Raw genomic sequence first — 52459 nt, 5'->3', positions numbered from 1 at the left:
CGCCGCCCTCGTGCTCGCCGACGCGGCCGTCCAGTCCGTCAAGGAAGGCAAGCTGGTCAAGATCGGCTAACGGTTTTCTCCCGACCGAAAGCCACATAGGAGATGGCCGGGGCCCGACCCGGCCATTTCTCGTTCACGGTGCAGCGGTTCGTGTCCCTTCAAGAGCGAGGAAATTGACGGATGTTGGTTGGCTGGTCTGCAAGGCACCCCCCATCTTGCGTGTGCCAGTGTAGTTTCTCTTGCTCTCCAGTCAATTTTAGCGTTAAATAAAGTCGCGGCGAAGCTGGCGCTGTTCTTCCTCGCCCCTCTCGCGCTGATGCTCATCACTTCTCTCAGGCCAACAGAGGACTTCCGGGGGCAGTCGATCATCAGCTGGCCGGGCGCCTGGTCGCTCTATGCGTGGACGAAGGCCTGGGGCGAAGCCTGTATCGGAACGCGCTGTGTGGGCCTCAAGGCCTATTACCTGAATTCCTTCATGATCGTGATACCGGCGGCGATATTCTCGACCGCGCTCGGTGCCATCAATGGCTTCACGCTGTCCAAGCTTCGCTTCCCGGGCAGCAACCTGCTGTTCATACTGATCGTGTTCGGCGTCTTCATCCCATATCAGGCAATCCTCATTCCGGCCGCCCAGCTTCTCGGGAAGCTTGGTCTATTGAACACGATCTGGGGCCTGATCCTTGTTCAGTCGGTCTACGGCATCCCGATCTGCACGCTGTTCTTCCGCAATTACTACGCCTCGATCCCGGATGAGCTGATCAAGGCGGCCAAGATCGACGGGGCAGGGTACTGGACGATCTTCTTCAGCATCATCCTGCCGCTGTCGCCGCCGATCATCGCGGTAACCCTCATTTGGCAGTTCACCGCGATCTGGAACGACTTCCTTTTCGGCGTGACGTTCTCTTCGGGCGCAAGCCAGCCCGTGATCGTCGCGCTGAACAACCTCGTCAACACCACCTTCGGCGTCAAGGAATACAACGTCGACATGGCTGGCACCATTATTACCGCGCTTCCGACACTCGTGATCTACGTACTTGCGGGCAAGTACTTCGTCCGCGGGCTCACTGTCGGCTCCGTGAAAGGATGAAGTAAATGGGTTCTCTTTCAATCGTAGACGTCACCCGCCGTTACGGGGCGTTCCTTGCGCTCGACAGTGTCAGCGTCGAGGCTGGCCAGGGCGAATTCCTCACGCTTCTTGGACCATCAGGCTGTGGCAAGTCGACCTTGCTCGGCATCATCGCCGGGCTCGATTATCCGACGTCAGGGGAAATCAGGATCGACGGAACCGATGTCAGCGGTACGCTGGCACGCGACCGCGACATCGCGATGATCTTCCAGTCCTATGCGCTCTATCCGACGATGACGGTCCGCAAGAACATCGAGTTCGGCCTGAAAATTCGTGGCGTGGGGGCAGCAGAGCGCGCGAAGGCAATCCAGAACGTCGCGACCATGCTGCGCATCGATCATCTGCTGGATCGAAAGCCGTGGCAGCTCTCCGGCGGTCAGCGCCAACGTGTCGCCATGGGCCGCGCACTCGTGCGCAACCCCAAGCTCTTCCTCTTCGACGAGCCGCTCTCAAACCTCGATGCCCAGCTCCGTACCGAGATGCGCATCGAGATCAAGCGCCTCCATCAGAAGCTCGGCGCAACCATTGTCTACGTCACGCATGACCAGGTCGAGGCGATGACCATGTCGACGAAGATCGTCGTCATGAACGGCGGCAAGATCGTTCAGATCGGCACGCCGAACGATATCTACAATTCGCCGGCGGATTTGTTCGTCGCGCGGTTCGTTGGGTCGCCTGCGATGAACCTGCTCGAAGGCACAGTGGAAACCCACGGCAGTGCGCAGGTCCTCAAGGTATCGCCAAAACTGTCGATTCCACTGCCGAACGGATACGCCGTCAGCGGTCAGGCCGTGACTTTGGGTATCCGCCCTGAGAACATCACGATCGGCGAGGGACTGGACGAAAACTGCCTGGTTCTCGACGCGCGCGTTGATCTAGTGGAGCCCACGGGTGCGGACACGTTGGTGATCTTCGACGTCGCCGGCAAGGAAGTGACCGCTCGCACAGCGCCGACGACAAGGATCAGCGCTGGCCAGACGTTGAAGTTCAGCTTCTCGCGAGAGAACTTCCATCTGTTCGATACGAAGTCTGGAAGGCGTCTCGATAAGAAGGGGGCGACCGGAAATGTCCCTCCGTCGCTGGCGGCACGCACTGCGGCTCAGGCGATCTAGCCTGAGAACTGCTTCTGTCGGCTGCTGTCTGGGGCAGCCGACGCTCGATACCGCATGGCTCGGCGTCGTTTTGGGCCAGGCAGTAGATCTTACTCGACGTTTGTAATCGGCCACTTACGTCATCAAGTAATGTGTTCGTAGGCTGAGAAGCCTTCAATGCCTGAATTTACAAGCCTCTGTGCCATCAGGCCCTGCAGCCAACTCTCCACACACCAGACAAGCTTCAGGCGCCGGCGACAGTCATGACCGAAGGCGGGCAGCTTTCCGCATTCGCGGTGAACTTCGACACCGCCGTAGTGACAGCAGGCAATCCTTTCTGGTGCAGCGAACATCGAGTTCGGTCTCGCCGTCACACTCCAACCTTCCGGTAGCCGGCCTCCTGTTTGCGACACGGAGGCTTCCGAGTGCTGAAAGCGCCTTCATCCAGCATAAAACAACTCAAGCCGGTGCGTTTGCGTGTGCAACACGCGCGAGCCCGTTGTCGCTCAGACAAGAACGGAAGCCGTCAGGCGGCGCACCAGCTGGAAGAATCTCATCGCTCACGCCGAGACAGAGCTTTTTCGCCAGCAAATGGACTTTCGGCCACTCAGCGCCCGGACTGCGCGGGAAACTCAAGCTTTCTGACATCATAGCCGAGCTGGCTCGCCTTGCGGATCATCACCTTCAGTCTTGCCTTTGATGGCACGGCGCGCGCGTAGATCCAGAGGTTCCGCATTTCTGGATCGGCACTTATGAACCATGCCTTATCAGGGGATTTGTAAAGGACCCAATAGTTGAATGTGATGAAGAAGGGGTAGCGGACCCGCATCTTGGCATTGCCGTGCCCGAGGTCGAGGATCTTTCCATCGCCATTGACGGTCTTCAGCCGCCCGCCGGGAGTGCCTACGTGGCAACCGTCTTCCACCTGGACCTCGCCTTGCGTCTTTCCGGGCTTGTAAGTCGAATAGCCCGCGACGCAGCCATCAGTCAGCCACATGGGCCGGCGGCCGATCTCAAGCCATGTCCCACGATAGTGGTCCATGCCAACCGCAACCGGCCGCGGCTCTACTGAGGCTGAAAGGGCTGGGCTCGATAATGACATCAATGCGACTGTTGCAGCAAAATACCAGCGAGAAATCTTCTGCATAATCAGCTCCCATTTGTTCTGGCTGTCGTTTGATCGGATCGGTCTCATGTCCGTGATATCCCCGCATAGCGAAGGGCGATGAAGGCCAACAGGCTGGCGACGGCGAAGGCATTCAGGTTGAAGAGGGTCATAAGTTCCGGTGCAGACCAGGCATGGGGCGGCGCACCGATAAAATTGCGCGAGAACACGAACACGACAAAGACAAGCACGGCCATCCCGCGCTGCCACCACTTTTCGTGTGCCTGGAAGGACAGCGCGACAAGCATGATGCAGGCGGCGAAGTACAATTCCGTCCCTGAAGCGGAGCCGAAGAGTGTCGTCTCGAACAAGGTGTCGAACGTGCCGATCAGCGGCAGCGCGATCCGGGCTGCCAGCGAAGATCGTCTGGCCAAAAGCGGGATCGCCAGGAAGAGAGGCGCTGAGAGCAATGTCCCGAGCGATGCCGCCACCCCATTGCCGACCAGATACCAGACATAGACAGGATAGAAAGGCTTGTTCAGCACGATGACCCAGGCAATCGTCACTGTCGCCTGGGTGATCGGGTCGAGCTGTTTGGTTGCCTCGGACATTATGTGGCCGGCGCCAGCAGGTAATGGCCGACACCCCAGACATCGCCTTTATCATGCCCGAACAGGCCTGCAGTCGACAGGAAGAACAGCCGCCAGCGGCGCAGCCAGAGCGATGCGTCCTTGCCATACACTCCTGCAAGGATTGGCCGGATCCGATGAATGTCGCGATCAAAATTCGCCAGCCAGTCCAGTGCCGTCCGGCGATAGTGCGTTCCCGACCAGCGCCATTCCTGCTCCACCTTGAACAGGTCGCCGAAGCGGTGCGGCAGGTCGTGTGCGGGCATGATCCCACCGGTAAAGAAGTGCTGGGCGATCCAATCGGACGGGTCGTTAGGATCGAACCTGTAGGAGCGATCCTTGTGGGTGAAGACATGCAGGAACAGTCTGCCGTCAGGCTTCACCCAGCCTCGGATGCGCTCAAGAAGCGTGCGCCAGTTGGACATGTGCTCGAACATTTCCACCGACACGATACGATCAAACTTGGCCTCCGTGGTGAAATGGTTCATGTCGGCGGTGATGACGTCGAGGTTGGTCAGGCCATCCCGACGTGCGAGGCCGAGGATATGGGCGCGCTGCGAGGCCGAGTTCGAGACGCTTGTGATGCGTGAATTGGGAAAGCGTCGTGCGAGATAAAGCGAAAGCGAACCCCAACCACAGCCGAGCTCCAGGATCGTCATCCCATCTTCAATCGCCGCATTCGCGACAGTGTCGGCGAGCGCCAGGATTTCTGCTTCCGCGAGTGTCGTATCGGACGTCGGGTAAAGGCAACACGAGTATTTGCGCTGCGGGCCAAGTGCTACCGAAAAGAAGTCGGCCGGCACCTCGTAGTGCTGGCGATTGGCCTCGTCGGTGTGGGTCGCGACCGGAAAGCGGTCCATGAGCTGGACGAAATCGCGTTCGGTGTCCGCCGTCGTTGTCGAGAGCTTGCGCTTGGTGCGCGCGCAGAGAAAATCGATGCCTGCCAGTGTCATTGCGTCGGTAAGCGGCGCGCGTTCGGCAGTGTTGATGGCGAATGCCAGCATGTTCATTGTTGCTCTCCTGGAAGGGTGGATTTGCGAGGACCTGGGAAGAAGGCGTTGACCCGGCGTTGCAGGGCACGGAATTTGTCGCCGCGCGAGCGCAGCATGTGCTCTTCGAGAGGTGGAACGCCGGAGACGTGAACCAGCAGCCAGTACATCATGAGTGGCGCGAGCAAGGACAGCCAGTTCCATATCGATCCAGTCAAAGCAAACAGCGGCCAGCAACACCAGAAAAGCCACTCGAAGAAGTAGTTGGGATGGCGCGAGTACCGCCAGAACCCGATCTCACAGACTTCCGTCTTTGCCTCGGGCCTCTTTCGGAAGCGCGCGAGCTGCGCGTCGGACAGGGCTTCGCCGCTCAACGCGATGATGGCGAGGAGTATGGCGAGACCGTCGATTGCCCCTGGAAACGGCCGCTCATTGGCTGCGGCGAGATAAACGGCGAGGACGAGAATGAATGCGGCCAATGCCTGTACCTGCAGGAAGGCGAACAATCGCCATGCTGCGCGGTCGCCCCAGTCTTCGATGAATTTTGCATAGCGAGGATCTTCGGCCGCACCTCTGGTGCGCGAGCCGATATGGCTTGCGAGCCTAAGCGACCAGGCGCCGATGGCGATCAATAGGACGACGCGGCGGTCGAAGTCGCCACCGGCGAAGGAGACGGCGACAACGCCTCCGATGCCCACCGCAACCGACCAAATTGTGTCGATCCACCCACTTTGTCCGCTGCTGCGCTGTATCGCCCACGCGCCCGCCATGGCCAGTGACAACCAGATTGCGATGACGACGAGGAGCAGAATGTCCATCAGCCTTCCCGTGTGGGCCCGAAGTTGGGTCTTGTCTCTACGGGAGGCAACGCCTCTTAGTTTCATTCCGGACAAAAAATCTTCGAAAATCAAAGCACTCTATGAAACTCGCGACGCTGCATCGGGGGCGCCGAAAGGCCCGTTGTTTCGGCATTCGACAATCACAGGCGCGTGATGGCTGTAACAAACCGCCGGAAGGTTGCGAAAAGAGCATGTGACCCCGTCGCATGGTGCGGCGGGCAGCATTTGGGAGGCCCACCATGAACACGCGTCTTTTCACCACCTTCGCCAGTGTCACGCTTATCGGGATTTCGCTGGTCGCCGGCGGCGCCAGTGCTCAGTCGAGCATGGATTCGATGAAGAAGCCGGAAAGCATGAAATCGAACATGACGAAGACCGATAACATGATGTCCGGTTCCATGAAGGCCAACAGCATGAAGATGGGCGGCACGAAGGCCGACTGCATGCACAAGGCCGGCATGGAAAAAGACAGCATGAAGAAGGCGGACATGATGAAGCACTGCGATGCAATGAAGTGATCGCGCTGGCGCTCCTGCAGTCGTCCTCGCAGGAGCGTCACCCACATGCTCTCTCACACTCGTCTCTTTTGATCTGATCCCGTCTATTACCCAACGCGAGCGCGAGACCTTTGTTTCGGTCCGGCGAGCTCTCGAAATTAATAGACCCGCCATGAAACTCTTGGCCTTCTCCCCTCGTACAAATGTCGAGCGTGAGTGATCGAGCTGCCGAGAGGAGAAACGAGCATGATGAAGATGACACTAGCCGCAATCGTGTCCGGCCTCTGCGCCTTCACCACGGTCAATGCTGCCGACATCGACGGCCAGTGGGCGCGCGGCGATGGCAATGCCAAGGTGCGGATCGCTCCCTGCGGATCGGACATTTGCGCAACGAACACCTGGATCAAGCCGGGCACGCCGAAGGAAAAGGCGGGCGACAGGCTGGTGATGACGATCAATCCGGACGCCGATGGAGTGTACGCCGGAACGGCCTTCGATCCGCAACGCAATCTAACCTACAAGCTGACCGTGACGATCAATGGAGACAAGATGACCACGAAAGGGTGCGTCGTAGCCGGGCTACTATGCAAGGGCGTTGATTGGACTCGGATCAATTGAATGCGGAGGCGCGGGCGATGAAAGTGGTGACAGAAAAATCGATCCCGGCGATTTGAAGCGAATTGCCGTCCGGGGCCTCGAATCCCAATGCTCGCAAGCCGCAGTCCTGTCCCGCTTCGAAGACGGCCGTGTCTGCCTTGAGTAGCATTCGTGTCAAGTCGGCTCGACTATCCATTCACTTGTAACTGGACCCGTCTTTATTTTTCCAGGCAGGGCAAGAGGCCTCAGGCACCAACTATCTTCCATTGCCGTCGGGCGAAATGCTATAGCTCGCATATGAAAATCCTCATCGTCGAAGACAACAAAGAGCTCGCCGATTGGCTCGCGAAGGCTCTGCGCCAGGCACAATATGCAGTCGACATAGCCTTCGATGGTGAGGATGCGGAATTGATGCTGAAGGTCGCGCGCTACTCGGCTGTCATCCTCGACCTCTCCATCCCGAAGATCGACGGCATGACGCTTCTGAAGCGGCTCCGGCAAAGCGGCGAGAGGGTTCCCGTCATCATCCTGACGGCGAATGCCAGCCTCGACGGTCGTGTCGCGGGTCTGGATAGCGGCGCCGACGATTATCTTGCAAAGCCTTTCGAGATCGCGGAGCTGGAGGCGCGCATAAGAGCGATTGTCCGGCGCGGGCAGGATCGGGCAGCACCGGAGGTGATGGTCGGCGATCTGGTCTTTGCGGGTGCCACGCGGCAGTTCTCGATCAAGGGCGAGCCGCTGGCGCTGACACCCAGGGAACATGCGGTTCTCGAGCACCTCATCACCCGCGTCGGAACGACGGTCTCTAAGGCCGCTTTGTCGGAAAGCGTCTTCGGCTTCGATGACGAGGCCGACCCGAGCGCGATCGAGATCTATGTTCACCGATTGCGCAAAAAACTTGAGGCCAGCTCGGCCCAGATCGCGACGTTGCGCGGGCTCGGATATCTTTTGCGGGACGCGTCCTAACATGCGTCGCCTGCGTGCCATGCTCGTAGCTGTCTGGGCCTTGCGGCAGAGCCTGCGAGCCCAACTTCTGGCCTGGGTTGTCCTGACTCTCATCGGCGCCATCTGCTTCAATCTCTACGAAAGCTACCAGACGGCCGACCAGACGGCGAAGCTCGTCACTGACCGCACTTTGTTGAGCTCCGCCCGGGTGATCGCGGAAGCGGTTCGGGTGGATGAGGGCGGCAATGTGGAGGCGGACATTCCGCCGGCGGCACTTGAGATGTTCGATACCGGTTACGGGGATCAGGTTTTCTACCAGATCATCACCGCTTGGGGAAACTTGATTGGCGGCTTTCCCGATCTGCCGCTGCCGATGGTCGAACGCACGGGGCAGGATCTGGCGTTCCGCAATTCGACTGTTCGTGCGCTTACGCTCAATCATCCTGTCGTCGGGCTTCCCGATAATGGTGTGATCTCGGTCACCGTCGCGAGTACCCATAACAGCCAGTATGCTCTGCGAAGGCGCTTGTGGCTCGATGATTTTTCCAAGCAGTTCGTGCTCGTCCTGCTCGCGGGAGCGGTCACGATCGTCGGGCTGCAGCGGGGGCTGGCGCCTGCGCTGCGGCTGCGCGATGCCGTGCGCGCCCGTGGACGCGAACGATTGGATCCTCTTTCGCCTAAGATGGTCCAGACCGAATTCCAGCCGCTGGTACATGCCTTGAACGACCATATGGAGCGCGTTCAAAACCAGATGGCCGCACAGCGGCGATTTGTTTCGAATGCCGCCCATCAGTTGCGAACGCCGTTAGCGCTGATGTCGACGCAGGCTGGCGTCGCGGCACGTGAGACGGACGACGCCAGCCGCGAGGAGGCATTGCAAGCCTTGCGCGGCAGCATTCGCCATGTCTCCCGTCTTGCCAGTCAGCTGCTTACGCTGTCGCGCGCCGAACCGGGCAGCCGGCGGCCGCGAAGCGAGACCATCGATATCGCCGCTGCCGCCCGCGATATCGTCGCAGCTCATGCCGAGCAGGCGCTACAGCGCAATATCGATCTCGGCCTTGAGGTTTCAGATCCCGTTCCCGTCGAGGGCGATGGGACGATGTTGCGCGAAATGCTCGTCAATCTCGTCGATAATGCCATTCGCTATACCCGCCCCGGCGGCACCGTGACGGTTTCCGTTGTCCGCGCGGGTGACGTCGCCGTCCTCGATGTCGAGGACAACGGACCGGGTATTCCAGCGGCCGAGCGCGAGCAGGTCTTCGAGCGGTTCTATCGTGTGCTCGGCACCGAGGGTGAGGGCAGCGGCTTGGGGCTGGCGATCGTTCGCGAGGTTGTCGATGGCGCCGGCGGCGAGGTGGTTCTCGCCGAGCCGGACGGGGGCGGCCTCGTGGTGAGCGTGCGACTTCCGATCGCGGCTGCGAAACAGGGCCGAGATAAGCAGGCATGAAAAAAAGGTCGGACCTTTCGATCCGACCTTTAGAGACCCTGGGAGGATGGGCGCTCTTACTGGGAGTCCATGTGCTGCTGCGGACGCCATTTGGCGAGGCGGTTTTCGATGATCGTCATCATGTACTCGGCAACGAGCGTCACCACCATGACCAACAGGATCGCGGCGAACATACCTGCCGCGTCGAAAGTGCCCTTGGCGATCGAAATCAGCTGACCGATACCGAAGCGGGCGCCGACGAACTCGCCGACGATCGCGCCGATGATGGCGAAGCCGAACGACACGTGGAGGCTGGCGAAGATCCAGCTCATGGCCGAGGGAATGACAACCGTGCGCGTCACCTGCCAGTCGGAAGCGCCGAGGATGCGGGCATTGGCGATCATGTTGCGGTCTGCTTCTCGCACGCCCTGGAAGGCGTTTGCGAAAACCACGAAGAACACCATGATGAAGGCGAGCGCCACCTTGGAGGGAAGGCCAAGGCCCATGATCATGATGAAGATCGGAGCAAGGACGACACGCGGGATCGAGTTGATCGCCTTGATGTAGACCGAGAATATGTCCGACAGGAAGCGGTTGCGGCCAAGGCCGATGCCGACGAATACGCCTGTGATTGAGCCCGCGAAGAAGCCGATCAGCGCCTCTTCCATCGTGACCCAGAGATTGTACCAGAGCGAACCTTCGGTCGTGCCTTCCGTCGCCCATTCGTAGAGGCGCTGAACGACGCCGCTCGGGCTCGAATAGAAGAAGGGATCGATCCACTGCATGTTGGAGGAAAGCTCCCACATGCCGATGACGAAGACGAGAATGGCGATCTGCCAGAAGAGCACAAGCGCCTTGCGTCGCTTCATCGTTTTCAGCGCGGATGCTTCGATTTCCGCGTCCGACGTTCCCGGGCGGAAGAGCGTGGCGGAGCCGGCGCTAAGAGTTGTATCAGCCATTGTTTCCTCCTCAGGCGGCTTCGCTTGCGCGGCGGTAGCTGGTTTCCACCTCTTCGCGCAGGTCGTCCCAGATCGTCTTGCAATAGTCGATGAAGCTCTGCTCGTAGCGGATCTCCGATACGACGCGGGGCCGCGGAAGATCGATCTGGTAGACGGATTTCACGGTCGCAGGGCCCGCCGTCAGCACGTAGACCTTGTCGGCAAGCGCCACGGCTTCCTCGAGGTCGTGGGTCACGGAGATGACCGAAGCCTTCCGTTCGGCCCACAGCTTCAGGAGCTCTTCGTGCATGACGGTGCGCGTCTGGACGTCGAGCGCCGAGAAGGGCTCGTCCATCAACAGGATCTCCGGCTCGTTGATGAAGGTCTGCGCCAGCGAAACGCGCTTGCGCATGCCGCCGGAAAGCTGGTGCGGATAGTGATGCAGGAACTTCGAGAGGCCGACGCGAGCGAGCCAATCCTTGGCGCTCCTTTCGGCTTCCGCCTTCGACTTCCCGCGAAAGAGCGGTCCGGCCATGACGTTGTCGATCACGTTCTTCCAGGGGAAGAGCGCATCGGTCTGGAAGGCGAACCCGACCCGGCGGTCGATGCCGGTGATCGGGCCGCCCATCAGGCGAACCTCGCCGGCGCTCGGACGGGCAAGGCCGGTCACGAGGTTGAGCGTCGTCGATTTGCCGCATCCGGTCGGGCCGACGACCGCGACGAACTCGCCGCGTTCAACGGTCGTGTTGAAGTCACGGAGCGCGGACAGCGATTTTCCGGTCGGCGAGACAAAGCGGCGGCTGACATTGATCAGCTCGACGGCGGGCGTCGTTGTGTTTTCCTGTTGCATGGCGAATACCTGTGCGTGCCTCTGCGGGCGTGCACGCAGTGCCCATAGCGCGCTGGCGGTCCCGCCGATTGGCGGGCCACCCTTCGCGACGGAAGTTATTTCGCGTTCTTGACGAACTCGGTCGTGTAGGTCTTGGAGAGATCGATCTGCTTGCCCTTCACGTTCTTGGAGAACTCGGACAGCACGGCCAGAACCGTCTTCGGACCATCCTCGGGCATGACGCCGTCGGGCGTGAACATGCCCTTACCTTCGTCGAGCGCCTTGATGTATCCGTCCTTGTCGCCGACGTAGAAGTCTTTCGGCATCTTGTCGGCGATTTCGGCCGCCGAATGCGTATTGATGAACTTCAGCGTCTTCACGAAGGCGTTGGCGAGCTTCTGGGTTTCTTCCTTGTGCTCGTCGACCCACGAGGTCTCGAGATAGAGCGAGGCAGCGGGATATGTGCCGCCGAGCGCTTGGCGCGTCGCTTCAGGCGTACGCATGTCGACGAGAACCTTGGCTTCGCCGGTCTTCAGCATGCGCGAGATCGTCGGCTCGGTCGTCATGCCGGCCTGGATCTGATCCTGCTGCATGGCGGCGATGAAGGTGCCGCCGGCACCGACGGGAACCGTCACGACATCGCCGGGCTGCAGGCCGGCCTTGGATGCCATGTAGAGAGTGAGAAAATTGGTCGAGGAGCCGAGGCCGGTAACGCCCAGCGTCTTGCCCTTGAAATCGGCCGGCGACTTGATTTCGGGATGCTTGGTGGAAACGAGCTCGACTTCACCCGGCGCCTGGCTGAACTGGACGATAGATTCGACGAACTTGCCCTTGGCCTGCAGGTCGACACAGTGGTCGTAGAAGCCGACGACGCCCTGAACGGCGCCCGCGAGCAGCTGGTTTTCGGCATCGACGCCGGCGGCTTCGTTCAGAAGCTCGACATCAAGGCCTTCATCCTTGAAATAGCCGAGGCTTTCGGCGAGCTTGGCGGGCAGGTAGATCTGCTTTTCATAGCCGCCGACCATGATGGTGATCTTGTCGGCCGCGTGCGCGGCGGGTGCGCCGAAGGCTGCCGCGGCGACGATTGCAGAAAGTGCGATTCCGTTGAAAAGGTTGCGTGTCAAACGCATGAAAGTCTCCTCCGAATGTAATTTTGGCGCATCGCACTTCGTCACGAACATTGTGCCTCCTCCACGACGCAGCCTTGTAGCTATCCGGTCTAAGCTTTCAACCAGCTTTCAGCGTCGCGCCGCAGGTTCAAGAAAAGAGAGCCAAAGGACTGCGATGCGCTGAAGTAATCATGCAGGCATTCCTGCCCTTGCATTAGCTGGAGCGCCAGCCATCGGGCAGAGCAGCGTTGAGCATCACCTACACTATTGGTCGCTCAACGGAAGATTGGTAAAACAGGCCTTCTAAAGACAGGAGGGCTGCAAGTGTCCATGTTATCCAAACGCTTAGCCGCAAAGCTCGGCGACGATCTCGTTCTTGCCGATGGCGAAAGCATGGATCGTTATCTGCGAGACTGGCACCGCGACACCGTCGGCGCGGCCGTTGCCGTGATCCGGCCTCGATCGGCAACCGACGTGGCTAACGCGGTTCTAGCATCACGCGATCTTGGCCTCGCCATCGTGCCACAGGGTGGCAACACCGGTCTCGTGCACGGAGCGCTACCGCAATCGCCATCTGACCATGTCGTTTTAAGCCTGGAGCGGCTGAACACGATTCGCGCCATTGCTCCCGACGATTTCTCGATGACGGTGGAGGCTGGCTGCATCCTGTCCACGGCGAAGGAGTGTGCTGCGGAACACGGCATGTTCTTTCCGCTGGCACTGGGCGCGCAGGGTAGCTGCCAGATCGGTGGCAATGTCAGCACCAATGCCGGCGGCATAAACGTGCTGAGGTATGGCATGACACGCGACCTCGTGCTCGGCCTCGAGGTCGTGCTGCCGAATGGCGAGATCTGGAACGGTCTTTCGACGCTGCGCAAGGACAATCGCGGGATCGATCTCAAGCAGTTGTTCATCGGTTCGGAAGGCACGCTCGGGATCATCACAGCCGCCTCGCTGAAGCTCACACCACTGCCGACGCAGCGTGAGACCGCGCTGCTCGCAGTGGCCTCTCTCGCTGATGCCGTTGCGCTCTATCGTTTGGCGCGCAGGGAATGCTGTGACCTGATGTCGGCATTCGAGTTCATGCCGCCCGAGGCGTTCCCCCTGGCGCAGGCCGCCATGCCGGATCTCGTCATGCCGCTTTCCGGGCAATATCCAGCCTATGTCCTGATGGAGCTCGGAGGTTCCGGGCTGGTCGATATGGCGGATCTCATGCAGCGGTTCCTCGAGCTTGGAATGGAAAAGGGCCTCATTCTCGATGGTGTCATCGCCGCGTCGGAGAGCCAAGCAAAGACCCTGTGGAGTTTTCGAGAAGGCATGGTCGAGGGGCAGGTCAAGCGCGGCCGGCATCTGCGCACCGACGTATCGGTTTCGCTCTCCAACCTCGCAGCCTTCGTGGCCGAGGCGGAAGCCGAGCTTGCAGACGCTCTGCCGGCCTGCCTGGCAATATCCTACGGGCATGTCGGAGACGGCAATGTGCACCTGAATGTGCTGCCGCCGGCAGGAACGCCCGATGGCGAACGCGACACGATCATCAAGCGCGCCAAAACCATCATCAACGACGTTCTTTTTCGCTACCAGGGAAGCATCAGCGCCGAGCATGGGATCGGGCGCGAGAAAATGGATGACTTCCGCGCCGGATTGCAGCCGACGCAGGTGCAGCTGCTTGCCGCTCTCAAGACGGCGATCGATCCGGATTGGCGAATGAACACCGGCGTTCTGTTCTGATTGGATCAGATCGGCTGCATCTTGCGCATGTCGCTCAGCTGGCGCTTCATCTGGTTGATGCGCGTCCGCTCGCCTTCGGGCCGGCGCATGGCGACGCTGGTCGAGAGGATGTCGATGACCACGAGCGCCGCGATGCGCGATATGGTCGGCGTATACATGTTCGTGTTTTCGAGCGTCTCCACGATCAATGCTACGTCTGAATAATGCGTCAACGGCGATTCCGAACCGGTCAGGCAGATGACGACTGCGCCGTTGTCGCGCGCGATGCGGGCGATCTCGATGATCGAGCGCGTGGTCCCGGTGTTCGAGATGACGAAAGCGACATCGCCTTCCTTCATCATCGAGGCGACCATCAGTTGCTGGTGGGAATCGAGTTCGGCGCCACACGGTACGCCGAAAAGCGGGAACTTCTGTTGCGCGTCGCGCGCAACTATGCCGGAGGCTCCGAAGCCGAAGAATACGATTGATCGGGCCGCGGCCAGAATGTCGATGGCCTTGTGAAGGGCGGTCTTATCGAGCTTCGAGCGTGCCCAGTCGAGACTGGTCATGGTGTAGTCGAAAATTTTCTCGGCGATAACCTCGGGCTCGTCGGTGTCCAGAAGCACCGAGTGCGTTGCCGGCGTGCCGAAGGCGAGACTTTGCGCAAGACGGAGCTTGAGATCCTGGAACCCATTGCAGCCGACTGCGGTAGCAAAGCGAAGGACGGTCGGCTGGCTGACCTCGGCCAGCGTCGCCGTTTCGCCGACGGTCGCATTCATGATCCGGCGCGGATCGTCGAGCACGACGTCGGCAACCTTGCGATCGGATTTGCGCAATTCGGGCCGCATCGTCCTTATGACTTCGATGATGTTGCGGCCGTTGCTACTTCTGATGTCGCTATCCATCCGGATCGCCTTTCCTGCACTCTTAGCTGTGAAGGCTAGAAGCTTAGAGGTTTAAGAGCAAGGTCGCGTCGTGCAGCGAAAGGCCGGTTACGGCTTCTGCAAGGTGTATAAGATATCGGTTCTGGCGCGGTGCAGACCGAGACCGGTGGTAGTGGCAATCTCGGCGTCGATTATCTCCGGCTGCTCGGTATTGAAATCGAACAGCCCGTAGTGATGCGCGATCAGGTCGGCAGCGCCTACGTGCCTGGCCACGGTGATCGCCTCGTGAAGCGAGAAATTCCCGGGCACGCCGTTTTGCGAAAGCTCCGGGCGCCTGCCATTGACCGGCAGGAGAGCGACATCCGGCCGTAACCGGCGCACCTCGTCCTCGAGCCCGTCGAAGGGAATGCAGTCGCCGGAGTGCCAGATGCATGTCCCTTCGCCCCGGATGGCATATCCGAGAAATCGGTGGTTGCCGTCCGCATCAGCTTCCAGCATCTCATGCGCGGCGCGCGTCGGCATGATCTCGATACCCATAGCCGGCGAGATGGGTTCGCCGGCGCGGGCGAGAATGAGCCGATCCCCTTGTGCGCCTGAGCGCTCCATGGCCTGGGCCGCAACCGCGCGTGGTGCGATTAACCTGGCGCTAGGATTGGTCGCCAGCAGCAATGGCAAGGTGCCGGGATCCATGTGGTCTGTGTGGGCATGCGTACAAAGCACGAGATCGACGTGGAAGATCTCGTCAGGGAGCACGGGCGGCGGCATCATGCGCACATGCGGTCGCGCGGTGTTTCGGTACTTTGCGGCCAGGCTGTTGGAAAGATAGGGGTCGATAACAAGCCGCAAGCCGGCAATGTCGATGACGAAGCCGGCCTGACCGAGCCAGTATATTTCCACTTGCCCGGTCGGTGGCCGTTTCAATCGCTCGGCCAGCGGTTCTCGTATCGGCGTTTCTTGCAGCCTGGCGCGCATGGTGAGACCTCAGGCTGACAAGACGGAGAGCAGGTTGTCAGCCGCTATTCGTGTGGCGCGGTCAACACTTTCCGCGGTGAAGCCGCCGATGTGGCTCGTTGCGATCACGCGTCCATGCGCGGCCAGCTCGAGCGAAACAGGCGGCTCCTGCTCGAAGACGTCGGTGGCATAAGAGCCGATCTGTCCAAGATCAAGCGCTTCGATCAAGGCGTCCTCGTCCACCAGCCGCGCGCGCGCCGTATTGACGATGACCTGTCCTTTTTTCGCCGCGAAGATGCGGTTGCGGTCCAGAAACGTTGAGCCGTCGCGGGGCAGGGGGCAATGCAGGCTGAGGATATCGGCCTCGGCAACGATGTCGTCGACCTCGGCATAGGAGAATGCGCTCGACGGAAGATCGAGATTGGGTCGCGCCGGATCGAAAGCGACGACGCGCGCGCCGAGCGCGATCACCATGCGGGCGACCTCCCGTCCGATCGCGCCGCAGCCGATGATGCCGACGGTGCGGCCGTGGATCTCTGCACCCCGCAACCTCGGCCAGCCACCGGCCTTGATGCCGGCATCCGAATGCGGAATGGAACGCAGGGCGCTGAAGATCAAACCGATCGTCAGCTCCGCCACCCCCATGGAATTGGCGCCCTCGGCGATCATCACCTTCACGCCACGCTCCCTGAGCATGTCGATCGGAAGGTTGTCGACCCCCACGCCGTTGCGGCTGATAACCTTCAAGGCCGCGGCCGCTTCGATGATTTTCGGGGTCACCGGCTCGACACCGGCAAGCCACCCGACACAGCCCGGCACCAGATCGATCAATTCCTGCTCGTTCGGCATTGCGCCTGCCGTGGAATAGACGATCTCGAAGCCTTGCTCGCGCATCCGCTCGACATCGGGATGCGGTTCCTGCGTCAATGAACGCGGTGTGACGAGAATACGCTGGTTCATGCTCATCTCCCCGCGGCCTGAATGGCGATCTCGGAGATGCGATCGAACGAAGGCCCCGATGTCGGGATCGCGACGTCGAAGACCTCGGCGATGACCTGCGTCCAGCCGTGGATGAAATAGGTCCAGCCGTCCTCGATGCGCAGCGACCGCTCCAGTTGCTGACGACGGGCCTGGTCGAGAAAGACGAGGTCGCCGCGATAATTGAGATCCCAGACGACGGCGCGTTCGGGGAAGACGGCGGCATCCGTCAGCGGCGAGCCGGGCGCGTCCTTGCCGAGGCCGGTGGCATTGATGACGAGGGAGCCGGGCTTCAAGGTGGCGAGAACCTTGTCGTTGTCTTCGGGGCGTTCGGCCAGGAGATACTCGACCGGCACGTCGAACTCGACCTGCTCATGAATGCGCTTGATTTCGTCCAGGCGATGCTGGCTGCGGTTGGTCACGATGATACGCGACGGCACGTTTCTGCCGCGGCTCTTTCGCATCAGATGCCAAGTCAGCGCGATCGTCGATCCGCCGGCGCCCATCGAGAACAGGTCGGCGTCGTTGTCCGCGAAGTAGGTTTCGCCGAGAAAGCCGTCGATCGACAGGCCTGATGAAATCGGATCTTTGGCATGGCAGATCAGCTTCCCGTTCCGCTTCGAAATGCAGCTGGTTTCGTCCATCAGCAGCGCATGCGGATCGATCACGTCGAACATGTCCCTGCAGGCGTGAAAGAGATCGATCTTGTGGGTGGTGACGAGCGCGCCCATGGACAGCGGGTCGTCGCGGATGAATTCGACTGCCTTGCGATAGGCTGCGGGATCGTCGTGCAGCTTGAAATCGATGCCCTTGATCGTGGCGCCCTTCAGTCCGAGGTACTCCGCCCAGGCGGGAAAGACCTTCATGATCGAGCTTTTGCCCGTCGTCACGCCGATGAAGTAGAGTGTCGGGCTGGTTGCGGGTTCGTATGTGCTCACGCGCGCTTCTCCAGAGCTTCCTTGGCGACCTTGACGGCGGCCGCGGCGTTTTTCGCGATATCCTTGAAGCGGCCTTCACGAATGTCTTCGGTCTTGGCGATCCAGGTGCCACCCACCGCGATCACCTGGCGCAGCGCCAGCCACTCGCCGATCGTTGCCTCGGTGACGCCGCCCGTCGGGATGAAGCGGATGCCGAGATGGGCGAAGGGGGCGGAAATGCCCGCGAGCGCCTTCGGGCCGCCCGCCACGCCGGCCGGGAAGAACTTTGCCAGCCGCACGCCGCGCGCGGCCGCAAGCGTCAGATCGGATGGCGTCATGATCCCGGGGCAGAAGGGCAGGTTTTCAGTTTTGGCGACATCGACGATGTCGGGATCGAATCCCGGCGCCAAGCCGAAACGGGCACCCGATGCGATTGCCTTCTTCAGATTGGCCCGGTCGAGGATGGTGCCTGCGCCGATGCACAATTCGGGGCGGGCGTCGCGCATGGCGGCCAGAACGTCGGCGGCGGCCTCGGTTCGGAAGGTGATCTCAGCCACCGGCAATCCGCCTTCGAGCAGCGCATCGGCGAGCGCCACCGCATCCGAGGCGCGCTCGATGGCGATAACGGGAACGACGCCGAGACCGGCGATGAGGTCGATAGGATGTGTCATGGCATTCTCCGCAAGCTCTTGTCGATCAGGTGTAGGACTTCATCAGCGCGCGAACCGTTTCCTCGCTGCGCGGCTGATAGGCGGGGTTCTCGATGAGCTTCCAGCAGTCGGCTCCGTCGCTCACGACGCGGTGGCGCATGCCGCGCGAGGATTCGATGATCCCGTAATCCTGGCCGCTATCCGAGGGGTAGGCGAAGACCATCACCAGATCCTCGTTGCCGATATTGACGGAACGGTGGATCCAGAAGGGGGGCACGTAGCAGATCGTCTGTGGCCCGATCTCGACGATGCGCGTCTCGCCTGCCGGCGATTCGAGCTGCATCAGTCCGAGGCCTTTCTGGCCGTAGTAAATCTCGGGCCGGTCCGCCTTGGCGTGGATATGTCCGCGCGTCAGAAAGAATTCGTCGGCGATCTTGCCTGGGCTCATGCGCGTGACGCCGTAGATGAGGTCGCCGCTGTGCGTTCCCGGGCGAAAGTCCTCCACGTCATAGACGACGACATCGCCGAGCTTTTCGAGCGCTGCCTCGAACGCGGCTTCGTCGGCGTAAAGCCCATTGAGATCGCTCAGACGCTTCTCATAGCGCCCAGTGTTTCCGCTCATTCCGCCGCCGATCGTGTCGACAACGCTTGAGACTGGTTCCCGCATCATTATGCATCCTCCGTTTGGTAGTAGAATTACATAAATAGATATGAAAACACGTGCAAGCGAAATTTTTAGGCTATATTGCGCTGCAAAAACGTAGAAATTGAACAAAAAATATGTTGACGGGAAAAATTCATGTAACTACGCTACATTTCAGCCAGGAGATGGCTTGCGCTTGAAGGCGCTCACCCGGAGGAGAAACGAAAATGAAAAAGACTGTCATGACGCTTGCGCTATGCGCAGCCGCATCGGTACTTGCCATGGCGACCGCGCAGGCGGCCGATTGCAAGATCGGCATCTCGATGAAGACGCTGGACGCGCCGTATTTCGCCGCACAGGAAGTCTCGGCGAAGAAGCATGCCGAAGAGCTCGGCTGCGAAGTCATCTCCGTCGATGGCCAGAACGATCTCAACAAGCAGGTCGCCGACGTCGAAGACATGGTCGCGCAGGGCATCGGCGCGCTGATCATCAATCCGCGTGACAGCAAGGGCCTTGTTCCGGCCGTCAACGCCGCCACCGCAGCGGGCGTCAAGGTCTTCGTGATCGACTCGACGATCGACGCCCAGGCCAATTTCGTAACCTTGGTCCAGTCCTCGAATTCGCAGAACGGCCTTCTGGTCGGCCAGTGGCTCGCCGATGCGACCAAGGGCAAGGAGCTCAAGATCGCGTTGATCTCCGGTGACAAGGGCAATGAAGTCGGTCAGGAGCGCCGCCTGGGCGTCCTGGCAGGTCTGACCGAAGGCCAGCTGCGCAACGAAGGCCGTGCCAACTTCACGGTGGTCGGCCAGGGTTGGGGCGCCTGGACCAACGAAGGTGGCCTCAAGGCTATGGAAGACCTTCTGACCGCGAACCCTGACGTCAACGTCGTACTCGGCGAAAACGACTCCATGGTGCTCGGCGCGCAGAAGGCGCTCGAGCAGGCAAACAAGTCGGGTGACGTGCTGTTCCTGGCGGCCGCAGATGGTCAGAAGGAAGCGCTACAGGCGATCAAGGACGGCAAGTACGGCGCAACCGGCCTCAATGATCCGGCGCTCGTCGCCGCCACGGCCGTCGATCTCGCCAAGAAGGCGCTCGATGGCAAGCTGCCCGGCGATATCTCCAAGATCACCTACACGACGCCGACCGCGATCACCAAGGATAACGTCGACAAGTACCTGAAGAAGGACGCGGTATTCTAAGACCCGATCCTCCCTGTGGCCGGCGCGGTTTCGTCCCCGCCGGCCATCCATTCAATGACCTCCGAAGCCGGCTCGCGCCGGTGCCGCCGCAGAGCGCGGCTTGGTCGTGACAGGCAGAATGTGACGCTATGGAAACTGTTGTTGAGCTCACCGGCATCCGAAAATCCTTCGGAGGGGTACGCGCCCTTCAAGGCGTGGATTTTGCGCTGCGCAGCGGTGAGGTTCACGCTTTGCTCGGCGAGAACGGCGCTGGCAAATCGACGCTGATGCGCGTTCTGGGTGGCGAATATGTCCCGGAATCGGGAAGCGTGAACGTTCGCGGCGCCGAGCAACGGTTCAAAGGGCCGATGGACGCGCTCGACAAGGGCATCGCCATCATTCACCAGGAAATGGCGCTGGCGACGGATCTCACGGTGGCGGAGAACATCTTTCTGGCCGAGATACCCTCGGTCATCTCCTGGCGAGACCTGAACCGGCGCGCGGCGGAGCTTATCTCCAGCCTCGGCTTTTCGATCTCTCCATCCGCGACCGTGTCCGATCTGTCGGTTGCTCACCAGCAGGTCGTCGAAATCGCAAAGGCGCTTTCCAAGAATGCCAGCGTGATGGTGTTTGACGAGCCGACGGCGGTTCTTTCCGTGCAGGATGCCGAACGCCTGCTCGGCATCATCCGGACGCTGCGGGAGCGCGGCGTCGGCATCATCTATATCTCTCACCGCCTCGATGAGGTGTTCCGCATCGCCGACCGCATCACGGTCATGAAGGATGGTGCGTCGGTCCAGACCGTCGAGCGAAAGGACGTCGCGATCGATGACGTCATCCGCATGATGGTCGGCCGATCCTTGAAGGCTCTTTTCGGCGACGATCTCGAACGGCCGATCGGCGAGGAAGTGCTGCGGATCGAGGAGCTGTCGGATGGCGCGCGCATCCGTGGCGCGTCGCTCTCTGTCAAGGCAGGCGAGATCGTCGGGCTTGGAGGGCTGGTCGGCGCCGGTCGCACCGAGCTGGTGCGATTGATCTTCGGTGCCGAGAAGGCCCGTTCGGGCAAAATCTTTCTGCATGGCAAGGAAGTGCGCGTGAACAACCCACGCGCCGCCGTTAAGGCAGGGATCGGGCTTGTTCCCGAAAGCCGGAAGGAGCAGGGGCTCGTTCTCGATTTCCCGATCCGCGTCAACGCGACGATGTCGAAGCTCGGGCCTCTGGTCAATGCGTTCGGTTTCGTGCGGCGGGCGGCAGAAGGCGCGACTGTCGAGAAACTGGCGGCGCGCCTGCGCATCAAGGCCGGCAGCCTCAACGACCCCGCATCGAGCCTTTCCGGCGGCAATCAGCAGAAGGTCGTGCTCGCCAAGTGGTTCCACGCCGATGGCGACCTTCTGATCTTCGACGAGCCGACCCGCGGCGTCGATGTCGGCGCCAAGACCGAGATCTATTCGCTCATCAAGTCGCTTGCAGCCGAGGGCAGGGCGGTGCTCGTCATCTCGTCCGAACATATCGAGCTCTTCGGGCTGTGCGACCGCATTCTCGTCATGCGCGAGGGTGAACTGACCGGGTCGCTCGACCCGCAAGACTACACCGAAGAGAAACTGCTGAAGCTGGCGATGGTCAATACCGTCTCACAGGCCGAAGCCATCGCGACCAGCAACTGATTGGGTTAAAGCCGTGACCGAACTCACCGAAACCGCTCACCGTTCGCCTTCGCTGAACATTTCCAACATCCTGCACCGCTACGGAACGCTGGCGATCCTGATCGCCCTGCTGATCGTGGCGACCTCGATGTCGGATGTCTTCCTGACCCAGCGCAACATCATCAACGTTCTCCGACAAAGCGCTGGCACCAGCCTGATGGCGATCGGCATGCTTTTTGTCATCCTGACCCGGGGCATAGACCTGTCGGTCGGTTCGGTGGCGGCGCTTGGCAGCGTTTTGTCGGCCATCGTCATTCAGGACTACGGCACCGGCGGAGCGGTCGCGACCGCGCTGATCGCCGGCGCAGCCTGCGGCCTCGCCTCCGGCGTCCTCGTCGCCTTCCTCAAACTGCCGCCCTTCGTCACAACGCTTGCGATGATGACGGTCGCGCGTGGTCTCTCCCTGATCGTCTCCGCCGGACAACCCATTCAGATGGGCGACGCCGGGATCTGGATCACCACCTTTGGCTCCGGCTCGATCGCAACCATTCCCTATCCCGTCGTGCTGATGGCGGTTGTCTTCGTCATCGCCGGTATCGTCCTGACCTTCACGCGCTTCGGACGCCTGGTAAAGGCGATCGGCTCGAATGTAGAAGCCGTGCGACTGTCCGGTATTCCGGTCGCCTATTATACCACCGCTGTCTATGTGATCTCCGGAGTGCTCGCGGCCGCGGCCGGTATCGTTTCGACGAGCCGCACCGGCATCGGCTCGGCCAATATCGGCGTCGGTTCGGAGCTCGATGCGATCGCTGCCGTCGTCATCGGCGGCGCTAGCCTGATGGGCGGCCGCGGCGGGGTCATGAACACCTTCATCGGCGTGCTTGTGCTTGGCATTATCGCCAATATGATGAACCTTGCCCGCGTGCCGGGCTATCACCAGCAGGTCTTCATGGGCTGCATCATCATCGGTGCGATGCTCCTGCAATATGCCTCCAACTGGTTTCGCAAGTAGTGTCCGCCTCCTGCAGGGGTAAATAGCATGCCAAATGATCTCTTCCTTGCCATCGACGTCGGCACCGGCAGCGTTCGCGCCGCCCTCGTCGATACCAAGGGCAAAATTCTTGCGGTCTGCAGCCGCGAGCACGAGCAGATCGTTCCGCAATTTGGCTGGGCCGAGCAGCGGCCCGCGGATTGGTGGGCGGGCGTGGTTGCCACGGTCCGGGAGGTCCTGGGAGAGGTTGCCGATGCGCGCTCTCGCGTGGTTGCCGTCGCAGCCTGCGGCCAGATGCACGGCACGGTGCTCGTCGGGGACGATGGCGAACTCGTGCGCGAAACCGCGCCGCTCTGGAACGACAAGCGCACCGTCGATTATGTGACGGCCTTCGAGGCCACGCATGCGCCGAGCGATTATCTTGCCGATTGCGCCAACCCGCCTACGCCCGCCTGGCCGGGCTTCAAGCTGCAATGGGTGCGCGACAACGACGCGGCGGCCTATAGCAAGGCATCCGCCGTCCTGATGCCGAAAGATTATGTCAATCTGCGCCTGACCGGCGAGATCGCCATGGATCGCAACGACGGCGGTGCAAGCTTCTTGATGGATCCCCGCAGCGGAGACTGGTCGCGAAAGATGATCGCGCTGCTCGGGCTTGATACCGATAAGCTGGCGCCGCTGCGCAATCCGACGGAGATACTCGGTACCGTCAGTGAGAGCGCTGCGATCGAGACGGGGCTGCGGCCCGGCACGCCGGTGCTGGTCGGCGGGGCCGATTATCCGGTGGCCTTGCTCGGGTCTGGCGTCTGCCGGCCGGGCGTGGGTTCGGAGGTCATGGGAACCTCGGCGATCATCACCGCAATCGCCGCCAAGCCGCTTCTGGACCCCTCTATTTGCAACGTCGGGACCGTCGAAGGCAATTGGGGCGCCTTCATGCTGCTGGAGTCCGGCGGCGACGCCATGCGCTGGGCAAGACGTGCGTTCGACGAGAAGAAATCCTCCTATGAGGACATCGTCGCAAAGGCAGCCGAGGCGCCAGCCGGCTCCGAGCGCCTGTTCTTCATGCCCTACCTCACCGGCGAACGGCTTGGCGAGCATCGCAATGCGCGCGCGCAATTCTTCGGGATCGGCGCCGCGCATGGTCTTGCGCATATGCACCGCGCCGTTCTCGAAGGCGTCGCCTTCGCCACCAAGCGCCACATTAACATTCTCGATCGCATATCGGGTGCACCGCTCGAGCGGATCATCGCGTCCGGTGGTGGGGCAAAAACCGAACTCTGGATGAAGATCAAGGCCAGCGTCTACTGCATTCCGATCCTCGTTCCGTCCGAGCCGGAATGCGGCCTCGTCGGCTGCGCGATAATGGCGGCTGCGGCGACTGGGCGGTTTTCAAGCGTGGAAGACGCAGCCGGCGCCTTTGTCTCCTACGCGCAAGAGATCACACCCGATCCGCGCTGGGCTGAAAGCTATCGGCCGATGCAGGCCTTCTTCGAAAAACTCTACGCGCATAGCCAGGCCCTCTACGACGATCTCGACGGGCTGCCGCAATGACAGAAAGAGCCGTACTTTTCGATATGGACGGCACCCTCGTCGATAGCGAGGGGCTGCATTTCGATGCCATGAAACAAGCTCTGCTGCAGATGGGATATCGCGTGCCTGATGAGCTTGCCGATCGCATGACAGGCATGAGCGGCGCCGATTGCCATGCAATGTTGCGGGAGACGATCGGTTTCAAGCCATCCTTCGCAGACTATGTCGAAGGCAAGTATCGCTGCTATCTGGCCGATGCCGCCAGGCTGGAGCGCCGCCATGGCGTCGATGCCGTTCTGAGGCTGCTTGCGGAAACACGTACCCCTTTTGCGATCGTTTCGAATTCCGACCGTATGCTGGTCGATGCCAACCTGCGGGCCGTTGGCCTGCAGCAGCCTGGCCTTGTAACCGTCAGCCGAAACGACGTCGTGTGCGGAAAGCCCGATCCCGAACCCTATCGCAGGGCGGCGCATCTGCTTGGCGTCAGCCCCGAAAACTGCATCGTGGTCGAGGACAACATCCCCGGCGCCGTCGCCGGTCTTGCCGAGGGAATGGCCGTCATCGGTTGGCCGGAGCCACACAGGACCGACCTCGTTTTTCCGCCATCGGCGATCCTGGCCGATCCCAACGATCTGGCTTCAACGCTCGCCAGCCTACTTTCTTCCTTTCCTTTACAAACGACCCTTCAAGGATGCGACTGATGTATCTCGATAAGTTCAAGCTCACCGACAAGATTGCAGTCGTCACCGGCGCCGCGCGCGGGATCGGCTACGCCGCCGTCGAGGCGCTGGCGGAGGCTGGAGCGAAAGTCGTGCTGACGGACATGAACGATGCGCTGCTCAAGGAGGCAACGGCGACACTTGCAGCCAAGGGGTACACCGTCGATAGCGTCGTGCTCGACGTTACCGATGTGAAAGCCGTGCAGGCGGTCCATGACGAGATCGTCGCCCGCCATGGCCGGGTCGACATCCTTGTCAACAATGCCGGCATCGCCATCAGCAATCATCCGGCCGAGACCATGGCCGACGACGTCTGGAACAAGGTGATCGACGTCAACCTCAACGGCGTCTTCTGGTGCTGCAGGGCGTTCGGCAAGTCGATGCTTGATCGCGGCTCCGGCACCATCGTCAATGTCGGTTCGATGTCTGGCTTCGTCGTCAACCGCCCACAGGAGCAGGCGAACTACAATGCCTCCAAGGCCGCCGTCCACCATCTGACGAAGTCGCTCGCCGCCGAATGGGGCGCGCGCGGGGTTCGCGTCAATTCGGTGGCGCCCACCTATATCGACACGGAAATGAACAAATACGTCTACGAGGACGCCGAGATGTATCGGCACTGGGTCGGCGGCACGCCGATGAACCGGCTTGGCCGCACCGATGAGGTTGCCTCCGTGATCCTGTTCCTCGCCAGCGACGCATCCAGCCTGATGACCGGCTCGATCGTGCTCGCCGATGGAGGTTACGTATGCTGGTGACGGCCGACATCAAGCCGCGCGGCGCACGCTTCCCCGGCCGTTATATCCAGGCGGCAGGCGCGATCGGGCTGCTGGGACAGGAGGCGCAAGCCTACGGCAAACGGGCGGTGGTGCTGCTCGACCGTGGCATTTTCGGCATGCTCGAGAAGTCCGTGTCGGATGCCTTCGATGGTCGCGCCGATGTCGAAATCGTGCGTCACGGCGGAGAGTGCTCGGAAGCTGAGATCGCCAGTCTCGTCGCCCGCGGCAGGACTGCGGGAGCCGATGTCGTCATCGGCATCGGCGGTGGCAAGGCGCTCGATACGGCAAAGGCGGCCGCCCGTGATCTCGGATTGCCAGTGATCGTGGTGCCGACCATCGCCGCGTCTGATGCACCGTGCAGCGCGCTCGCGGTCGTCTATAACGAGGACGGAACGGTCGCCTATGACAGCTTCCTGCCTGCCAATCCAAATCTGGTTCTTGTCGATACGGCATTGATCGCCGCCGCGCCCGCGCGCTTCCTCGCGGCCGGGATCGGTGACTCGCTGGCAACCTGGTATGAGGCGGACGCGTGCCGTCAAAGCGGTGCCTTCAATTGCATGAAGATGCCCGGCCTTCCGCTTGCCTTCGAGGTGGCGCGTTTCTGCCGGGAAACGATCCTGGAATTCGGTGCCGCAGCGCTTACGGAATGCGATGCGAAGACGGCGGGACCTGCGATCGAGCGGGTCGTGGAGGCCAACATCCTGCTGTCGGGGATCGGATTTGAATCCGGCGGCGTGGCGGCCGCGCACGCGATCCATCACGGCCTCTGCGAACTGGAGGACGTGCATCACCACCTGCACGGTGAGAAGGTTGCCATCGGCGTGCTGGCCGGATTGAAGATCCTGGGCCGGCATGACGAGTTCACGCGGGTTCGCGACTTCTGCAGATCGGTTCGCTTGCCGACACGGCTGGCGGATATCGGGATTGCCGAGGCTTCGCGGGAGAAGTTGGAAATTGTCGCGCGGCGCGCCTGCCGCGCCGGTGAAATCATCCACAACGAGCCGATGCCGGTCACCGAAGCAATGGTGATCGAGGCGCTGGCGGCGTTGATCTGATCGATGGAGTAGAAATGATTGACAGCAACGAGGCGTTCGCGCCGAACTTCCTTGATGGCAGAACGGTGGTGATTTCGGGCGGCACAAGCGGCATCGGTCTGGCCGTCGCGCAAGGCTTCGCCGGTGTGGGAGCCAACGTGCTCGCCACCGGCAGTTCCGAACGCCGGCTTGACGACGCCCGATCGAGCTCATCCGGCTCCATAGCATTCTCAAGGCTGGACGTTCGGGACGGCGCCGCGGTCGATCGCTTTTTTGCCGATCTGCCGTCGCTCGATGTGCTGGTGAATTGCCAGGGGATCGCGCGCCCCGACAGCGAGTGGGACGAAGATGTCTTTCTCGATGTCATGGACGTCAATCTGAGCAGCGCCATGCGCCTCTCCCGCGCCGCCTTTCCTTTGCTCAAGAAGAGCGGCGGAAGCATTGTCAATTTCGCGTCGATGCTGAGCTATCTGGCCGACGAAAGCGTTCCCGCCTACACCGCCAGCAAGACGGGCATCGTCGGCTTGACGCGTGCCATGGCACACAAATACGGCCGCGACGGCGTACGCGTAAACGCGGTCGCACCGGGCTATCACCGCACGGAGATGACGAAGCCGCTGTGGTCGCAGCCGGACAGCGAAGCGAAGATCGCCGAGCGATCGGCGCTGAAGCGCTGGGGAACGGCCGAGGATCTCGTCGGCCCGATCCTGTTCCTGTGCTCGCCAGCCGCCGCATTCGTGACTGGTGCCACTCTGCCGGTCGACGGTGGTTACAGCGTCGGATGAGGTGATAGCCTGCCAAAACGCGGTTGATCGAAGGTACCGGTGGGACGCCGCTGTCGGCATCGCGCTTCTGCCTTATGACGCGATCAAAGTTCCTTTGACGCATCGGCCGGGCCGATCCAGACGGACGCCGGCACGATTGACGGCAACGTCGAGAGGCCGTCGATCAGCGCGTGCAGCATTATGTCGACCAATCTATCGGCGGCGTCGATCGGACCGACCAGACCGTCGATCAGCAGCAAGGTCAGCCCGTGAACCTGCGCCCAGAGCGCCAGCACCGCCGTGTCGATCTGGCAATTGTTTTCATCGGTATCCGCAATGGCCTTGCCGATCGCTCCCTCACAAATCGTCGAGACGATCAGGGATCGCATCTCGAAAGCCGCGGTCCGTTCGATGGCCGGGCGGTTGTTGCCCTGCTCTGTGAGCAGGCCTCCGAACATCAATCGATAAAGCGCCGGGTTGGTCACGCCGCTTCGGACATAGGCGCGCATCAAGAGCATCAGGCGTTCGCGCGGTTCGGCTTTGCCTAGTTGGGCCTTGTGCATCTCGTCGGCGAGCCGCTCGAAGCCCACGGCGGAGACGGCCGCCAGCATTTCGCGCTTGTCGGCGAAGTGCTTATAGGGCGCGTTGTGGCTGACGCCGGCCCTGCGCGCCAGTTCTCGCAACGAAAACTCCGTGCTTTGCGATTCACTCAAGACATCGAATGCGGCGTTCAAGATCGCGCGCTGCAGGTCGCCGTGGTGGTAGGGCCGCTCTTCGGATGTGGTTTTCAACTGGGTCATGACACCTCGTGTAATCCCTGATGGTGACGCCGTCAACATTATTGCCATCTAATGTTGACAATAGCAACATTTGCTTTATGTAGACACCGTCAACTTGACAAACGTCAATTTGACGGGGCATCGGCCGGTGTTGGCCGCTGACACCGCAAGCAACCGACGATGACGAAGGAGAAAGACATGCTCGATGGCAAAGTGATTGTTGTAACCGGAGCTGCAAGCGGGATCGGAAGGGCGATCGCTGTTGCGGCCGCTGCCCATGGCGCCCGCGCGGTGATCGTTGGCGACCTCTCGCTGGAACCGAAGGAAGGTGGCGAGACGACGGTTGATCTGGTCCGTTCCTATGGCGCGGAAAGCCGTTTCGTCTCCGTCGATGTGCGCGATCGCGCGCAGATCGACGCGTTGATCACGGCTGCGCAGGACGCCGGCGGTGTGGATTGCGTCGTCTGCAATGCCGGTATCGCGCGGCCCGGCGACGGGCCCGATGTCAGCGAAGAAGACATGGATGCGCTGGTCGCCGTCAATCTCAAGGGCCTGCTTCTGACAGCCCAGGCGTCGGCGGCGGCCATGGCCGGGCGGGGAGGGAGCATCGTGCTGGTCTCCAGCATGGCTGGGCTCAAGGGCACGGCGGTCAATCTCGGCTACGGCGCGACCAAGGCCGGCGTCAATTCGCTCGCTGCCGCTCTCGCCGATGCACATGGGCCTCAGGGCATTCGCGTCAACGCGATCTGCCCCGGCCTCATCGATACCACGCTGGCGCAGTCCTCTTCATCTGGTGTCTCCGAGAAAATGGCCGGCCTGATCGCGCGCATGCCGTTGCGCCGTCTCGGCCGACCCGAGGAGGTTGGCCACGTGGTCGCCTGGCTCGCCTCCGACCTGTCCTCCTATGTCACCGGCGTCGCATTGCCCGTCGATGGCGGTCAGACCGCCGTGCTCTGAACTCCTCTCAACAGCTGTCCGAAAGGGACGACAATGACCCTGTCATGCAATCTCCATGACCGCGCCAAGCCGTTTGCGATGTCGAAAGCGATCGCTGGCGGCAGGCTGCCGAAGCCAACGCTCCGCCTCGCGGCGCTGTGCGGCCTCAGCCTTGCTGCGGCAATCCCCAGCCATGCGACCGATGCGGCTGGCCCGATCGCGGTGACGGTACAGACCGCCACCGCCGATACGCCTGAATTTGGCGTGGAACTCACCGGTTCTGTCGCTGCGCGCAAGGTCAGCGAGGCCGGATTTCGCATCAGCGGCCGGCTGCGGTCTCGCGATGTGGATGTCGGCGACAGGGTGACCAAGGGTCAGATCCTCGCCAACATGGAAGCGGATGTTCAAAACGCCGACGTCTTTGCCGCCGAGGCGGCGGTGCAGTCCGCCGACGCCACCTACCGGCAGCGGGAAGCAGATTTCCAGCGGCAGGTATCGCTGCTCGAAAACGGCGTCGGCACTGAAGCCCAGGTCGAGAACGCGCAGGAGCAGCTGCAGGCTGCCGCCGCGACACAGACGACGTCGCGCGCCAATCTCGGCATTGCCCGCGATAACCTCGCCAACACGGTGCTGCGGGCGCCGGTCACCGGCGTGGTGACGGCGCGCAAGGCCGAGGCGGGGCAGGTGGTGGAGGCGGCGCAATCCGTCTATGCGATTGCCGAGGACGGGGATCGCGATGCGGTCTTCGAGGTCTACGAGGCATTGCTGACCAGACCGCTCAGCGAAAACCGCGTCGATATCCGGCTGGTGGCCAACCCTGCGGTTAAGGTCACCGGCACGGTGCGGGAAGTGTCGCCGGTCATCGACACCGGAACTGGAACGATACGCGTCAAGGTCGCGCTGCCTCGGCAGTTGCCCGCGCCGCTCTCGCTCGGCGCGCCGGTTGCCGGTACGGCGCGGTTCGATGCGGGGCATGGCGTCACTGTGCCCTGGCGGTCGCTCAGCCGGGAGGGTGGAAAGCCTGCCGTCTGGGTGGTGGACCGCGCAACGAACACGGTGTCAGTCAAGCCGGTCACCGTCTCGGCCTATCGTTCGAACACTGTTCTCGTCGGGGAAGGGCTTGGCGATGGCGATCTCGTCGTCACGGCGGGCATCCCGTTCTTGAAGCCCGGCATCACCGTCGAGCCGAGGATAGAGGGAGATGCCCAATGAACATCTCCTATCGCATCGCTATTCTCTCCGCCTGTGTTTCGCTCGCTTCCTGCAACGGCAAGGATGAAGCGGCGTCGCAGCCGCCGCGGCCGGTGCTGACGATGAAGGTCGCCTCCGCTTTTGACGACGGTCCCGGTTTCGCCGGTACCGTGGAGGCGCGCTACCAGACGGCGCGCGGCTTCCAGGTGCTGGGGCGTATCGAGAGCCTCGACGTCGAGGTCGGCGACCGGATCGAGAAAGGCCAGAGACTTGCCGCACTCGACCCGACCTCTTTCCAACTCGATGTCAACTCCAAGATCGGTGACACCGCGCGCGCCGAAGCCAGGCTGAAGAATGCGTCCTCGACGCTCGAGCGGACCAGGCGTCTCGTATCGAGCGGAGCTTCGACGCAGGCCAAGCTCGAAGCCGATATCCAGGGACTTGCCGCCGCGAAAGCGGCGTTGGATCAATCCAATGCCGAGCTCGCCAAGGCGAGGACGCGGGTCGACTACACGACACTTAATGCCGGCGAGGGCGGTGTCGTCGTCAGCAAGGACGCGGATGTCGGCCAGACCGTCAATCCTGGCCAGAACGTTTTGACGATCGCCAGGACCGATGCACGGGAAGTGGCGGTGGACGTTGCCCCCGAGCTTGCCGCATCACTCGGCGCGCAGGAAGCCTTCGACATCGTGCTGCAGGCCGATCCCTTGGTCACGGCCAGGGGCCGCGTGCGGGAGATCGCGCCGCAAGCGGATGCCGTAACCCGAACACGGCGCGTCAAGATCGCGCTTGAAGCGCCGCCGGAACCTTTCAGGCTCGGTGCGACCGTGACCGCCAAGCTCAGCAATCCACCTCGGACGCCAGCCGCCATGCGCATTCCGCGCAGCGCGGTTATGGATTCCGGAGGTGGCGCAAACGTGTGGGTCGTCGACCCGCAGCAGCGAACCGTTCGCACCACCGCCGTCACGATCCAGCAAACCACGGACAATGAAACGCAGATCTCGAGCGGCCTGTCTTCAGGCCAAATCATAGTCGTCGGCGGGGTTTCGGACCTCAAGGACGGCCAGAAGATCCAATTCGATGGAGCGGATGCAAAATGAAATCGTTCAACCTTTCGGAGTGGTCACTCCGTCATCGGTCGCTGATATGGTATTTCATGCTGATCGGCGCGGTCGCCGGGATGCTCGCCTATTTCAATCTCGGCCGGGCCGAAGATCCCGATTTCACGATCAAGACGATGATCGTTCGCGCCAGCTGGCCGGGCGCCACGGTTCAGGAAACCATGGACCAAGTCACCGACCGGATCGAGAAGAAGCTCGAGGAAATCGACAATATCGACTACACCAAGAGCATCTCGTCGCCGGGACAGACGGCGGTCTATCTCTATCTCAAGGATACGACACCTGCAAAGGACGTCGAGGCGACTTGGATCCGCGCGCGCAACCTGATCGGCGACATCCGCCCTGAACTGCCCGAGGGTGTGCAGGGGCCTGTCTTCGACGACGACTTCGGCGACGTCTATGGCAATATCTATGCGTTTACGGCCAATGGCGTCTCGCAGCGTCAGTTGCGCGATTATGTCGAGGATGTGCGCAGGGAAATCCTGGAAGTGCCGGCGGCTGGCAAGGTCAATCTCATCGGCGCGCAGGACGAGGTGATCTATCTCAAGTTCTCGACACGCAAGGTCGCCGCGCTCGGCCTCACGCAGGAAATGGTGATCGAGCGGTTGAAATCGCAAAACGCGGTCGTGCCGTCGGGCGTCGTGGAAGCCAATGGCGAACGCGTGTCGGTGCGCACCTCGGGACAGTTCACCTCGGAGGAAAGCCTGCGGTCGATCAACCTTCGCATCAACGACCGCTTCTTCCGTTTGGGCGATGTGGCCGAGATCAGCCGCGGTTATGTCGATCCGCCACAGCCGCAGTTCCGCTATAACGGCGAGCCGGCCATCGGCCTGGCGATCGGCATGAAGACAGGCGAGAACATCACCACCTTTGGCGAGCAACTCGTGGAGAAGCTTGCAGAAATCCAGAACAAGCTGCCGCATGGCATCGACGTGCATCTGGTCTCCGACCAGCCCCATATCGTCGAGGAGGCCGTCGGCGGCTTCGTCAAGGCGCTGCTCGAGGCCGTCGCAATCGTGCTTGTCGTCTCTTTCGTCAGTTTGGGGATGCGGGCCGGCCTCGTGGTCGCCGTGACGATCCCGCTCGTATTGGCGCTCACCTTTATCATCATGGAAATCTATGGCGTCTCGATGCAGCGCATCTCGCTTGGCGCCCTGATTATTGCGCTCGGCCTGTTGGTGGATGACGCGATGATCGCGGTGGAGATGATGGTGGCGCGGCTGGAGGAGGGCAATCCGCTGCACAAGGCGGCGACCTATGTCTACAGCCACACCGCCTTCCCGATGCTGACGGGTACGCTGGTCACGGTCGTGAGCTTCTTTCCTGTCGCCTTCAACAGCGGCTCGGCCGGTGAGTTCACCTTCACGCTGTTCATCGTGATCGCGGCTTCGCTTCTGATCTCGTGGGTCGTCGCGGTCCTGTTCGTGCCGCTGCTCGGCGTCACCCTGCTGCCGAAGACCATGAAGAAGCACGGAGACCACAAGGGCTGGTTCACCCGCGGCTTCGGCAAGATGTTGCGGATCTGCGTGCGTTTCAAATGGACGACAGTCGTCGTGACGGTCCTTCTGTTCGGTGCCTCGATGTATGGGATGCGCTTCGTGCAGCAGCAGTTCTTCCCCTCTTCGGATCGGGTCGAGCTCGTGGTCGATTGGACGCTGCCGCAGAATTCCTCGATCACCGATACGCGCGAACAGCTGAGCCGCTTCGAGGAGGTCGCGCTCAAGGGGGATGCCGATGTCGAGCGTTGGTCGACCTATATCGGCCAGGGCGCGGTGCGCTTCCTGCTCTCTTTCGACGTCCAGCCGCCGTTGCCGAACTACGGGCAGATCATCGTCGTCGCCAAGGATATCGAGGCACGCGATCGGCTTCGTGAGAAGCTTGAGGGCGTGATCCATCGGGATTTCCCGGGCACCGATGGCTGGGTCCATCTTCTGGAAATCGGCCCGCCCGTCGGTCGCGAAATCCAGTACCGCATCAGTGGTCCCGATATCGATGGCGTGCGCGCGCAGGCACAGAAATTCGCCTCCGCCGTATCCGAAAACCCCAATCTCGGTGTCGCGGTCTATGACTGGTACGAGCCCGGACGCGTGGTGAAGGTGGATGTGCTGCAGGACAAGATCGCGCAGCTCGGCATCACCAACGAGGCCATATCGACAGCGCTGAATGGCGTTATCGGCGGCAGCACGGCGACCCAGGTGCGCGACTCGATCTATCTGGTCGATATCGTAGGGCGCGCCGACGATACGGAGCGCTCGAACATCGATACGCTCTACAATCTCCAGCTTCCGACGCAGAACGGCGGCACCGTGCCGCTCGCGGCGATCGCCACCTTTCGCTACGAGCAGGAGCAGCCCGTCGTCTGGCGCCGCGACCGCATGCCGACGATCACGGTGAAGGCCGCGGTGACCTCGGATGCCCAGCCGGCGACTATCGTCGAGGAGCTGAAGCCGAAGATCGATACGCTGATCTCGGCCCTGCCTGTCGGCTACAAGGCCGAGACCGGCGGCGCGGTTGAGGAGAGCGCCAAGGGGCAGGCACCGATCTTTGCCGTCATTCCGATGATGCTCTTGGTGATGGCGACCATCCTGATGCTGCAGCTGCAAAGCTTCCAGCGTTTGTTCCTGGTCGTTGTCGTGGCGCCGCTCGGACTGATCGGCGTGGTGGCGGCGCTCGTGCCCAGCGGCGCGCCGCTCGGCTTCGTCGCGATCCTCGGTGTCCTGGCGCTGATCGGCATCCTGATCCGTAACTCGGTGATCCTCGTGGTCCAGATCGAGGAAGCCCGGGCAGAAGGCCTCGATGGCTGGACGGCGGTGGTCGAGGCGACGGAGCACCGCATGCGGCCGATCATGCTGACGGCGGCGGCCGCCAGCCTGGCGCTGATCCCGATCGCCTTCGAGATCTTCTGGGGACCGATGGCGTTCGCGATGATGGGCGGCATCGTCGTCGGCACGCTGCTGACGCTGTTCTTCCTGCCGGCGCTCTACATCGGGTGGTTCCGCCTGAAGGAGCCGGAAGTGAAAGCGGATAATGCGGCTGAAGAAGGCCACGTGGCATGATCAGCCCCATAGCCGTCGCCTTTGTCACAGCCTGCACGGCGCTGGTGTCATCGGTGGTCGCGCCGATGATCACCATGCGCATGGGCCGCGCCCAGATCCGCGCTTCGGTGATCTCCAACAACCGGCAGCGCTGGATCGAAACCCTGCGCGACCTGATCGCGGCCTTCTGCGCGCAGGTGACGACGGCGGCTCCGATGCGCAGGACGCTGCTTGACGCCAATGGGGGTATCCTGGTCACCGACCCGGATATCCTCAACAGACTGCAGGAGATCATGAAGACCTTCACGATGATCCGGCTGATGACCAACCCGTTGGAAGCGGATCATCAGGAACTCATTATGGTGCTTACGAAAACGATGACCACATTGCGCACAGCGCCGCTGGATGAGGATCTCGACCCCAGCGTTCGCCAGGCGGTCGAAGAAGTGGTGCAAAAGTCGCAGGTCATCCTGAAGAGGGAGTGGAGCAGGGTCAAGGCGGGTGAATAGACTATCAAGAAGAAGAATCCAGCAACTTGAGACTTCTATTTGGTGCTCCTGTAGTGGCCCATGTCGTCGGACTGGTAATTGATGGAGGTGCTGTAGTGCGAGCGATCCGTCTTCGGCTGCGCGAGCTTATAAGAGACGACGCCGCCGAGGAAGGATCCGTATTGCGCCGAGGCATTGCTATCGATCACGGTCGCGGAATCGACGAAGTCCGCCGGAACGAACACGGTCTGAGGATGTAGGCCATACATGCGGTCGGCATTTGGGGTATCCTCGTCATTCGTGAGTTCTTGTCCCTTACCCCCGGATACCTTCCAAGCGTCTCGTCCAATCTTCCACCTTTCCACTTTCCAGTCGCCGAGCAGCATGAGCACGCCATCCGGAGGCCAAACGACTCAAGGCCGCAATGGCGGCAAGTTCGGATCGGTCGAGGGTGTTGACGTAAAATGTGCTCCAGATACGCGCGAGCGTCCATTCCGGAGAACGGCGCTCTAAGAGCGAGAGATGGTCGCCAGGGGCTACGGTTCCGGGCTCGAGTACGCGGTAATACCAGCCGGTGCGCCCGGTTTCCTGGACCTTGCGGGCCATTGCCTTTTGCGCGAAGCGTTCGTTCAGTTTCCAGCAGGGCTGCCGGCCCTGGCTGATCTCGATCACGGCGCTGCCTAGCCGGAAGACGTCACCGATGGCGGCTTCGTCTTCAGTCAGGCCCGACGTTGCGATGTTTTCGCCGAATGCGCCTGGTTTCGCGAGGATCGGCTGTTCGCCGAGTTGCCCGGTCCAGAAGGCATAGTGGTCGAAAGGGTAGTGGTGGACGGCCTTCTCCGGCCCGCCATGCCTGACGGTATCGCCCTGCATGTCGCCGACAAAGCCGGCCTCCGACAGTTGCAGCGGTGCTGAAACCTCCGATTTGTCGATGCCGCTCAAAACACCTTTCGGACCGAGCGGTGCAAGCGCGCCGACCCGCAGACTGAGGATCGGCAGGTTGGTCATCTCGTTTGCCCGCGTCATGTTGCCAGGTCCGTCTTGAGGCCGGCGAGCCACTCTCGAAGCAGCGTGCGGGCAGCCATGGCCAGAGGCGGGCCATATAGTGCAGCATCGCGCCGCAACGCTGCTATATCGATGCCGGCCGAACCGAGTTCGGCGGCGTGGCCGACCAGCCAACGCTCAAAGCGTTGATCGGTTTCGGCTTCGGGATGAAACTGCAGGCCGAGCACGTTCTCGCCGATCGAAAAGGCCTGCTGCTCGACCAGAGCCGAGGATGCCAGGTTGGCAGCACCCAGCGGCAGCCCATAGGTGTCGCCATGCCAGTGAAGAACGTGGACGTCCTCCAGGTGCCTCAACGGGCTCGACATTCCGTCATCGGTCAGCATGAGCTTGGAAAAGCCGATTTCCTTCAAGCCTGTCGGGAACACCTTCTCGCCGAGGGCCGCCGCAATCAACTGGGCGCCGAGGCAGATCCCGAGCGTCGGCAGGCCGCCTTCGAGCCTTGCGCGGATGAAGGCGCGCTCGACCTCTAAAAACGGATAGTGTTCGTCATACACTCCGATCGGCCCGCCGAGGATGACGAGAAGATCGGGCGCGCGTGGATCGCCGACGCAAAAATCGAGATCGCCGACGTCGCTGTATCGGATGTCATAGCCGGCTTCCATCAAAGTATCGGCGAAGAGGCCTAGACCTTCGAAGTGCACGTGCCGGAGCGCTAGAACGGTTTTTGTCATGGTCTCTTGTCTGTTTCTCTGGAGGTGGCGGGAATGTCGCATCGACCATCGGCGCAGCCGGCTTCATGCGCCGGAATGGGGGTCGCGAGCGCCATGGCGATTCGTGCGCCCACAATCATGTCCTCTTCGACGCCGAAGGCATGATGGAGAAGCGTACCGCCCCGGCCGATCAGCACCGAGGAAGGAGTACCACGCAGGCCGAAACGGCGCATCGTAACCGGAATGTCCGAGGTGTCATCGGCCATATCAACGCCGACCGGCGATGTTATGCCGTATTCGTGGAGGAAGGCCCGCAGCGTGACCGGCGACATGGCGGCATGATGCTCAAAAACGGTATGGAGGCCGATTACCTGCAACTCGCTGTGAGCAAACAGCTTCTCGATGCGCTTGACCTGCGGCAGGGCTTCGGACACGCAACCGGGGCAAAGCAGCTGGAAGCTATGCAGGAAGACGGGGCGGTCACGCAGGCCCGCCAGCGTCAGCGGCACTGCCGTGTTGAACCATTCGCTGACGGCAAGCTCCGGCACGATATGCGCTTTGGGTGTCGCCCTGCCGTCGGTTGCTGTTGCCTTGTTCGGGGCATCGGGGGTAAATCTGCCCATGTTCTTTCTCTCTATTAGCCTGGAGGGGAGAATATGCCGGTTCGTCGATGGCAGTCGGCGAACCGGCGCGTTTGTCACGTCGTTACTTGGCCGGTTCGACCTTGCCCGGCAGGCTGAGGTCGCCGGACGCGACCTTGAAGACATCGCTGACACACAGAAGCGGCGCATGCAGGTTGCCGTTGACCTTGAGCCCTGCTGTCACACCGTCAAAGGCCGCGCCCTTGATGCCGTTGATCAGCGAGAGCGGTATCTCGACATCGACCTCGTCGCCTGTGAAGGTCGTCGGATAAGCCGGGCTGTCGATCAGAAGCGGTACGCCCGGCCAGGTCGCCGGTACCTTGGGCTTGGTGCCCTTCGGGATATCCACCACCTTCAGGCCGGCGCCGCAGGCCTTGTCCTTGGCAAGGACGACCCAATGCGAATGCCAGACATGACGGTTCTTAGTGCCATTTGCGCCATCATCGAAATCGGGATGGAAGGTGACGGCGAGGGCGACGATGCCCTGTTTCTTCTCAAAGCCGACATCGCTGCTATCGAGGCTGGTCGGCCAGACATAGGCATAAACGCTCGAACCTTCGAACTTGCCGGTCGCATCCGGCTTGTCCTTGCCGGCCTCGCCGCGAACGCGGGTGGAAAAGACCACCTTGTCGCCCTTTGTCGTGATCTTCGTTTCGATGATATCGAGCGAGGCGTTGACTGCCTGGTTCGCTTTCGCCTTGATTGCGTGGGCGCTCGCAGTCGACTGGCATAGCAGCGCCGTTACGGCGACGACGAGCGTGCCGGTCAAGAATGCTCTCAACATGTGGGTGGTTCCTTTCTCTTGTTTGCCTGGAGGGCGTTCGGTTATCCCGCTTCAAATGCGTCCCAGGTGGCAGCCCGGGACGTGGGATCGGCTAGTTCGTGCTCGCGGCAATCGACGCGGAGTTCCCGCTGGCCGAATGGCGCATGCACGAAATGACAGTGGTGCGGCTTATCGCTTTGAGGATGGGCAAATGGGTCGAAGTAGCGACAGGTGACGCACATGCGCTGCACGGGGATGGCGTTCTTCTCCTGCAGTTGCCGAATAATCGTAATCAGCGTCACCAGCAATTCTTCCTGCGCGGCATCGCCGAGGCCACCGATTGCGCTGCTGATCAGATCTCCTGCGGTCTCTTGGCTCAGTAGAGCCGCGCCTTTCACGCTCAAATGAACATCGACGGATCGGCCATCTGCAAGTCCCGCCCGCTTTTCGACATGGCCCTTTTTCTCGAGCGCATTGATGGAATCGGTCGCCGTCGGCTGCGAGACGCCGAGATGGGCGGCAATCATCTTTACGCCAAGCCCATGCGGTCTGCCTTCAAGAAGCACGAGGATCGCAAGCTGGGTCGGGTTGAGGCCGAGCGCCTTGGCCCTCTCCCACTCGTCGGCTCGCAAAGCTGCAGCCACTCTCGACAAGCCTTCGAGGATGCGAAAATTGACGGAATTCGGATTCTTCGGTGTTTCCATATTTGATAAATATAGGAATCCTATCTATATGGCAAATGGAAACTTGTGTGATATCGCAATCAGCAGAGGTGGGACGGATACGCGGCACTTCGTCCCTTGAAAGACAAGGTCATCCTTCTGCCAACGACGTCTTTGATCAGATTTTTCGTGCGCTGGAGGATTTCGTCGAGCGCCTGACTGTTGCTGCCGGATCAGCTCTTGAACTAGGTCGCGTCGCCCGTCCTCAGGCGCTCAGCCGAAAGCCGCCGATAGCCACCGGCGGCATGGAGCCGATCCTTCGCTTCCAGTCGGAGACTCGAGGCATGAGCGATAGCCGTGTTTGCAATAACTCAAGAAACTAGATATTTATGAGCTATAGAAAAGGTATCTATAACTCATGCAGTGGAACTGGCAGGACGCCGACTGGCCGAATTTCAAATATGATGCTTTCGCCATGCTCGCATCGGAGCAAAGGTTTCTGCAGTCTTCCGGCGAGCTAATAGGAGCCGTTCGACACCTCAATGATGATGACAGCAGTCAGCTACGCATAGAGCTGTTGAGCGACGAAGCTATCAAGACCTCCGAAATTGAAGGTGAATATCTTGATCGGGTAAGCGTCCAGTCCTCGCTTCGCCGGCAGTTCGGACTGAGTACCGATGGCCGCTCCGTGCGTCCTCAGGAGCGTGGGATTGCGGAGATGATGGCAGATGTCTATCGAAACTGGAGCGGAGCGCTGTGCCACGGGGAGCTTTTCAACTGGCACACGATGCTGATGGCAGGTAATCGTCATCTAGACGTGATCGGTGCCTATCGCCGGCATGAAGATGCTATGCAGATCGTGTCGGGTCGACTGGACAAACCGACGATCCACTTCGAGGCGCCTGCATCCAGCCGGGTTGCCCAGGAAATGGAGAATTTCATTGCGTGGTTCAACCAATCGCGGCCGAATGGGCAGCTCCAACTGCCAGCATTGACGCGCGCAGCCATCGGACATCTCTACTTCGAGAGCATCCATCCTTTTGAGGATGGCAACGGCAGGATTGGGCGCGCTCTCGCTGAGAAGTCACTCGCTCAAAACGTGGGACAACCAAGCCTCATCTCGCTTGCGTTCACAATCGAAAAAAATCGGAAAGCCTACTATCTGGAACTCGAACGTCACCAGCGGTCGCTCGATATCGACGGTTGGGTGACGTATTTTTCCCAGACGATCCTTGAAGCTCAACAAGCGACGATCGATCGAACAGCTTTCTTCATTCGCAAAGCAAAGTTCTACGATCGATTTCGAGGCCAACTCAGTGGGAGACAAGAGAAGGTTGTTGCCCGCATTTTCCGGGAGGGTATTGCGGGTTTCAAAGGCGGTCTCAGCGCGGAGAATTACATTTCGATCACGGGCGTATCGCGCGCAACAGCTACACGCGACCTTCAGCAACTCGTAGCGATCGGCGCTTTTACGCGCACTGGAGAGCGCCGGCACACGCGTTATACGCTGCGCCTTCAGGGCTAACAGCCTATAAGCGGTATCGGCCGCTGACTGACTCGCTCGCCACGCTGGCGGCCAGCTTGGAGCGGCAAAAACAAGCCCTAGATAACGGCTTGGAACGTTCAGGCGTTTCAGGCATTTACCCGCGCCTCCTGGTTGAGGTGAATTTGCACATGGGGGCATCGTGAGCGATACGCAAACCAACACGCTGACACTGAACGACGTCACTGTCATCGAGGATTCCAAGCTGAAGAAGGCGATCACCGCGGCCGCCCTCGGCAATGCGATGGAATGGTTCGATTTCGGCGTCTATGGGTTCGTCGCAGCCACGGTTGGCAAGGTATTTTTTCCTGAAGCTTCACCGGCAGTGCAGACTGTTGCCGCACTCGCAACCTTCTCCGTACCGTTTCTCGTGCGGCCGTTGGGCGGTGTGTTTTTCGGCTCCATGGGTGACAAGTTCGGTCGACAAAAGGTTTTGTCGCTGACGATCGTCATCATGGCAGTCAGCACGTTCTGTATTGGCCTGATACCGAGCTATGCGATGATTGGCCTGTGGGCACCCATCCTGCTGCTTGTGTGTAAGCTCGTCCAAGGGTTCTCGGTTGGCGGTGAATACACCGGCGCCGCCATATTTGTCGCGGAATATTCGCCTGATCGCAGGCGCGGCTTTCTCGGAAGCTGGCTCGATTTCGGCTCGATCGCCGGATTTGTTCTCGGCGCCGGACTGGTCGTCGTCCTGACCGCGGCGATGAGCGAGGCCAATTTCCTGGCCTGGGGTTGGCGGCTGCCTTTCTTTCTCGCTGCCCCATTGGGTCTCATCGGCCTTTATCTGCGGCATGCCGCTGAGGAAACACCGGCCTTCACCGAACGTCTGAAGCGAACCGAGAAGGAAGACAAGCAGACGTTGTCCGAACGGCCAATGATCCCGATAGCCGAAATCATCCAAAGGCATCCAAGGTCCCTGGCAATATGCATCGGCATGGTGCTTGTCACCAATGTTACCTACTACATGCTCCTGACCTATATGCCGACCTATCTGGCGAAAACCCTCGGATATACGGAGGACCATGGCGCTCTGATCATCATCGCGGTCATGGTTGGTATGTTGTTCGTGCAGCCGCTGGTCGGGTTCCTGAGTGACCGCATCGGCCGTCGGCCGTTTCTCGCGGTTGGAAGCTTGATCATCCTCGCCTTGTCGTTGCCGGCATTTCATCTGATAGCGAGCGGCAACACGATCGGCATCTTCTTTGGTCTGTTGATCCTTGCGATCGGTCTGAATTGCCTTGTCGGGATCATGGCCGCAACTCTGCCCGCGTTGTTTCCTGCGCGAATTCGCTACAGCGCGCTCGCCATATCCTTCAACATCTCGATCATCGTCGCCGGCCTCACACCCACTGTGGCGGCATGGTTGGTCGAAGCGACCGACAACATCTATATGCCGGCGTATTACCTCATGATTGCCGCAGCCGCGGGTCTTCTGACGACCTTTTTCCTGAAGGAGACGGCCAATCGGCCCCTTTATGGAGATACGCCGAACGCTTCCAGCCGCAAAGAGGCAAGGGCGCTTCTTGCGGAGCATTATCTATACATCGAGGAAAGCGTCGAAAAGATCGATGAAGCGATAGCGGAGTTGGCCGAGCAGATGCAACTTCTTCAGCAGAAGCGTGACAAGCTCGTGGGCCAACACCCCGAACTGAATTGATCGCCCACGAGGTGTGCGAAGCAGGAAGATCGTCCCCGAGGGCGCTGCCCCTAGTGTGCTTCGAACGAGACTCTTCGGGCCAATTCGAGTTCCGACCCCTCGCTTGATAACGCGTCGCGTTTCGTCATCGGCAATTTCCTCCGCAGTTGAGACGTAGCGATTGTCTTTGAGGTTCCGCGAATAGGAGCACGCTTTGCGACGATCAACCCCGAAAATCAGATAACGGTTTGCAAGCCGAGCTCGACCACGCGTCCTGTTGGAAGGCCGAAATAGTCGGTAGCGTTGCCTGCGTTCTGGGCGAGTACGATGAACAGGCGATCCTGCCAGAAAGGCATGCCGCCTTTCTTGGATGGGAGGATCGTCCGGCGCGACAGGAAGAACGATGTCGACATGATGTCGAACTTCAGACCAAGCTTGCGAACAAGCACAAGCGCGCGCGGGATGTTGGGCGTTTCCATATATCCGAACGTGATCACCAGCCGGCTGAACAGTGGGCTGAAGCTTTCAAGGAATATCTTCTCGTCGTCAGCAACGAACGGCTCCGTTGCAGTCACGACGCTCAGAATGACATTGTGCTCGTGAAGAACCTTGTAGTGCTTGAGGCTGTGCAGCAGTGCGGTTGGTGCACCCTCGACGTCGCTTGTCAGGAAAACGGCGGTTCCAGGCACAGTCGTTGGTGGTCTCTTCGTCAACCTCTGTATGATCCCTTCCAGCGGTACCTCGTCCGCACGCGTCCGAGACGCCAGTAGCCGACGGCCAGCCATCCATGTCTGCATGATGAGGGCCATCGTGCATGCAACCGTGACCGGAACCCAGCCGCCTTCCGGAAATTTGGCGATGTTTGCTACGAAGAACCCGGCGTCGATCAGGAAGAGGGGCACGATGATCGCTGTGGTGGTGAGCGTCGTCCATCTCCAGATGTGTTTCATGACGACGAACAGCAGGATGCTGGTGATCAGCATCTCGCCCGTAACCGCGATGCCGTATGCGGCAGACAGTCCGCTTGAGCTTCTGAAATACAAAACAAGTGCAATAACGAACACGAATAGGAATGCGTTCACCTGTGGCATGAAGATCTGCCCGGAGTGCGTCTCGGAAGTGTGCAGGATCTGCAGGCGTGGCAATAAGTTGAGGTGCATTGCCTGGCGCACAAGCGAATATGCCCCCGAAATGACTGCCTGGCTCGCGATCACCGTTGCTGCGGTTGCCAGGCACACGATTGGCACACGCGCCCATTCGGGATGCATGCCGAAGAATGGGTGGTCGGTCATGCCGGGATTTGCGAGAACGAACGCGCCTTGTCCGAAGTAGTTGAGAAGCAGGCATGGAAAGACGAGCGAGAACCACGCCACCACGATCGGTCGCCTGCCGAAATGGCCGAGGTCGACGTAGAGTGCCTCAGCGCCGGTGACAGCGAGGAAGACCGCGCCGAGGACGGCGATAGCGTGACCGACATTGTTCGATGCATAAAAAACACCGTGAAGCGGATTGATGGCGCTAAAAATTTCCAGATCATCGAGAATATGGACGGCGCCGCTTACTCCTAGGACCAGAAACCATAACGCCATGACGGGGCCGAAGACCGAAGCAACGCCACCTGTCCCGAAACGTTGAACGAAAAACAGTACGGCAATGATCGTAACGGTGATCGGAACGATCCATGCCGACAGGCCGGGCGCGACCACCTGGATCCCTTCGACGGCGGACAGAACCGAAATTGCTGGGGTAATGATGGCGTCGCCAAGGAAGAGAGAAGCTCCCGCGACGCCCAAGACGAGAATCCACGCTGGCTTGTCGGTGAAGCTCTGCCGGGCAAGCGTCATCAGGGACAGCGTTCCCCCTTCGCCCCGATTGTCAGCCCGAAGAACGAACATCACGTATTTAACCGTGACGACGATAGTCAGTGCCCACACGATGAGTGAAAGAATGCCGAGCACGTTCTCCCGGTGCGATCCCGATCCCGCCGTGGCGTGAAGTGCTTCGCGAAAAGCGTAGAGGGGGCTTGTCCCGATGTCACCGTATACGACCCCGAGGGCAGCCAACACCAGTGACGGCAGACCGTTGCGCGATTCAGTTGCTAGTTCTGGGTCTTCGGAGCGAAGTTGGGGGTATGTCACCGAGCAATCCTGACGGAAGCGACTTTGTTTTCAACATTGTAGGTGATGATATCGCTGAACGCTCGAATGTTCGATTGGTTCGATCGGATGAACCACAGCATTTAAGATTTGCCAAAAAGGAAAAGAGGCCGCGTATGGCTATCCTGTTTCGAACGGTCTGCCACACGACATCAGGGCAGATCCTTCAGCATCCGAATCCGGTTTGCTGTTGTGAAGGCAATAACCTTGTCCTGCTCGATTGCCCGCAACACCGCTAGGATTTCATCGTGCGTAAACCCGCTCTCGCGAAGCGGGTCGCTGATATCAAGCAAACTGATCGTTACCTTGCGCTTCGCCTTGAGTGCCCGAAGCCTCGCGATGAGGGCGTTTTCTGTTTCGCTAAATCGACTCATCTGATGCTTTCGTTGGTTGCGTGTCCTCGCGTTGCTCTGCGCGCCGCGTATCGACCTGGAGAGATACCGCTCTTGAGGTCCTCACGCTGAAGTTCCTCGACGTCAAACAAATCCCGTATGTCCGCCAAACGCAACCTGTTCATCATCAAGGTTTCCTGTGCCAATCCTCTTGCTTTCTCCCGACAGTAATTCGGCGCCTTCGTCTGTTTCACTTTGAGCACGCCCCCGGCCTTGTCCGCCGCGAGCTTCCTCCTCGCCGTCAAATGCTCGATCATCCTCACCGGTGACCAATCGGTCAGTCTTCGCCTCAGAGAGTGCGGCGTCGATCACGGACTGCCGGTTGGCCACCCATGCAATGCCGGGTTCGGCGACAGAAACGCTCTGATCGATCCGCGTCGCATTTGATGGCGCTGTTGGCGAAAGCTTGGAAATCTTCTCGACCATCAGTCCTTCCTCTTACCGTGAAGCAGCCTAAGTCGCTTGGAACGCTTTTTTTCCCTCGGCGTCGAGTGCCCTGAATTGATCGTCGGTCAGCGTTACGTCCGCCGCGCGGACGTTCTCCTCCAGATGTTTGACTTTAGAGGTGCCCGGAATCGGTAGCATGACCGGGCTACGCTTCAAGACCCATGCAAGTGCGATCTGACTTGGTGACACGCCGTGTTGCTTTGCAACCGTATCCAGAAGAGATCCGGGCTTCGCCAGTTCTCCGGCCGCCAGTGGATACCACGGGATGAAGCCAATTCCGTGCTTCGTGCAATAGTCGAGGACGTCCTCGCTCGTGCGATCCACCAAGTTGTACCTGTTCTGCACCGTGGCCACCTTAAAGACCTTCGATGCAGCCTCGATATCAGCCACCGACACCTCGCTGAGCCCCGCATGGCGGATAAGGCCAGAGTCGATGAGCGACTTGATGGCGTCAAACTGCTCTTTAGCTGGTACCTTTGAATCGATCCTGTGCAGTTGCCATAAATCAATCCTTTCAACGCCCAGATTTCGAAGGCTCTTGTGTACCTGTTGAATTAGGTACTCGGGACGCCCGACAGGCAGCCAGATATCCGGGCCGTGCCGGGTAAGGCCACCCTTCGTGGCGACGATTGATCCATCGTTATAAGGGTAAAGCGCTTCCTTAATCAGCCATTCGGAAACATCTGGCCCGTATGAATCGGCAGTGTCGATGAAGTTGACCCCAAGCGAGGGGAGACGCTCTAGCGTTCGGATCGCTTCACCATGATCTGCGGGAGGTCCCCAAATGCCGGGGCCGGTCACGCGCATGGCGCCGAACCCCAAGCGGTTCACCTCCATGTCTCCGCCGATCTTGAACGATCCTGATTTCGCCGCACTGTACTCGGTCATCGCCAAACTCCGCCGTCGCATGTTGTTGATCGATATCGTGAAGGTAGTGGCGCGAGGTGGTTGTTAAAGTGGTCTTGATGACATTTCGACACACGCGCCCGGAAAGGGCGAACCTTATGCGTGACGGTCTGTCGGTCCTCGGCCGTCACCTGCCGTGGTTCATGCGCGCGCCAGATGGTCGAACAGGTCTGTCACAATCGGCGGCACATCGCGGCTCGCGGCGATGCAGACCGAGAGATGCCGTCGTGCCCAGGTATCGGCCAGCGGCGTTACGGAGAGACCTGATGTGCGCTTGCACCTCCTGGCGACGGTCTCTGGAACGATGGCAATACCAACGCCAGCGCCTGCCGCTGAGCATATGCTTTCGAGTGTCCGCAGCCTGATCCGGTATCGCAGCTTTATCGCAAGCCTGTTCGCCTGCGCATCGATATGATCTTGCAGTGCGCCGCGCTCCAAGCCGACGAAATACTCTTCACCGATCTGCGCGAACCGAACGTCCTTTGCGGTCGCGAGCCAATGTGCCTGGGCCGAGACGACAACGAGCTTACTAACGGCGAAGGGCTTTAGAAGGAGTTCCTCGTTGGTGGCCGCGTCCGACAATACGCCTATGTCTGCAAAACCTGCCGCGACACTGCGTGCGATCTCATGGCTTTGCCGCTCGCGAAGCTCAACGTCGACCTGAGAATGCGCCGCAAGCCATGGTGACAGCCGTGCTGGAAGGGTATCAACGATAGCCGCCGTGTTGGCAACGACACGAATGGTCGCCCGTATGCCCTTTGCAAAGAGGCTCAGCTCCCCACGCATCAAAGCGGCCTGGTTGAGTATTTCGCGGGCATGGTGGGAAAGTGCCTCGCCCGCTTCCGTTGGGACCACACCTCGGCGGCCTCTTTCCAAGAGGAGAACCTTTCCCGTCGCCTCCATTTCTCGCAAACGGTCGCTGGCCGCAGCGAGAGAAAGGCCGACATCGGCTGCGCCGTGGGTGATGCTTCCGGCATCCGCGACGGCAAGAAAGAGACGAAGGTCGGTGAAGTCAAAGCGCATCGTGGGATGCTACAAGCGATTTAGCCTTCGGTCTAGGCGAAGGCTTGATACGGGAACGCCGCATTGTGCATGCCGCTGCATAACCTATCAGAGAGGTTATGACCGACCTATCGACCTCGACCCTGTTCGCCCTCTTCGCAACGTTCTTTGCCGCCGGAGCGGTTAAAGGGGTGACCGGCATGGGCCTCCCAACCGTGGCAATGGGAATACTTGGGAGCCTGCTATCACCGCTCGCAGCAGCGTCGTTGCTCATCATTCCGTCCTTTGTGACGAACGTCTGGCAGCTGCTCGCGGGACCAAGCTTCATCGGCATCGTGCGTAGGCTCTGGACAATGATGGCGGGTGTGGTGGCCGGAACACTCAGCAGTGCCTACATGCTGACGGGCGCGGACACCCGCTTGAGCACGTTCCTGCTGGGCCTGTCGCTCACCGTGTATGCCGTCCACACGTTGTTCGCTAACCCCTATCGGGTTTCCCCAAGACATGAACGCTGGCTCTCGCCGATACTCGGAACAGCGACCGGCTTCGTCGCGGGTGCAACAGGTGTGTTCGTCATCCCGGCTGTTCCGTACGTGCAGGCGCTCGGTTTCGACAGGGACGATCTCGTCCAGGCACTTGGTCTTTCCTTTACGGTCTCAACAGTTGCCCTTGCATTTGGACTGGCAATACAAGGAGCGCTTCATCTCGAGGGGATGTCACTCTCCGCTCTCGCCGTCGTTCCGGCTTTGATCGGAATGTGGGCGGGGCAACATATCAGGCGGGCCGTCACGCCGGCTATGTTCAAACGCTGCTTCCTGACTGCGCTTGCCCTTCTTGGGGCGGAGATGATGTTGCGGGGCGTCTGGTAGTCCGAACTCTGGAATGACCGGTATTGGTGGTGGGCGCAAAGTGTTCGCCCATCCCGATGATGCCATTTCACTTCGTCGGCTGAGACCGCGCGGTCAGTTTATTTCCATCAGGATCGCGCAGATATGCGACGAACGCCCCGTTCGGACGCTCGGAAGGCGGACTCTCGATTGCTGTGCCACCGTTCGCCGTGCCCGCGGAATGCCAACCCAAAACATGATCTGGGCTCGTGGCGGCGATACCGATAGTCCCGCCGTTGGCGGCAGTTGCCGGATTGCCATCGATCGGTTTCGTGATCATCAGCCGACCGCCCTCATGGGCGTAGATTAGCCTGCCTCGTGCATCCATCTCGCCGGGTTTGCCTCCCAACGCAGCGAAGGTGGCGTCGTAAAAGCGTCTAGCTCGCTCCAGGTCGTTGCTGCCAATCATGACGTGGGTGAACATTGCATCATCTCCTGGAATGGTCTGAACACGCGCTACAGGTCTAACCCGCGTAAGGGGGTATTCCATCGTGCCAACCAAATCCGGACAAAGTCAGGTCAGATAGCGCCAGGCACCAGTAGCATCGGTCACGCGTTTCATTTTCATCAAACCAGCAGCCGGTCGATGCAATGGCGAAAAGCTGGCAGCAAAAGCCGTCAGATTGGCGCATTCCTATTCGCTAGGAGCGTGGATCAATCCGAGAAGCTAACAGCGACCCCACGCTGGCGAAAATAAGCCTTCATCCGTTTCCGGCCTTCCCGATTACCCTGCACGAGCTTGGTGGGATCGAACACGGCCTCTTTTTGGCTCGCACGTGCCAGCGCCGCCTTGAGCTCTGCGATGCGCTCATCGATATCAACATTGTCCGCCTGAAGCGATTCATAGATCCGCTTCGTTGCATCTTCTACGGTCAGTTCACTCATTGTCATGCTCCGGCTTTCCGTGTAGCCCTCGGCTTTACGCCGCCAGTTTCAGTTCGAGCTTCCACGTGTCCTGGGGATTGTGCTTGGACTCGTGGATCGAAAGGCCGCTGCCTTCCATATCGATCTGCATCGTCGCCAGGAGCCAATCGGCGGGCATCACACAGGGCAGGGCTTCTTTACCGAGAATATCGAGGAGCTCGTTCTTAGTCGCGAGGCCATTGCGGGACTGCTGACCAGTGCGGTCGAGGGTCCATAGGTAGCGTATAGTCAAAGTCTGTAGTCCATGCGTTATTCGAGCGGCTTCTCTACAGCCCGGGTCCAGCAAGATCAAGTTCGGCGCTTTGTCACAGTCCGCCGAGATCCCAATGATCAGCGTGAAGACTGCAGGAAAACGCGTCACCCGTGTTCACCTCAGCCGCGATGCAGCGATTGGTAGGGCGGACGGTCCCGGGCGGCGCTCCAGTAAAATTAGGGATTGATCTCTCGGGCATCCCGGACTTCTCCACGCGATCCGTAGGAGAACAGCGCTCGCCGGTTGGCTCCACGCTCTAGCTGGAACCAATCGAGTTCGGAAGCGCGGAAAACGATGACGCCAAAGACAACCTTTCCGCTTTCATCGCCAGCATTCGCTGCGTAAGACCTCTCACCTGTAGGCGGGTCGCCCGGTGGGCCGCCAGCGTAGGTCGACCGCGTCCATGGCGACAGACGATCCCACGCATGTGCTGCTACCGGACTCCCTGGTCCATGGCGCTCCGCTGTGCCTCGCAACCGAAGTTGCTGGCCCCGCGCTGGGTCAAATGCCAACACCGTCACCGATGGATTGGCGCCGATCTCGCGCCATTTCTGAGATCGAGTATCCGTGTGAATCTCGATTGTGCGCTTTTGCCCATTCGCAGACCGCAGGACGACCAGGCGAGCCTGCGGATGTCCGTCAGGATCGACCGTGCACAGGTTCACATAGCGGAAGCCGGAGTTCGGATCCGTACCTGCAAGTTCGAGATCGATCCAAGCGGCTTCATCGCGCGCAGGCAGGCTCATGTTCGCCTTCCAATGAGATGGCCAGATTTCAGAATCCTGCTCCCGGCCGCGACAAGTATTCAAGTTCGGCGACCGTCGACTGTCGGCCAAGTGACCGATTTCGATGCGGGAAGCGGCCGTATGACCTGATCACCTCTCGGTGGCGGATCGCATAGTCAAGGTACTCGTCATCGCCCAGTTCGGTGAACAGCGCAACAGAGCGATCTTGATGGGCGATATCCTCCGCATGTTCGAACGGCATGTAGAAGAAAACCCGGAGCTCCGGCGGGACAAGCTTGTCATGCCCCGACCTGAGCGCCAGTTCGGCTTCGGCCAAGGCGAGCCCGTCTGTCGCGAATGCGAGCGCTGTCCCGCGGTAGATGTTGCGAGCAAACTGATCGAGCACGACAATCAGCGCGAGGTGGTTTGCAGCGGTTTCCCGCCATTCGGGGCTCGGACCAGCTGCGAGCGCAAGATGGGTGTCGCGGAACTGATTCGTGATTTCAGCGTCGAGCTCAGTGGCGCCACGGAACCAGTCGTCGCGGCCGCACTTCTCGAACCAGAAGTGATGGACTTCCTCAGGTGTACAGATCGAACTCACGTATCCTCCTTGCGCCGCAGCTCGTTGTCGCCATGATGCGAGGCTCCCCAAAACCTAAGCGCCCCTAGCGCTTCTTCGCCACTTCAACAAGAGGCCGACCCATCCAATGAAAAGAATGGCGTCCGCCCTGGAGATCGCGCAAGCCGCGCTTTTCCTTTTATCGGACCGATCCCAATTCATGACCGGCAGCCCGATGATCGTCGATGGAGGCATGTCAATCCGCCTCTTGTAGCGAGTGGATGTGGCTGCCGCGACAGCCGGACGTCGCGGCGGCTGTCCGCCCTAAAGCGATTGAACTGCGAGTTGAACTTTCTGCCGGCCGCTAAGTGGCGCCGTGCGGCTTATCCAGATCACGCGGCGGTCCCCGACAGTCTTGAGATCAACACAAACACCAGCAGATCGGCGGTTCAGCCACCTTGGAACAAGCCGCTCGCAAGCTTTCAGCGAGTGGATAAAGGCGGCGGGGGAGGCGGGGTGGTTGAACCCGTCCCCAGCGAACGCTGCACCATGACACTGTCGGCCCAGCGGCCGTAGCGATATGCGACGGCTGGCAATAGGCCGACGCGCACGAAATTGAACCTTTCGTGCAAGGCAAGCGACGCCGCGTTGTCGGCGTCGATGTAACCGATGATCTGTCGGAATCCTGCCGCAGCACAGGCGTCGATCAGACCGCGCAGCAGCTGGCTTCCGACACCCTTGCCGATATGGTCGTGATGGACATAGATCGAGTGCTTGACGGTATAGCGATAGGCTGGGCGTTTGCGGAACAGCACGACATATGCATAACCGACCACCGTCCCGTTGATGGTCGCGACAATATGCGGAAAGCGCCTGCTCTTCAGGTTCTTGCGCCGCTCGCGCAAGTCATCCGGCTCCGGCGTATCGCTGTCGTCCACGCCCTCTTCGACCCCTCGGCGAATATGCCGGCGATAAATCGCCAGCATAGATTCCACATCCGCGTCCCGTGAAGGGCGAATGGTCAATCCGTTGTCCTGTTCCATTATCGATCCTGGCGTGGGCAATTATTCTGCGACCACATAGGTGTAGAGCCGAACTCGGCCCGATGCATCGGTCTCGCGGTAGACACCTTGGATTTCGACATCAAACCCCGGGAAGGTGTTGAAGCAGGATTCGAACATCTTGAGATAGTCGATCATCGGCTTTGCCGCGTCGGTCAGGCGCTCGCCTGGCACGATCGTTGCGATCCCCGGCGGATAGACCACGAACGGGGTGGTCGCAATGCGCCCGGCGATCTCGTCGATCGGCAGGTAGTCGACGTCATTGCGCACCAGGCTGCGCGCAGCGTCGTGCGGCGACATGGCCATTGGCGGAAGGTGAGCGGCGGAAAACTGCTTCGCCTGGAGGGCGCTGACATTGGCATCGCGGAAGAAGCGGTGCAGATCGCCGCAAAGATCGCGCAAGCGCACCCCGGCGTAGCGGCCCGGACGCCGGCGGTAGAATTCCGGGATCACTTCTTCCAGCAACGCATTGTCGTCATGCAGCTTCTTGAAGGCGACGAGCCCACTGATCAGGGTGCCTGCCTTGCTTGCCTCGACGCCTGGTGTCAGCAGGAAGAGCAAGGAGTTGAGGTCGTTCTTCTCGGCAACGATGCGGTTCTCACGAAGATACTGCGCCACGATCGGGGCTGGAATGCCGTGTTCGGCGTAAAGACCTGTCTTGCGGTCGAAGCCTGGTGTCAGCACCGTCAACTTGTTGGGGTCCGTCATGGCAAACCCCTGCTCCATGCCACTGAAACCATGCCAGGATGCACCGGGGGTGAGGTGCCAGAAAGCCGGGTTTGTCGCCAGCTGGTCGGTGGCAATGCTCTCCCATGGCACATCGTGCGAGGCGCCGGGGCTTGCAACATCCGGGATCGAGACGCGATCAGGAACGAATGGCTCAAAAAACCATCGACGTTCCGCACGTGGCTCCTTGTCCTCGAATTCCCGGCGCACGGCGCGCATTTTCTTTCTGAGTTCGATCCCCAGGCGGATCGTATCGTCCCACAGCACTTCGCCGGAACGGCCCTTCATCATCTGCGCGCCGACATCAAGCGAGGCGAACAAGGGGTAGAAAGGCGAGGTGGAGGCGTGCTGCATGAAGCTTTCGTTGAAACGCCGATGCTCCACGCGCCGCTTTTGCCCTTCAATATGGCGATCCTTCATGTG

General features: G+C 60.5%; 55 protein-coding genes and 1 pseudogene (1 of these 56 only partly in view). 24 read left to right on the top strand and 32 right to left on the bottom strand.

From position 1 onward, the window contains the following. Window positions 1-316: 316 nt before the first annotated feature. Both ACODTZ_RS07005 and ACODTZ_RS07000 read left to right on the top strand, forming a co-directional pair. A complete protein-coding gene (locus tag ACODTZ_RS07005; RefSeq protein ID WP_489024734.1) occupies window positions 317-1087 on the top strand; it encodes a carbohydrate ABC transporter permease in 771 nt (256 codons plus the stop codon). Between the two features lie 5 nt (window positions 1088-1092). Then, on the top strand, window positions 1093-2238 hold the full coding sequence (locus tag ACODTZ_RS07000) for an ABC transporter ATP-binding protein (protein WP_489024733.1): 1146 nt from the start codon (window positions 1093-1095) through the stop codon (window positions 2236-2238). A 586-nt stretch (window positions 2239-2824) separates the two neighbouring features. Here the strand turns inward: ACODTZ_RS07000 and ACODTZ_RS06995 are convergent. The 4 genes from ACODTZ_RS06995 to ACODTZ_RS06980 are packed head-to-tail and all read right to left on the bottom strand — an operon-like array spanning window position 2825 to window position 5758. Further along, window positions 2825-3364 carry a lipocalin family protein gene (locus ACODTZ_RS06995; protein ID WP_489024731.1) on the bottom strand — a complete coding sequence of 180 codons (540 nt, stop codon included), beginning with the start codon at window positions 3362-3364 and terminating at the stop codon, window positions 2825-2827. A 44-nt stretch (window positions 3365-3408) separates the two neighbouring features. Beyond that, the gene (locus ACODTZ_RS06990; protein ID WP_489024729.1) at window positions 3409-3933 is read right to left on the bottom strand and encodes a hypothetical protein; all 525 of its coding nucleotides are present in this window, start codon (window positions 3931-3933) and stop codon (window positions 3409-3411) included. Beyond that, window positions 3933-4961, bottom strand: a complete 1029-nt coding sequence (locus ACODTZ_RS06985; RefSeq protein WP_489024727.1) for an SAM-dependent methyltransferase — start codon at window positions 4959-4961, stop codon at window positions 3933-3935. Before ACODTZ_RS06985 ends, ACODTZ_RS06990 begins: the two co-directional genes overlap by 1 nt. Further along, the gene (locus ACODTZ_RS06980; protein ID WP_489024726.1) at window positions 4958-5758 is read right to left on the bottom strand and encodes a DUF1295 domain-containing protein; all 801 of its coding nucleotides are present in this window, start codon (window positions 5756-5758) and stop codon (window positions 4958-4960) included. Before ACODTZ_RS06980 ends, ACODTZ_RS06985 begins: the two co-directional genes overlap by 4 nt. Before the next feature lie 260 nt (window positions 5759-6018). Here ACODTZ_RS06980 and ACODTZ_RS06975 point away from each other — a divergent pair, with 260 nt between their 5' ends. The 4 genes from ACODTZ_RS06975 to ACODTZ_RS06960 all read left to right on the top strand — a co-directional run bounded on the left by ACODTZ_RS06975 (window position 6019) and on the right by ACODTZ_RS06960 (window position 9265). Beyond that, complete coding sequence (locus ACODTZ_RS06975; protein ID WP_489024724.1) at window positions 6019-6297, top strand: pentapeptide MXKDX repeat protein; 279 nt, start codon at window positions 6019-6021, stop codon at window positions 6295-6297. 225 nt (window positions 6298-6522) lie between these two features. Beyond that, window positions 6523-6894, top strand: coding sequence for a DUF2147 domain-containing protein (locus tag ACODTZ_RS06970; protein WP_111562344.1), 372 nt, complete (start codon window positions 6523-6525; stop codon window positions 6892-6894). Window positions 6895-7170: 276 nt separating this feature from the next. Continuing rightward, a complete protein-coding gene (locus ACODTZ_RS06965; protein WP_209236734.1) occupies window positions 7171-7839 on the top strand; it encodes a response regulator in 669 nt (222 codons plus the stop codon). 1 nt (window position 7840) lies between these two features. Then, entirely contained in the window at window positions 7841-9265 is a 1425-nt protein-coding gene (locus ACODTZ_RS06960) for a sensor histidine kinase (protein WP_489024722.1), read from the top strand. Window positions 9266-9321: 56 nt separating this feature from the next. Here ACODTZ_RS06960 and ACODTZ_RS06955 read toward each other — a convergent pair whose 3' ends face one another. The 3 genes from ACODTZ_RS06955 to ACODTZ_RS06945 form a co-directional block, all read right to left on the bottom strand. Next, a complete protein-coding gene (locus ACODTZ_RS06955; protein ID WP_489024720.1) occupies window positions 9322-10203 on the bottom strand; it encodes an ABC transporter permease in 882 nt (293 codons plus the stop codon). Between the two features lie 10 nt (window positions 10204-10213). Beyond that, complete coding sequence (locus ACODTZ_RS06950) at window positions 10214-11032, bottom strand: ABC transporter ATP-binding protein (protein WP_489024718.1); 819 nt, start codon at window positions 11030-11032, stop codon at window positions 10214-10216. Between the two features lie 95 nt (window positions 11033-11127). Next, entirely contained in the window at window positions 11128-12141 is a 1014-nt protein-coding gene (locus ACODTZ_RS06945) for an ABC transporter substrate-binding protein (protein WP_111562542.1), read from the bottom strand. A 309-nt stretch (window positions 12142-12450) separates the two neighbouring features. On the opposite strand from ACODTZ_RS06945, the gene ACODTZ_RS06940 reads away from it, so the two are divergent. Next, on the top strand, window positions 12451-13848 hold the full coding sequence (locus ACODTZ_RS06940) for an FAD-binding oxidoreductase (protein WP_489024824.1): 1398 nt from the start codon (window positions 12451-12453) through the stop codon (window positions 13846-13848). 5 nt (window positions 13849-13853) lie between these two features. Here ACODTZ_RS06940 and ACODTZ_RS06935 read toward each other — a convergent pair whose 3' ends face one another. From ACODTZ_RS06935 to ACODTZ_RS06910, 6 genes are all read right to left on the bottom strand, one after another. Beyond that, a complete protein-coding gene (locus ACODTZ_RS06935; protein WP_111562348.1) occupies window positions 13854-14732 on the bottom strand; it encodes an SIS domain-containing protein in 879 nt (292 codons plus the stop codon). An 87-nt stretch (window positions 14733-14819) separates the two neighbouring features. Next, on the bottom strand, window positions 14820-15683 hold the full coding sequence (locus tag ACODTZ_RS06930; RefSeq protein ID WP_489024717.1) for an MBL fold metallo-hydrolase: 864 nt from the start codon (window positions 15681-15683) through the stop codon (window positions 14820-14822). 9 nt (window positions 15684-15692) lie between these two features. Then, window positions 15693-16622 carry a phosphoglycerate dehydrogenase gene (locus tag ACODTZ_RS06925; RefSeq protein WP_047511600.1) on the bottom strand — a complete coding sequence of 310 codons (930 nt, stop codon included), beginning with the start codon at window positions 16620-16622 and terminating at the stop codon, window positions 15693-15695. A gap of 2 nt (window positions 16623-16624) precedes the next feature. Continuing rightward, window positions 16625-17578 carry a shikimate dehydrogenase family protein gene (locus ACODTZ_RS06920; RefSeq protein ID WP_489024715.1) on the bottom strand — a complete coding sequence of 318 codons (954 nt, stop codon included), beginning with the start codon at window positions 17576-17578 and terminating at the stop codon, window positions 16625-16627. Further along, window positions 17575-18228, bottom strand: a complete 654-nt coding sequence (gene eda / locus ACODTZ_RS06915) for a bifunctional 4-hydroxy-2-oxoglutarate aldolase/2-dehydro-3-deoxy-phosphogluconate aldolase (RefSeq protein WP_489024714.1) — start codon at window positions 18226-18228, stop codon at window positions 17575-17577. The genes ACODTZ_RS06920 and eda overlap by 4 nt, the downstream gene beginning before the upstream one ends. A 25-nt stretch (window positions 18229-18253) precedes the next feature. Then, on the bottom strand, window positions 18254-18877 hold the full coding sequence (locus ACODTZ_RS06910) for a glucose-6-phosphate isomerase (protein WP_489024713.1): 624 nt from the start codon (window positions 18875-18877) through the stop codon (window positions 18254-18256). 200 nt (window positions 18878-19077) lie between these two features. Here ACODTZ_RS06910 and ACODTZ_RS06905 point away from each other — a divergent pair, with 200 nt between their 5' ends. The 8 genes from ACODTZ_RS06905 (at window position 19078) to ACODTZ_RS06870 (ending at window position 27506) form a co-directional block, all read left to right on the top strand. After that, window positions 19078-20049 carry a sugar ABC transporter substrate-binding protein gene (locus ACODTZ_RS06905; protein WP_037179307.1) on the top strand — a complete coding sequence of 324 codons (972 nt, stop codon included), beginning with the start codon at window positions 19078-19080 and terminating at the stop codon, window positions 20047-20049. Window positions 20050-20177: 128 nt separating this feature from the next. Next, window positions 20178-21692 carry a sugar ABC transporter ATP-binding protein gene (locus ACODTZ_RS06900; protein WP_489024711.1) on the top strand — a complete coding sequence of 505 codons (1515 nt, stop codon included), beginning with the start codon at window positions 20178-20180 and terminating at the stop codon, window positions 21690-21692. A 13-nt stretch (window positions 21693-21705) separates the two neighbouring features. Next, window positions 21706-22683 (top strand): ABC transporter permease, encoded by a 978-nt coding sequence (locus ACODTZ_RS06895; protein WP_489024709.1) that lies wholly within the window; start codon window positions 21706-21708, stop codon window positions 22681-22683. A 27-nt stretch (window positions 22684-22710) separates the two neighbouring features. Next, a complete protein-coding gene (locus ACODTZ_RS06890) occupies window positions 22711-24213 on the top strand; it encodes a xylulokinase (protein WP_489024707.1) in 1503 nt (500 codons plus the stop codon). Next, on the top strand, window positions 24210-24893 hold the full coding sequence (locus ACODTZ_RS06885; protein WP_489024705.1) for an HAD family hydrolase: 684 nt from the start codon (window positions 24210-24212) through the stop codon (window positions 24891-24893). Before ACODTZ_RS06890 ends, ACODTZ_RS06885 begins: the two co-directional genes overlap by 4 nt. After that, window positions 24893-25666, top strand: coding sequence for an SDR family NAD(P)-dependent oxidoreductase (locus tag ACODTZ_RS06880; RefSeq protein WP_489024703.1), 774 nt, complete (start codon window positions 24893-24895; stop codon window positions 25664-25666). The genes ACODTZ_RS06885 and ACODTZ_RS06880 overlap by 1 nt, the downstream gene beginning before the upstream one ends. Beyond that, window positions 25657-26742, top strand: a complete 1086-nt coding sequence (locus ACODTZ_RS06875) for a glycerol dehydrogenase (RefSeq protein ID WP_489024701.1) — start codon at window positions 25657-25659, stop codon at window positions 26740-26742. The genes ACODTZ_RS06880 and ACODTZ_RS06875 overlap by 10 nt, the downstream gene beginning before the upstream one ends. 14 nt (window positions 26743-26756) lie before the next feature. Beyond that, window positions 26757-27506 (top strand): SDR family NAD(P)-dependent oxidoreductase, encoded by a 750-nt coding sequence (locus ACODTZ_RS06870; RefSeq protein WP_489024699.1) that lies wholly within the window; start codon window positions 26757-26759, stop codon window positions 27504-27506. 83 nt (window positions 27507-27589) lie between these two features. Here ACODTZ_RS06870 and ACODTZ_RS06865 read toward each other — a convergent pair whose 3' ends face one another. Next, the gene (locus tag ACODTZ_RS06865) at window positions 27590-28285 is read right to left on the bottom strand and encodes a TetR/AcrR family transcriptional regulator (protein WP_489024697.1); all 696 of its coding nucleotides are present in this window, start codon (window positions 28283-28285) and stop codon (window positions 27590-27592) included. A 177-nt stretch (window positions 28286-28462) separates the two neighbouring features. Between ACODTZ_RS06865 and ACODTZ_RS06860 the strand changes: the two genes are divergently transcribed. From ACODTZ_RS06860 to ACODTZ_RS06840, 5 genes are read left to right on the top strand one after another with little or no spacing between them, the layout of a single operon-like run. Then, on the top strand, window positions 28463-29221 hold the full coding sequence (locus ACODTZ_RS06860) for an SDR family NAD(P)-dependent oxidoreductase (RefSeq protein ID WP_489024696.1): 759 nt from the start codon (window positions 28463-28465) through the stop codon (window positions 29219-29221). A 33-nt stretch (window positions 29222-29254) separates the two neighbouring features. Beyond that, window positions 29255-30412, top strand: a complete 1158-nt coding sequence (locus ACODTZ_RS06855) for an efflux RND transporter periplasmic adaptor subunit (protein WP_489024694.1) — start codon at window positions 29255-29257, stop codon at window positions 30410-30412. Further along, window positions 30409-31491, top strand: coding sequence for an efflux RND transporter periplasmic adaptor subunit (locus ACODTZ_RS06850; protein ID WP_489024692.1), 1083 nt, complete (start codon window positions 30409-30411; stop codon window positions 31489-31491). The genes ACODTZ_RS06855 and ACODTZ_RS06850 overlap by 4 nt, the downstream gene beginning before the upstream one ends. Next, window positions 31488-34568, top strand: coding sequence for an efflux RND transporter permease subunit (locus ACODTZ_RS06845; protein ID WP_489024690.1), 3081 nt, complete (start codon window positions 31488-31490; stop codon window positions 34566-34568). The genes ACODTZ_RS06850 and ACODTZ_RS06845 overlap by 4 nt, the downstream gene beginning before the upstream one ends. Next, window positions 34565-35056, top strand: a complete 492-nt coding sequence (locus tag ACODTZ_RS06840) for a hypothetical protein (protein ID WP_489024688.1) — start codon at window positions 34565-34567, stop codon at window positions 35054-35056. Before ACODTZ_RS06845 ends, ACODTZ_RS06840 begins: the two co-directional genes overlap by 4 nt. A gap of 35 nt (window positions 35057-35091) precedes the next feature. Here the strand turns inward: ACODTZ_RS06840 and ACODTZ_RS06835 are convergent, their stop codons facing one another. The 6 genes from ACODTZ_RS06835 to ACODTZ_RS06810 form a co-directional block, all read right to left on the bottom strand. After that, the gene (locus ACODTZ_RS06835; protein WP_489024686.1) at window positions 35092-35304 is read right to left on the bottom strand and encodes a hypothetical protein; all 213 of its coding nucleotides are present in this window, start codon (window positions 35302-35304) and stop codon (window positions 35092-35094) included. Between the two features lie 46 nt (window positions 35305-35350). Then, window positions 35351-36043 (bottom strand): MOSC domain-containing protein, encoded by a 693-nt coding sequence (locus tag ACODTZ_RS06830; RefSeq protein ID WP_489024822.1) that lies wholly within the window; start codon window positions 36041-36043, stop codon window positions 35351-35353. Between the two features lie 14 nt (window positions 36044-36057). Beyond that, the gene (locus ACODTZ_RS06825; protein WP_489024685.1) at window positions 36058-36771 is read right to left on the bottom strand and encodes a glutamine amidotransferase; all 714 of its coding nucleotides are present in this window, start codon (window positions 36769-36771) and stop codon (window positions 36058-36060) included. Beyond that, window positions 36768-37373 carry a thioredoxin domain-containing protein gene (locus ACODTZ_RS06820; protein WP_489024684.1) on the bottom strand — a complete coding sequence of 202 codons (606 nt, stop codon included), beginning with the start codon at window positions 37371-37373 and terminating at the stop codon, window positions 36768-36770. The genes ACODTZ_RS06825 and ACODTZ_RS06820 overlap by 4 nt, the downstream gene beginning before the upstream one ends. An 82-nt stretch (window positions 37374-37455) precedes the next feature. Further along, window positions 37456-38175, bottom strand: a complete 720-nt coding sequence (locus ACODTZ_RS06815; protein WP_489024682.1) for a hypothetical protein — start codon at window positions 38173-38175, stop codon at window positions 37456-37458. Between the two features lie 41 nt (window positions 38176-38216). Further along, window positions 38217-38798 (bottom strand): MarR family winged helix-turn-helix transcriptional regulator, encoded by a 582-nt coding sequence (locus ACODTZ_RS06810; protein ID WP_489024680.1) that lies wholly within the window; start codon window positions 38796-38798, stop codon window positions 38217-38219. 436 nt (window positions 38799-39234) lie between these two features. Between ACODTZ_RS06810 and ACODTZ_RS06805 the strand changes: the two genes are divergently transcribed. Both ACODTZ_RS06805 and proP read left to right on the top strand, forming a co-directional pair. Next, window positions 39235-40341, top strand: coding sequence for a Fic family protein (locus ACODTZ_RS06805; protein WP_489024679.1), 1107 nt, complete (start codon window positions 39235-39237; stop codon window positions 40339-40341). A 160-nt stretch (window positions 40342-40501) separates the two neighbouring features. Beyond that, window positions 40502-42019: a glycine betaine/L-proline transporter ProP gene (gene proP, locus ACODTZ_RS06800; RefSeq protein WP_489024678.1), complete on the top strand. Its 1518-nt coding sequence runs from the start codon at window positions 40502-40504 to the stop codon at window positions 42017-42019. Between the two features lie 215 nt (window positions 42020-42234). On the opposite strand, the gene ACODTZ_RS06795 is transcribed toward proP, so the two are convergent. The 5 genes from ACODTZ_RS06795 to ACODTZ_RS06775 form a co-directional block, all read right to left on the bottom strand. Beyond that, complete coding sequence (locus ACODTZ_RS06795) at window positions 42235-44136, bottom strand: potassium transporter Kup (RefSeq protein ID WP_489024677.1); 1902 nt, start codon at window positions 44134-44136, stop codon at window positions 42235-42237. A gap of 170 nt (window positions 44137-44306) precedes the next feature. Next, a complete protein-coding gene (locus ACODTZ_RS06790) occupies window positions 44307-44528 on the bottom strand; it encodes a hypothetical protein (RefSeq protein WP_111563739.1) in 222 nt (73 codons plus the stop codon). Window positions 44529-44630: 102 nt separating this feature from the next. After that, entirely contained in the window at window positions 44631-44972 is a 342-nt protein-coding gene (locus ACODTZ_RS06785; RefSeq protein WP_489024676.1) for a hypothetical protein, read from the bottom strand. 27 nt (window positions 44973-44999) lie between these two features. Then, window positions 45000-45881 carry an aldo/keto reductase gene (locus ACODTZ_RS06780; RefSeq protein ID WP_489024675.1) on the bottom strand — a complete coding sequence of 294 codons (882 nt, stop codon included), beginning with the start codon at window positions 45879-45881 and terminating at the stop codon, window positions 45000-45002. A 159-nt stretch (window positions 45882-46040) separates the two neighbouring features. Next, window positions 46041-46922 (bottom strand): LysR family transcriptional regulator, encoded by an 882-nt coding sequence (locus ACODTZ_RS06775; RefSeq protein ID WP_489024673.1) that lies wholly within the window; start codon window positions 46920-46922, stop codon window positions 46041-46043. 98 nt (window positions 46923-47020) lie between these two features. Between ACODTZ_RS06775 and ACODTZ_RS06770 the strand changes: the two genes are divergently transcribed. Further along, window positions 47021-47770, top strand: coding sequence for a sulfite exporter TauE/SafE family protein (locus ACODTZ_RS06770; RefSeq protein ID WP_489024672.1), 750 nt, complete (start codon window positions 47021-47023; stop codon window positions 47768-47770). A gap of 67 nt (window positions 47771-47837) precedes the next feature. Here the strand turns inward: ACODTZ_RS06770 and ACODTZ_RS06765 are convergent, their stop codons facing one another. The 5 genes from ACODTZ_RS06765 to ACODTZ_RS06745 all read right to left on the bottom strand — a co-directional run bounded on the left by ACODTZ_RS06765 (window position 47838) and on the right by ACODTZ_RS06745 (window position 50291). Next, window positions 47838-48212 (bottom strand): VOC family protein, encoded by a 375-nt coding sequence (locus tag ACODTZ_RS06765; protein WP_047511541.1) that lies wholly within the window; start codon window positions 48210-48212, stop codon window positions 47838-47840. A gap of 230 nt (window positions 48213-48442) precedes the next feature. Beyond that, window positions 48443-48673 (bottom strand): hypothetical protein, encoded by a 231-nt coding sequence (locus ACODTZ_RS06760; RefSeq protein ID WP_489024670.1) that lies wholly within the window; start codon window positions 48671-48673, stop codon window positions 48443-48445. 34 nt (window positions 48674-48707) lie between these two features. Beyond that, window positions 48708-48944: a hypothetical protein gene (locus tag ACODTZ_RS06755; protein ID WP_489024668.1), complete on the bottom strand. Its 237-nt coding sequence runs from the start codon at window positions 48942-48944 to the stop codon at window positions 48708-48710. Window positions 48945-49141: 197 nt separating this feature from the next. Beyond that, window positions 49142-49711, bottom strand: coding sequence for a pyridoxamine 5'-phosphate oxidase family protein (locus ACODTZ_RS06750; RefSeq protein ID WP_489024666.1), 570 nt, complete (start codon window positions 49709-49711; stop codon window positions 49142-49144). A 28-nt stretch (window positions 49712-49739) separates the two neighbouring features. Continuing rightward, window positions 49740-50291, bottom strand: coding sequence for a DUF924 family protein (locus ACODTZ_RS06745; RefSeq protein WP_489024664.1), 552 nt, complete (start codon window positions 50289-50291; stop codon window positions 49740-49742). A gap of 100 nt (window positions 50292-50391) precedes the next feature. Between ACODTZ_RS06745 and ACODTZ_RS06740 the strand changes: the two are divergent. Next, window positions 50392-50523: pseudogene (locus ACODTZ_RS06740) on the top strand (SDR family oxidoreductase); the annotation flags it as partial. Between the two features lie 208 nt (window positions 50524-50731). Here the strand turns inward: ACODTZ_RS06740 and ACODTZ_RS06735 are convergent. After that, window positions 50732-51292: a GNAT family N-acetyltransferase gene (locus ACODTZ_RS06735; protein ID WP_489024662.1), complete on the bottom strand. Its 561-nt coding sequence runs from the start codon at window positions 51290-51292 to the stop codon at window positions 50732-50734. 21 nt (window positions 51293-51313) lie between these two features. Then, on the bottom strand, window positions 51314-52459 hold the final stretch of the coding sequence (locus ACODTZ_RS06730) for an Orn/Lys/Arg family decarboxylase (protein ID WP_489024661.1). The gene runs 1212 nt beyond the window's last position; only the last 1146 of its 2358 coding nucleotides appear in the window; its start codon lies off the right edge, out of view; its stop codon occupies window positions 51314-51316.

It is taken from the genome of Rhizobium sp. FG113 (genome assembly GCF_057809895.1).
Note: the sequence above shows the minus strand (reverse complement) of the source record. Positions and strands in the feature narration are given on the sequence as shown.

What these genes read in the sequence shown, in the direction of transcription:
- ACODTZ_RS06735 (WP_489024662.1), bottom strand. Translation starts at nt 51,292, where the DNA reads ATGGAACAGGACAACGGATTGACCATTCGCCCTTCACGGGACGCGGAT.
- ACODTZ_RS06775 (WP_489024673.1), bottom strand. Translation starts at nt 46,922, where the DNA reads ATGCGCTTTGACTTCACCGACCTTCGTCTCTTTCTTGCCGTCGCGGAT.
- ACODTZ_RS07000 (WP_489024733.1), top strand. Translation starts at nt 1,093, where the DNA reads ATGGGTTCTCTTTCAATCGTAGACGTCACCCGCCGTTACGGGGCGTTC.
- ACODTZ_RS06875 (WP_489024701.1), top strand. Translation starts at nt 25,657, where the DNA reads ATGCTGGTGACGGCCGACATCAAGCCGCGCGGCGCACGCTTCCCCGGC.
- ACODTZ_RS06855 (WP_489024694.1), top strand. Translation starts at nt 29,255, where the DNA reads ATGACCCTGTCATGCAATCTCCATGACCGCGCCAAGCCGTTTGCGATG.
- ACODTZ_RS06790 (WP_111563739.1), bottom strand. Translation starts at nt 44,528, where the DNA reads ATGAGTCGATTTAGCGAAACAGAAAACGCCCTCATCGCGAGGCTTCGG.
- ACODTZ_RS06860 (WP_489024696.1), top strand. Translation starts at nt 28,463, where the DNA reads ATGCTCGATGGCAAAGTGATTGTTGTAACCGGAGCTGCAAGCGGGATC.
- ACODTZ_RS07005 (WP_489024734.1), top strand. Translation starts at nt 317, where the DNA reads ATGCTCATCACTTCTCTCAGGCCAACAGAGGACTTCCGGGGGCAGTCG.
- ACODTZ_RS06980 (WP_489024726.1), bottom strand. Translation starts at nt 5,758, where the DNA reads ATGGACATTCTGCTCCTCGTCGTCATCGCAATCTGGTTGTCACTGGCC.
- ACODTZ_RS06825 (WP_489024685.1), bottom strand. Translation starts at nt 36,771, where the DNA reads ATGACAAAAACCGTTCTAGCGCTCCGGCACGTGCACTTCGAAGGTCTA.
- ACODTZ_RS06780 (WP_489024675.1), bottom strand. Translation starts at nt 45,881, where the DNA reads ATGACCGAGTACAGTGCGGCGAAATCAGGATCGTTCAAGATCGGCGGA.
- ACODTZ_RS06900 (WP_489024711.1), top strand. Translation starts at nt 20,178, where the DNA reads ATGGAAACTGTTGTTGAGCTCACCGGCATCCGAAAATCCTTCGGAGGG.
- ACODTZ_RS06840 (WP_489024688.1), top strand. Translation starts at nt 34,565, where the DNA reads ATGATCAGCCCCATAGCCGTCGCCTTTGTCACAGCCTGCACGGCGCTG.
- ACODTZ_RS06935 (WP_111562348.1), bottom strand. Translation starts at nt 14,732, where the DNA reads ATGGATAGCGACATCAGAAGTAGCAACGGCCGCAACATCATCGAAGTC.
- ACODTZ_RS06945 (WP_111562542.1), bottom strand. Translation starts at nt 12,141, where the DNA reads ATGCGTTTGACACGCAACCTTTTCAACGGAATCGCACTTTCTGCAATC.
- ACODTZ_RS06870 (WP_489024699.1), top strand. Translation starts at nt 26,757, where the DNA reads ATGATTGACAGCAACGAGGCGTTCGCGCCGAACTTCCTTGATGGCAGA.
- ACODTZ_RS06770 (WP_489024672.1), top strand. Translation starts at nt 47,021, where the DNA reads ATGACCGACCTATCGACCTCGACCCTGTTCGCCCTCTTCGCAACGTTC.
- ACODTZ_RS06890 (WP_489024707.1), top strand. Translation starts at nt 22,711, where the DNA reads ATGCCAAATGATCTCTTCCTTGCCATCGACGTCGGCACCGGCAGCGTT.
- ACODTZ_RS06885 (WP_489024705.1), top strand. Translation starts at nt 24,210, where the DNA reads ATGACAGAAAGAGCCGTACTTTTCGATATGGACGGCACCCTCGTCGAT.
- ACODTZ_RS06760 (WP_489024670.1), bottom strand. Translation starts at nt 48,673, where the DNA reads ATGAGTGAACTGACCGTAGAAGATGCAACGAAGCGGATCTATGAATCG.
- ACODTZ_RS06815 (WP_489024682.1), bottom strand. Translation starts at nt 38,175, where the DNA reads ATGTTGAGAGCATTCTTGACCGGCACGCTCGTCGTCGCCGTAACGGCG.
- ACODTZ_RS06940 (WP_489024824.1), top strand. Translation starts at nt 12,451, where the DNA reads ATGTTATCCAAACGCTTAGCCGCAAAGCTCGGCGACGATCTCGTTCTT.
- ACODTZ_RS06905 (WP_037179307.1), top strand. Translation starts at nt 19,078, where the DNA reads ATGAAAAAGACTGTCATGACGCTTGCGCTATGCGCAGCCGCATCGGTA.
- ACODTZ_RS06990 (WP_489024729.1), bottom strand. Translation starts at nt 3,933, where the DNA reads ATGTCCGAGGCAACCAAACAGCTCGACCCGATCACCCAGGCGACAGTG.
- ACODTZ_RS06960 (WP_489024722.1), top strand. Translation starts at nt 7,841, where the DNA reads ATGCGTCGCCTGCGTGCCATGCTCGTAGCTGTCTGGGCCTTGCGGCAG.
- ACODTZ_RS06910 (WP_489024713.1), bottom strand. Translation starts at nt 18,877, where the DNA reads ATGATGCGGGAACCAGTCTCAAGCGTTGTCGACACGATCGGCGGCGGA.
- ACODTZ_RS06835 (WP_489024686.1), bottom strand. Translation starts at nt 35,304, where the DNA reads ATGTATGGCCTACATCCTCAGACCGTGTTCGTTCCGGCGGACTTCGTC.
- ACODTZ_RS06820 (WP_489024684.1), bottom strand. Translation starts at nt 37,373, where the DNA reads ATGGGCAGATTTACCCCCGATGCCCCGAACAAGGCAACAGCAACCGAC.
- ACODTZ_RS06765 (WP_047511541.1), bottom strand. Translation starts at nt 48,212, where the DNA reads ATGTTCACCCACGTCATGATTGGCAGCAACGACCTGGAGCGAGCTAGA.
- ACODTZ_RS06985 (WP_489024727.1), bottom strand. Translation starts at nt 4,961, where the DNA reads ATGAACATGCTGGCATTCGCCATCAACACTGCCGAACGCGCGCCGCTT.
- ACODTZ_RS06865 (WP_489024697.1), bottom strand. Translation starts at nt 28,285, where the DNA reads ATGACCCAGTTGAAAACCACATCCGAAGAGCGGCCCTACCACCACGGC.
- ACODTZ_RS06965 (WP_209236734.1), top strand. Translation starts at nt 7,171, where the DNA reads ATGAAAATCCTCATCGTCGAAGACAACAAAGAGCTCGCCGATTGGCTC.
- ACODTZ_RS06750 (WP_489024666.1), bottom strand. Translation starts at nt 49,711, where the DNA reads ATGAGCCTGCCTGCGCGCGATGAAGCCGCTTGGATCGATCTCGAACTT.
- ACODTZ_RS06845 (WP_489024690.1), top strand. Translation starts at nt 31,488, where the DNA reads ATGAAATCGTTCAACCTTTCGGAGTGGTCACTCCGTCATCGGTCGCTG.
- ACODTZ_RS06975 (WP_489024724.1), top strand. Translation starts at nt 6,019, where the DNA reads ATGAACACGCGTCTTTTCACCACCTTCGCCAGTGTCACGCTTATCGGG.
- ACODTZ_RS06950 (WP_489024718.1), bottom strand. Translation starts at nt 11,032, where the DNA reads ATGCAACAGGAAAACACAACGACGCCCGCCGTCGAGCTGATCAATGTC.
- ACODTZ_RS06925 (WP_047511600.1), bottom strand. Translation starts at nt 16,622, where the DNA reads ATGAACCAGCGTATTCTCGTCACACCGCGTTCATTGACGCAGGAACCG.
- ACODTZ_RS06805 (WP_489024679.1), top strand. Translation starts at nt 39,235, where the DNA reads ATGCAGTGGAACTGGCAGGACGCCGACTGGCCGAATTTCAAATATGAT.
- ACODTZ_RS06785 (WP_489024676.1), bottom strand. Translation starts at nt 44,972, where the DNA reads ATGGTCGAGAAGATTTCCAAGCTTTCGCCAACAGCGCCATCAAATGCG.
- ACODTZ_RS06995 (WP_489024731.1), bottom strand. Translation starts at nt 3,364, where the DNA reads ATGCAGAAGATTTCTCGCTGGTATTTTGCTGCAACAGTCGCATTGATG.
- eda (WP_489024714.1), bottom strand. Translation starts at nt 18,228, where the DNA reads ATGACACATCCTATCGACCTCATCGCCGGTCTCGGCGTCGTTCCCGTT.
- ACODTZ_RS06830 (WP_489024822.1), bottom strand. Translation starts at nt 36,043, where the DNA reads ATGACCAACCTGCCGATCCTCAGTCTGCGGGTCGGCGCGCTTGCACCG.
- ACODTZ_RS06880 (WP_489024703.1), top strand. Translation starts at nt 24,893, where the DNA reads ATGTATCTCGATAAGTTCAAGCTCACCGACAAGATTGCAGTCGTCACC.
- ACODTZ_RS06850 (WP_489024692.1), top strand. Translation starts at nt 30,409, where the DNA reads ATGAACATCTCCTATCGCATCGCTATTCTCTCCGCCTGTGTTTCGCTC.
- ACODTZ_RS06970 (WP_111562344.1), top strand. Translation starts at nt 6,523, where the DNA reads ATGATGAAGATGACACTAGCCGCAATCGTGTCCGGCCTCTGCGCCTTC.
- ACODTZ_RS06955 (WP_489024720.1), bottom strand. Translation starts at nt 10,203, where the DNA reads ATGGCTGATACAACTCTTAGCGCCGGCTCCGCCACGCTCTTCCGCCCG.
- ACODTZ_RS06930 (WP_489024717.1), bottom strand. Translation starts at nt 15,683, where the DNA reads ATGCGCGCCAGGCTGCAAGAAACGCCGATACGAGAACCGCTGGCCGAG.